The following is a 55352-nucleotide window of genomic DNA, read 5'->3' as shown; positions in this document are numbered from 1 at the left end:
CACCGCGCGTCAAGCCCAGAGTTAAGGAATTGGATTATTCCGGCCGTTTCCGGCGTCGTTCGACGACGTCTTGCGCCAATTGCCGTGTGTAGGATTCCAGTTCTGCCAACGCCTTGTCCGCGGCCGGAGCGTCGCATGCATCAAGTGCATCCGCGATACGGGTGTGCAGAGCAATGATTGCTTCGCGCGATCGGGCCGTGAAGGTGATCATGTTCATCAGAGGCTGCATCGCCTCGACGGCTCCGGCGAGCTGATAGGACAGAACCGGATTTCCGGCGCCATCAACCAGCGCCCGATGAAACGCCACGTCCGAGGCGCAAAACGCCTCGTCGGTCAAACCGGGCTGTGATTGGCGAAAAATCTCGGCCCGCATTGTCGCCAGTTGGTCAGCCGTCCGACGCGTCGCCGACAACGGCGCACAAGCACGCTCCAGCGCATAACGGGCTTCGCAGGCAGTATCGAAGCTGACGGCGTTCATCGACAGCAACAGCGTAGAAGTGGTAATCTGTTGGGAATAGGCGTCTTCAAAACTCAGACGGTTTACGAAAGCCCCCCCGGTTGCCCCACGTTGAGTTCGGATCAGGGATTGTGCCGCGAGCCGTTTTAGTGCCTCTCGTACGGTCGGTCGCGACACCTGAAATTGATCCGCCAGTTCCGCTTCGGACGGCAACCGCGCGTCGACAATCAATGCACCGGAGACGATGGCGTCTTTGATGGCCTGGGCGATCTGGGCTGACAGATCGGCGGGGTTTTGCGGATCAATTTTCATGTGCACGTCATTTTTTATTTGTCTGACATTTAAAAGTCTGACATTTGAATTGCAAGAACTGAGTCGGGAGTTGAGGAGGGGATAGCCGTGCTGTCGAGTCGCATTCGCGCCATGTCCGCGCCTCACTGGTTGGGGTTGTTTGCGGTGATCGTAACCGCCTGGACGTTGCTGTATCTTATGGCCGTTCCGTCCGAAATACGCCAGTTTGCATCTGTCTATGGCGGCGAATTCTGGGCCAGCTTGTGCATCGTAACACCGGATACAGCCGGATTTGCGCGTTTGATCGCCATGTGGGTCTTGATGTCTGCGGCGATGATGGCACCTACCGTTTTGCCCGCCTTGGCAACTTACGAAGAACTCGGTCAGACCGGTGCTCCGGTCCGGATGCCGCGGTTGCTGGGCGGATATCTGTCGGTCTGGATTGGGTTCTCCGTTGCTGCTGCGTTGCTGCAGTTTGGTCTCTATCAAGTCGGATTGCTTGATCCGTTGGGACAAAGCGGCAGTGTCTGGTTGTCCGCCAGTCTGCTGGCCATCGCGGGCCTTTATCAGTTTTCGCCGATCAAAGATGCCTGCCTGGAAAAATGTCGCTCGCCCATGATGTTCTTTTTGGCGCATTGGGATGAAGGGCCGTGGCGCAACGGGATCAGGTTGGGGTTGGTGTGTCTGGGTTGCTGCTGGGCGCTCATGCTGTTGGCGTTTGTCGGAGGTGTCATGAACCTGGCGTTCATGGGATTGGCGACCGCGATCATGATTTTCGAGAAAATGCCCGATCTCGGGCGCTGGATTACCCGACCGTTGGGCGCGCTGCTTCTTGCGACCGCCGCGGCGATCGGTTTCGGATTGATCTAAGGAGGAATACTCATGGCAAATGACCGTTTGGAAGTGGTTGAAAAAATCGACAGCCGTCATCCTGCCGCGGAACGCAAGGATCCCGGCCTGACGCCTTGGACGATCAAGGGTGAACTGGTGTTGAACTGCAATTGCACGGTGTTTTGCCCCTGCGTGGTATCGTTGGGCAAGCATCCACCGACCGAAGGACATTGCCAGACCTGGGGCGGTGTTCGGATCGACAGCGGTCACTATGGGGACGAGGATTTGTCCGGTCTAAACATCGGGTTGCTCATCGAAATACCGGGCATGATGTCGCGCGGCAACTGGAAGGCCGCCGTGTTCATCGATGATCGCGCAAGCCACGCTGCGTTCGAGGGTCTGGTCAAAATCTTTTCTGGGCAGGCGAAGGGAACGACGGGCCTGTTTTCGGTTTTGGTGGGTGAGTTTCTTGGGGCCGAACGGCAGCCGGTTACGTATGTCAAAGAAGGCAAGAACCGCCACATCACGGTGGGTCGGAAGATCCAGGGCACTGTCTTCCCGGTCCAGGGCAAGGACAAGGATACGGATATCGTGATCTCGAACACGGAATACTGGATGGGGCCGGACATCACAGTCGCCACGGCCTCGAAGGGCAAGGTGCGGGCCTTTGGCCGGGTCTGGGATTTTGACGGGCGTTCCGCTGAAATCTGCCAGATCGACTGGCACGGACCAAAGTGATGATCTCGGCAGCGTATGCGCGCGAATTGGCCCGCTATAATTGCTGGCAAAACAGCCAGTTGGTGAGCTTTTTTGATGCGTTGAGCGCCGATGAACTGACCCGAGATCGGGGAGCGTTCTTCAGCTCGATCCTTGGAACGGCGAACCACCTGCTCTGGGGGGATACAATCTGGATGTCGCGCTTTGATGGCGGTCCGGGACCCGAAGGTGGTATTCCTCACAGTGCTGCGCTGCATAGCGAATTGGCCACATGGTTGCCCGCGCGGGGTGAGATGGATGATCGGATCGTCAAATGGGCGGACAGATTGAACGATCAAGCTCTGGCAGGGAAAATCACGTGGTACTCGGGAGTCGCGAAGCGCGAGATCAGCAAGCCCATGGCGATGGTGATCATCCATTTTTTCAACCATCAGACCCATCATAGGGGGCAAATTCACAAAATGCTGACAGAGACCGGTTCCAAGGCACCGGTCAGCGATCTGATCTTCATGCCGACGGAGTTCTGATATGGCCGTTATTTTTCCTAACCGTCGTGTCCGAAAGACGCCGTTCACACCTGGGGTCGAAGCCCAAGGTGTCGGCGGCTACACGGTCTACAACCACATGTTGCTGCCGACTTTCTTTGAAAGCGTCGAGGCGGACTGCGCACATCTCAAGCAACATGTACAGGTTTGGGATGTCGCCTGTGAGAGGCAGGTCGAGATAAAGGGGCCGGATGCTCTGCGGCTGATGAAGATCCTCAGCCCGCGCGACATGGGCAGTATGGCGGCGGATCAATGCTATTACGTTCCGACGGTTGATCATAACGGTGGCATGTTGAACGATCCCGTGGCCGTAAAACTGGCAGAAGATCACTATTGGCTGTCGGTCGCTGATGGTGATCTGTGGCAATTTTCTTTGGGCATCGCCGTTGCACTGGGTTTGGACGTGGAGGTTGACGAACCGGATGTGTCTCCTCTGGCGGTTCAAGGCCCTAAGGCCGATGAGTTGATGGCGCGTGTCTTTGGCGATGCCGTGCGGGATATCCGTTTCTTCCGCTACAAAAAGCTCCGGTTCGAGGATCGTGAGTTCGTGGTCGCACGGTCAGGTTGGTCCAAACAAGGCGGATTCGAGGTTTATGTCGAAGGCGAAGAATACGGCATGCCGTTGTGGAACGCCCTGTTTGCGGCCGGACGTGACTTGCAGGTGCGTGCCGGATGTCCCAACGGAATAGAAAGGGTCGAAAGCGGGCTATTGAGCTTTGGCTCGGACATGCGGCGCGAGAATACCCCGTATGAATGTGGGTTGGGACGGTTCTGCAACTCTCCAGAGGACTACATCGGCAAGGCCGCTTTGGCCGAGCAGGCGCGTAACGGACCGCCGCGACAGATCCGGCCCCTGGTGATCGAGGGCGAGATTGGACCCTGCACAGGGTCCTGGCCGTTGGTGGCCAACGGTGGCAGTGTGGGACAGGTCGCGTCGGCTGTGTTCTCGCCTGAATTTCAGGTGAATGTGGCAATAGGCATGGTTGATCGCGCCTGTTGGGAACCGGGAACTCGTATCGAGGTTCTAACGGAACACGGTATGCGATGGGCTGTCGTGCAGGATCGGTTTTGGCGTTAAAATAGGGTACGTCAATTTCTTGGAGAGAAAGAAGAGCGGACTGTAACCCGGAAGTGAAAAGGGAAGATTGAGATGTTCAATGCGTTGGTTGTGGAAAAAGACGAGCAAAGCGGAAAGACCAGTGCGTCCGTAAAGCAGATCGCTGTGGATGATCTGCCGAATGGCGAGGTTCTGGTAGCTGTCGATTTCTCTACTGTGAACTACAAGGACGGGTTGTGCATCGGACCGGGCGGGGGGCTTGTTCGCAAGTACCCGCATGTTCCGGGAATCGATTTTGCGGGGACGGTCGAGCAAAGTTCCGATGATCGTTACAAACCCGGTGACAAAGTGGTTCTGACCGGTTGGCGCGTGGGTGAGGCGCATTGGGGCGGGTACGGGCAAAAAGCTCGGGTGTTGGCCGATTGGTTGGTTCCATTGCCTGCGGGGTTGGATACGCGCCAGGCGATGGCGGTCGGAACCGCAGGACTTACGTCGATGCTTGCTGTCATGGCGTTGGAGGATCACGGTCTGCAAAAGGATCACGGGCCGGTTCTGGTCACCGGGGCGGCAGGAGGCGTCGGCAGTGTGGCAACCGCCATTCTGGCCAATCTCGGCTATGAAGTCGCGGCTGTGACTGGTCGTCCGGAGCAAGAAGCGTATCTCAGGGGGTTGGGTGCGACCCAGGTTGTCGGACGGGATGAATTCAGTGAAACCACGCGCAAGCCATTGGAAAGCGAAACCTGGGCCGGCTGCGTCGATGCCGTTGCCGGTGTGATGCTGGGGCGGGTCTTAAAGCAGATGAAATATGGCGCATCCGTTGCCGCCATTGGTCTGGCTGGAGGAGCGGTAATCGAGGGCGCGTTAATCACGCCATTCATACTGCGCGGTGTGAACCTGCTCGGTATCGACAGTGTGATGCAACCTTATGCCAACCGCGTACGAGCATGGAATCGCATCGCCTCTGACCTGCCCATGGATAAGCTTGAGGAAATGATCCAGCCTGCGACACTCGGAGATCTGCCAAAACTGGGCGGAGACATCCTGAAAGGTCAGGTCAAAGGTCGCGTCGTAGTGGATGTGAACGCTTAGGTTCGTCCTAATTTGGTGACCCGTCGACCAAAAAGGGTCGGGCGGGTCACGTCCCTTGTTATTGTGAAATTCGGCGAGTCCTCTCGCAATTGCGAGAATTCCCGGCCATGATTGCTATACATCCCATTTGTGATGGCTTATCACCCATCCCAACAGCACCTGAATTCGGGGAGTGAGCAGCATGTCTGATGATTTTGAACTGGATACCAAAGATCTGCAGCGCCGCATGGACGGCGCGATGGCCAACCTGCGTACAGAATTCGCCTCGCTGCGAACGGGGCGTGCGTCCGCCTCGATGTTGGAGCCGATCATGGTCGATGCCTATGGCGCGTTGACCCCGATCAACCAGGTTGGCACCGTGAATGTCCCTGAGCCGCGAATGGTTACCGTAAATGTCTGGGACAAATCGTTGGTTGGAAAAGTGGAAAAAGCCATTCGTGAAAGTGGATTGGGAATCAATCCGCAACTCAATGGCACCATCATAATGTTGCCGATCCCCGAGCTGAACGAAGAGCGTCGTCGTGAGTTGGGCAAGGTTGCGGGGCAATATGCGGAACATGCCCGCGTTGCCATTCGAAACGTGCGCCGAGACGGGATGGACCAGATCAAGAAAGCTAAGAACGACAATGCGGTCTCGGAAGATGACCAGAAGTTCTGGGAAGCCGAAGTGCAGGAACTGACCGACAAGATGATCAAGACCGTGGACGACGCGTTGGAGCATAAACAAGCGGAAATCATGCAGGTCTGAGCGGCACCATGCCAAAAGATCCCATAAGCGAACCGGCCGTGGGGCCACGTCATGTCGCCATCATAATGGATGGCAATGGGCGTTGGGCGCAGGCCAGGGGGCGACCAAGGTTGTTTGGTCACCATGCGGGTGCAAAACGTGTCCGTGAAGTGGTTGAGGCGTGCCCTGATCTTGGCATCAAGTATTTGACGATTTTTGCTTTCTCAACCGAAAACTGGAAGCGTACGCAGGCGGAAGTCGCCGGGTTGATGAGTCTTTTTCGTCGTTATATTGCCAAGGAAACAATGGCGCTGGATGCGAAAGGCGTTCGGGTTCGTTTTATTGGCGATCGGGTTCGATTGGATGAAAAGCTGATTTTGCTAATGGACACGCTGGAGGAAAGAACCAGGGAAAACAAAGGCGTGAACCTTACAATTGCGCTCAACTATGGTGGCCGGGATGAGGTGTCGCGGGCTACGAAGCGTCTGGCACAAGACGTCGCCGATGGTCGGTTGAAACCCGATGACGTCGACGAAGAGACGCTGCCCAAATACCTGGATACACATGTTTTACCGGACCCGGATCTGGTGATCCGAACCAGCGGTGAGGCGCGAATTTCCAATTTCCTTCTCTGGCAGTCCGCCTATGCCGAGTATGAGTTTATCGATACATTGTGGCCGGATTTTACGGCCAGCGAACTTGAGCGCCTGTGCCGGAGTTATGGTGCACGCGACCGCCGTTTTGGGGCCGTTAAGGTATGAATGATGGGCGTTGGTCGGATCTGACGGCTCGCGTTATTTCGGCCATGGTTCTGGTTACTGTCGGGGCGGTCGAAGTGTGGCTTGGTGGGCTATGGTTCGAGTCCTTTATCGCGGCGGCGTCGGCACTTATGATTTGGGAGCTTGCTCGGATGATCTCTCCCGATCATCGTGGGGTTGCGCTTCAACTCGCGCTTGTGACTGGCTTAGCGGTTTTCATAAGCTACCACCTTCCGCCCGTTTTCCGCCTGCCGGTTCTGTTGGCCCCTGCTCTGGTCGGAGCAGGACAGGTCGGTCGAGAGAAGGGCATTTATTTAGTATTCGCGTTCTGGATCGCCGCGTCGGGATTGGGCTTCATCCTCATCCGCGAAGGCTTGGGGTTCGGCTGGATTCTTTGGTTGATCGCCGTTGTAGTGGCTACCGATGTGGCCGGGTATTTTGCTGGGAAGGCTATTGGAGGCCCCAAGTTCTGGCCTCGTGTCAGTCCCAAAAAAACCTGGTCCGGAACCGCCGGCGGATGGATCGCAGCTGGGCTTGTTGGCGCAGTATTCTCTGTTTATGCGGGGATTGGTCCTGGTTTGATTGTCATGTCTGTCATGACGTCCATGGCCAGCCAGTTCGGGGATATTGCCGAAAGCGCTTTGAAGCGCAGGCTGGGTGTCAAGGACAGCTCCAATCTAATTCCGGGGCATGGCGGTTTTCTGGATCGCTTTGATGGTATGATGGGTGCGGCCGTATTTGTCTTGTTGGCAGGGCTCATTTATGAGCCCGGAGTGATGTAATGCGAAAGGTCACGATTTTCGGCGCCACCGGGTCGATTGGTCAAAGCACCATCGATTTGATTGATCGTGATGTGGACGCTTATGACATCGTCGCTCTGACCGGCGGTGCCAATGTTAAGCGTTTGGCTGAAGACGCCCAGCGTTTGCGCGCGGACGTCGCGATTACTGCCTACGAAGAACACCTGCCGGAACTGCGCCACGCTTTGGCCGGCACCGGTGTCGAAGCGGCGGCGGGGCAGGCAGCGTTGGACGAGGCCGCGTCCAGGCCGGCTGACTGGGTCATGTCAGCGATCGTCGGTGCCGCGGGGCTGGCACCGGGGCTCGAGGCGCTGAAACAAGGTGCTACGCTGGCACTCGCCAACAAGGAAACGCTGGTTTGTGCCGGTAAATTGGTGTTGGAAACTGCCAAAGCTCACAATGCAAGTCTGCTGCCGGTCGACAGCGAACACTCGGCGGTGTTTCAGGCGTTGGTTGGCGAGGATATTGAAGCGGTCGAACGAGTCATTATTACGGCAAGTGGTGGAGCGTTTCGAGACTGGTCGATGGAAGACCTGAAGCAGGCGACAGTGGAACAGGCTTCACGGCATCCGAACTGGAATATGGGTCAGCGGATTACCATTGATAGCGCCTCCATGTTCAACAAGGCGCTTGAACTTATCGAAACAAGAGAGTTTTTCGGTGTTGACCCATCGCAGATCGAAGTCGTCGTCCATCCAGAATCCATGGTGCACGCTTTGGTTGGGTTTCGTGACGGCGCATTGATGGCGCACTTGGGAGCGCCTGACATGCGCCACGCCATCGGTTATGCATTGCATTGGCCGGAACGACGCGAATTGCCAGTTGATCGTCTGGATCTGACAAAACTTGAGCGGTTGCATTTTCGTCAACCGGACGAAACGCGGTATCCCGCACTTCGACTGGCGCGCGAAGTGATGGAACGAGGGGGCTTGGCAGGCGCTGTTTTCAATGCGGCTAAAGAGCGAGCCTTGGATCTCTTCATAGCGCGCAAAGTCGGGTTTCTGGAGATGGCTGCCATCGTTGAAAGCGTTCTTGACAGATTTGAGGGCGCTTCAGGTCTTATTGACGCCCCAATGACCCTTGATAACGTTAAGCAAACAGACCATCTGGCACGTAGGTGGACAGATGACGCGATGCTGAAACGAGCAGGATAAAAACTTGGATATCATCACTCTGATCCCGCAATTTGGCGGATTTATGTATACGATTCTGGCCTTTGTCGTGGCGCTGTCTGTTATTGTGGCCGTGCACGAATATGGCCACTATATCGTTGGCCGTTGGACCGGCATACACGCCGAAGTGTTTTCCCTGGGTTTCGGACCGGTCTTGTGGAGTCGGATGGACAAGCATGGCACGCGTTGGCAGATCGCGGCCCTGCCATTTGGTGGCTACGTCAAATTCCTGGGGGATGCCAACGCGGCATCGGGCAAGGATGGCGAGTCAATGGCCGAGATCTATCGCAACAATCCGGATGATATCCGCCACACCATGCACGGCGCACCGCTTTGGGCGCGTACAGCAACTGTTGCCGCTGGGCCGGTCTTTAATTTTATTATGTCGATTATCGTATTCGGTTTGATATTCATGTTTCAGGGACAGGCCAAAAGCCCCCTGACTGTTGGAGAATTGTTCCCGTTGCCGAACACGGTTCAAGAGTTGCGGATCGGCGACGAAATCAGAGCAATCAATGGAGTAAATACACCGGATTTCGACCAAAGCGCCCAATGGTCCGGATTTGTCGACAGCCTGCCTGAGTCCGCGTCTTTGGACTACACGGTTCTACGGGATGGACAAGAACTGGTTGTCAAAGGTCCTTGGCTGTTTCCACCTTTGATTCAACAAGTTGCTCCTCGCAGCGCGGCGATGGACATTGAGTTGGAACCGGGGGACGTTATTCTGTCCGTTGATGGCGATCCGATCTTTGCCTTTTCTCAATTGAAAGAGCGCGTCGAAACATCCGATGGACGCGTATTGCTGTTGGATGTCTGGCGGGACGGGCAAACGCACGAATTCGCGTTGGCACCCAGACGTACGGATGAGCCGCAACCCGAAGGCGGGTTTGTCACGCACTGGCGGATTGGGATTGTTGGCGGGATGATGCTGGAACCTGCCACCGAACCAACCGGTTTTCTGACAGCACTCGGCGATGGCGCTGCACAGACGATGAGAATTGTCGAAGGGTCATTGTCTGGCATATGGCACATGATCACTGGTGCGATCAGTACTTGCAATATTTCCGGACCTATCGGTATTGCGGAAACATCCGGCGCCATGGCCAGCCAGGGGGCGCAAAGTTTCATTTGGTTCATCGCTGTTCTGTCGACCGCAGTTGGAATGCTGAATCTGTTCCCGATCCCGGCGTTGGATGGGGGGCATCTGGTGTTTTATGCCTACGAAGCCATTGCCGGACGCCCACCCAGTGATGCGGCGTTGAAGGTGTTGATGGGGGTCGGGATCACGTTGATCCTGTCATTGATGGTGTTTTCCCTTAGCAATGACTTGTTCTGCTGAGTAAATGGAACAGTGGCGATACGCCTCAATTCCGCCTCAGTAATGCCTCATTCCAAAGCTAGGCTGGCTCAACTGAACCACATCATTCTGTCGATCAAACCATGATTCATTCTCTGCAAACTTCGTATCGCGGCATCAGCCTCATCATGTCTTTGAACTGGGATAGGTTTCTCAGTTTTGGAGCGATTGCGCTGGCACTAGCGGCAGGAGCGTATGTGCTGAGCCTCTGATTCTTTGTTATGAGCAATCCCGAACCGCGCGACCTTTTGGTCGCGCTTTGCTTTTGTGGTTTTGACAACATGCAGATATCCCGGTAGTGACCATTCTAGGGCCACAAAAACTTGGATTGATAACATGAGTGACGGCAGAGGCGCGCGCACATCCTGCGATCGAAACACGGTGCATAGCTATATCTTGTTGCGCGCTGTACTTTCTATTTTTCTGGTCTTTGCTGCGGCCAGTTTCTCTACAACCGGGGCCGCACTGGCGCAAACATACACTTTCAACTCGATCCAGGTCGAAGGCAATCAGCGTATTGATGACACAACCGTTGTTTCGCGTGCCGGCATAGAACGGGGGCAGGAAGTGACCGCTGGACAGTTGAATGACGCCTTTCAGCGTCTGCTTGACAGTGGTGTTTTTGAGACAGTCGAACTCACGCCTCGTGGCAATACCTTGGTTATTTCGGTCAAAGAAAACCCGACGATCAACAAGATCAGTTTCGAAGGCAATCGACGCATCAACGACGACCGTTTGCAGGAAGTGATCCAGTCCGAGTCGCGCAGGGTGTTCACACCCGAACAGGCTGAAAAAGACGCAAATTTGATTGCCGAGATTTACTCGGCACAGGGGCGGGTCGCGGCAACTGTCGTTCCAAGGATCATCAGGCGCAGCGATAACCGCGTCGATCTGGTTTTCGAAATCGCCGAGGGCGATACGATCGAGATCGAAAGAGTTAGCTTTGTTGGCAACCGCGTTTATTCCGACCGCCGCTTGCGCAGGGTTCTGGAAACCAAGCAGGCCGGTCTTTTACGGGCCTTTTTCCGCTCGGATACCTTCATTGCGGATCGCATTGAGTTTGACAAACAAGTGCTTCGCGATTTCTACCTGTCGCGCGGATATGTTGATTTCCGCGTCAACAGCGCCAACGTGGAATTCACCCGTGAACGCGATGCGTTCTTTCTGGTCATGAACGTGACAGAGGGCCAGCAGTTCAAGTTCGGCAATGTTTCGGTGGTTAGCGAAATCCCTGGTGTTGATGCGGCACCATATCAGGCTGCGCTGAAGATCAAGCCGGGTGTGATTTATTCACCATCGCATGTTGAGAACTCGTTAGTTCGGTTGGAGAGGCTTGGTCTGAAGCAGGGAGTGGACTTTCTGCGTGTCGAGCCTCGCGTGAATCGGAACGATAGAAATTTGACGCTGGATGTCACCTTCGCACTGGTCAAAGGACCGCGCATCTTTGTCGAGCGGATCGACATTGAGGGGAATACCACAACACTTGATCGCGTGATCCGCCGGCAGTTCGACACCGTGGAAGGTGATCCATTCAACCCGCGTGAAATCCGTCAAAGCGCAGAACGAATTCGCGCTTTGGGTTTCTTTTCGACCGCTGACGTTGAGACCCGCGAAGGAACGTCACCAAGTCAGGTAATTGTTGACGTGGACGTTGAAGAACAGCCAACTGGTTCGCTCAACCTTGGTGGCAGCTACTCGATTTCGGATGGTTTTGGTGTTGCGGTCGGCCTTCAGGAAACCAACTTCCTTGGGCGCGGTCAAACACTTGGCCTGACCTTGTCGACCGCACAGGACTCTGAGCAATATGCAATCAATTTCTCGGAACCATATCTGTTGGGCCGTCGTTTGCGGTTCGACCTGGGTTTGGGTTTGGCCAGGCAAAACTCGAGCTTTGCGAACTATGACACCAAGCGTGTTTTCTTCAATCCGTCCCTGAGTTATGCGATCGGCGAGCTTTCTACGCTTACCCTGCGCTACAGTTGGGATGATAGCGAAATGATCTCGCGGGAAGATCAGGCTGTCGGTAGTGTTATTCAGTCGGAAATCAATCAGGGTGAATTGACTTCGAGCTCATTGGGCCTGTCATACACCTATGACAGCCGTATTGGCGGTTTGAACCCGAATGCCGGTGTGCTGTTCCAGGTTGGTGTAGATGCAGCCGGTTTGGGTGGTGACAATGAATACATCAAAACCACTGCCAGGGCTGTTGCTCAGCAAAGGGTTCTGAATGAAGAAGTGACGCTGCGCGCCGACTTGGAAGTAGGGGCTCTTTCCTGGAGCGGGGACAACTTTAGCCGTACTATCGACCGCTTCATCCTGGGGCCCAACACGTTCCGTGGTTTTGAACCAGCCGGGATCGGGCCGCGCGATCTGTCCAACGGCCAGGATGACGCCATTGGAGGCAACTATTACTGGGTCGCGCGTTTCGAGGCGGATTTCCCGTTGGGATTACCGGAGGAGCTTGGGCTGCGTGGCGGTGTGTTTTATGACGTGGGGAACCTCTACAATCTGGACAACGTGAATACCGCTGGCGGCAATATCGTTGGGGCGGATGGCTCGGTTCGCCATGTGATCGGGTTGTCATTCCTTTGGACTACAGGTTTCGGGCCGCTACGCTTCAACTTCTCAAAGGCACTCAAAAAGGAAGACTTCGACAAGGAGCAGAGCTTTGACCTGACAATTCAGGCACGGTTCTGAGGCCGAATGAACACCTATGTTCGCCAGTTTCTGACACAAGGCCCGATTTGGGCCTTGTGTTTGTTTCTGGTTCACTACTCTCCCTTCCCAGTCAATGCGCAACAGCTCGGTTTGCCCGAGAAAGACATCCTTACGATATCCAGTGAAAAACTCTTTTCTGAATCGGCTTTCGGGCGGCGGGTTATCGAGGAGATTGAGGCAGAAGGAGCGATGCTCGCCGCCGAGAACGAACGGATCATCGCCGACCTGAGCCGCGAAGAAAAAGAACTGACCGCACTGCGTCGTGACATGGAACCCGATGCGTTTCGCGAACTGGCGGATGCATTTGACAATAAAGTCCAATCACACCGGGATGGGCAAAAGGCGAAACTGGATGCGCTTACAGCGAGAACGGATCGAGCGCGGGCCATGTTTCGAGAGTTGGTAAGACCTGTTCTTGCCCGCCTCATGCAGGATACCGGGGCAGGAGTGATCCTGGAACGCTCCAATGTGTTTTTAAGCTCGGACGCAACGGATATCACCGATTTGGCAATCGCCCGTATCAATGCCGCGATTGGTGACGGGCGAGAGTTGGAAAACCGCGATACGGAGTAGGTACGCTTGCCCTAACCGAACTGTATTGCTAACCACGCATGAAAGACATCCAGAACAGGAAAATCGCGCCATGACCACGGAAACCAAGAGTGCAGACATCCAGCTGATTCAGCGTATTCTGCCGCATCGCTATCCGTTTCTGCTGGTCGACAAGGTTGTCGATATCAAGGGCTACCACTCAGCAGTGGGCATCAAGAACGTCACAATGAACGAGCCGCATTTTCAGGGACATTTCCCCGGAACCCCGATTATGCCCGGCGTCACGATTGTCGAGGCGATGGCACAGACGGCAGGGGTAATGCTGGGGGTCGGCATGAATGTCATCGACAGCGAACTGCTGATTTATTTCATGAATATCGACAAGTGCAAATTCCGGCGCAAGGTTGTGCCAGGCGACGTATTGGAAATGCATGTCGAAACCGTGCGCGGCAAGGTTGGTGGCAAGATTTTCAAGTTCAGCGGACGCGCAACCGTGGATGGAGAAGTGGCTGCCGAAGCCGAGTTTTCGGCTTATGTCGATTGGGATATGGAAAAAACGACATGAGCCGTGTTCACCCCAGCGCTATTGTTGAAGACGGCGCAGCCATCGGTCGGGACTGTGTGATTGGTCCTTTTTGCTATGTTGGACCGCAGGTCAACTTGGCTGATCGGGTAGAGTTAAAATCCCATGTCGTTGTCACCGGTGAAACCTCGGTCGGAGAAGATACAGTCATCTTCAATTTCGCGGTGATTGGTGAAATCCCACAGGATTTGAAGTTCCAGGGCGAAAATACGCGGCTGGAAATCGGCAAACGAAACCGCATCCGCGAGCATGTCACTGTCAATTCCGGCACCGTGGGTGGCGGCGGTGTTACCAGGATCGGCGATGATTGTTTGTTGATGGCGGGTGTCCACGTGGCTCACGACGTGCAGATCGGCAACCGTGTCATCATGGTCAATCACGCAGGTGCGGCTGGTCACTGTATCATCGAAGATGACGTGATCGTGGGTGGTATCTCGGGATTGCATCAATGGGTGCGCGTCGGTCGGGGCGCGATTATCGGAGCGCTTACAATGGTTCCCAATGACGTGATCCCTTACGGATTGGTTCAGGGGCCACGTGGGGTACTTGATGGTCTCAATCTGGTTGGGCTCAAGCGACGTGGCGTTCCACGCGAGGATATTTCCGCGCTGCGTGCAGCGTTTCGTGAGCTTTCCGAGGGTGGGGGGACGTTCATGGAGCGCGCCAAACGCGTTGGAGAAACGAGTCACAGCGAATACGTGCAAAGGATCGTTGATTTCGTGACCGGCGATACCGACCGCTCCTTCCTGACGCCGGGAAAATGACCTCATGTTGGCACTGATCGCAGGAACTGGTGCCTTGCCGGACGAGTTGGTGGCCAGATTGCCCGAGCGCCCTCTGATATGCGCGTTGGAGGGGTTCGAACCTGACCAAATGCCGGTCGACAAGTTGTTCCCTCTAGAGAAGTTGGGAAGTTTTATTGCCGATCTCTTGGCCCAGGGCGTGACCGAGGTTTGTATGGCGGGTACAGTACGCCGACCGGTAATCGATCCCAAGCGGATCGATGCGCAAACTCTTCCGCTTGTGCCGGTTCTTCAGCGAGCGATCATGTCCGGCGATGACGGTGCACTGCGGGCAGTTATCGGTATCTTCGAGGATTCAGGGTTGCAGGTGCGGGCCGCGCACGAGCTTGCCCCGGATATTCTGCCGCCTTTGGGGTGTTTGACGGATGCGTTACCATCCGATGAAGATTTGGCGGATGCCGATCGGGGAGCGGGCATTCTGAGGGCAATGAGTGCAGCGGATATCGGCCAGGCCTGCGTCGTTCTGCATGGGCAAGCATTGGCAATAGAAGGCGTGTTTGGCACAAACTGGATGCTGGAGTCGTTGACGCAACGTCCTGATGCGGGTGGTGGTGTCCTGTTCAAGGCACCGAAACCGGATCAGGACCGGCGGGTCGATTTGCCTGTCATTGGCCCTGACACTGTAACCGCTGCTGTTGTGGCTGGACTGTCTGGTATCGTGATTGAAAAAGGCGGGGTTATGGTTCTGGATCGTAAAACCGTGGTCGAAGAATGCAACCGCCTTGGCCTGTTCCTGCTGGTGCGGGAGCGTGCGGTCTGATGCGGGTCTTCCTGCTGGCTGGTGAACCATCCGGTGACCGGTTGGGCGGGGCCCTGATGGAGGGCCTGAAAACTCTCGACCCTGGGATGGCGTTCGATGGGATTGGCGGCCCCCTGATGGAGGCGAATGGCCTGGTCAGTCGGTTTCCCATGGCGGAACTCAGTGTCATGGGCTTGGTAGAGGTTCTTCCGAAGTTCTTTCATCTCAAACGTCGTATCGCCGAGACTGCACAGGCGGTATTGGACACCAAGCCGGACGTCATGATCACCATCGACAGCCCGGATTTTTCGCTGCGTGTGGCAAAACGGGTCAAAGCAGAAAGCGACATTCGCACAGTTCACTATGTGGCCCCCAGCGTCTGGGCCTGGCGGCCTGGACGGGCAGGCAAGATGGCAAAGGTCATTGATCACGTTCTGGCTTTGTTACCGTTCGAGCCGCCCTTCATGGAGCGTGCAGGGATGGAGTGCGATTTCGTCGGGCATCCGGTCGTCAGCGAACCTGTCGCCACTGCTGAAGACGTTGCCGAATTTCGAGCCGCCTATGATCTGGGCGAAGCTCCGCTTCTGCTGGTGCTGCCTGGTTCACGTCGCGGCGAAATAGATAGGCTGGCTCCCATATTCGGCGAAGCGCAACGGTTGTTTCTGAAAGATAAGCCGGAAATGCGTGTAGTGGTCCCGGTGGTGGCCCACATGGCCGAGCACGTAGCCACCCAAATAACGGACTGGCCAGGAAAGCCGGTCATTTTGGATCCACGTAAAACCGACGCGGTTCAGGCCGGGGCCTATAAACGCGCGAGTTTTGCTGCCGCCGAACTGGCGCTGGCCGCATCTGGGACTGTTTCGTTAGAGTTGGCCGCTCAGGCCACACCGATGGTAATTGCATATAAACTCAGTTGGCTGACACAGAAAATGGCCGAAAGAATGGTCAATCTTGATACTGTTACGTTGGTCAATCTGGTGAGTGAAAGTCGCACGGTTCCGGAATGTCTGGGACCGGCCTGCCAGCCGTCGGAAATCGCCGACCAATTGCGACAGGTGCATTCCAATCCGCGATCTCAGGCCGACGCGATGAGAGTCACGATGGAACGTCTGGGACGAGGTGGCGAAGCGCCGGGTCTCCGGGCGGCACGGGCCGTTCTGGAGCGAATGCAGAGGTAAGGGTTCGGTTTGCCTTTTGAATCAGCCTCTGTAGTCTTCAACCAGATTCTAGCCACGTTGGAGGACTTCGCCGCGGATCTGTCGCAAACTTTTCGGTGGGTCAAAGCCAACGCTCAGGTTGGGTTTATTCATCCTGTGAGCTCCGCAAATTGACGGAATCCGTTTGTCGAAGGTCCGAGTTGATCTTTGCGAATCGCGTTGGCCACCTCGATGCGCGCGCGTGTTGCTGATGCTGAGATGAAGCATTTGAACCCGAGCACAGGTCTCGTGAGCCGCTTTATGAAACGATGATCCCGCTCGACGATGGTGTTGAGGTACTTCGATCTGACGGTGTCGATCTTGACAGGTATCTGCAACCGCCTGAAAATCTTGTTCACTCCCTTGAACCCGGCGGCGTTACTACGACTTTCGTCAATTGTGGTCCGTTTTTGGACGCCATTATGAAACAGCGCGTAGGCGAAGAATTTCATTGCAGTTTTCGTGTCGCGCTTCGTTGACAACATTTAATCAAGGGTTTGACCGTCACCGTCGACGGCCCGGCACAAATAAACCCATTCACCACGAACTTACACGTAGACCTCATCTGGCGTGCCCCCTTCGGGTGGTCCGGTTTGATGGTTAGTGCATTGTCGGCCTTTGGTCTATCGGAACGATGCTTTCTGGTGCTGGCGGACGATATGCCAAAGCGCTGTGCGGCCTGACCGTGTTGTAATGGACCCGCCATTGCTCGATCAGAATCTGGGCCTCTCTGAGCGAGTAAAAGATTTCGCCGTTGAGCAATTCGTCCCTGAAGCGGGCGTTGAAGCTTTCGCAATATCCGTTCTCCCAGGGCGACCCAGGTTCGATATAGGCCGTCTTGGCGCCGACAGCGGCGATCCAGTTGCGCACCTTCTGGGCAATGAACTCTGGACCATAGCTCCTTGGGAAGAAGCGTTTGTTTAAGGTTATGGCCACGCGCGCAGCCCCCAAATAGCGCAGCGGGTGGCCATAACCGGGTCTCAGGTCTCAACAGTGGTTTTGCACAAACCACACTGATGAGGAGACCGGCTATGACCGCCACCTATTCTACCGCTTCGACCGTGCTGGTCGCTATCGACATTTCTAAACATCGCCATGAGGCGCTGATCGGCATCCCCGGCAAAAGGCACCGCCGACGTTTGACAATCATGAACACGCTGGAAGACTTCCAGCGCTTGTCTGCCATCCTCGCCAGCTACGACCTGCCGGTTCGGATCGCGTTCGAGGCGACCGGCAACTATCATAGAACGCTGGCGCACCATCTCGGCCAAGCCGGGTTCGAACTGAAGCTTGTCTCTTCGGTGGGCCTGGCCCGGACGCGCGAAGCCCTGCACAACAGCTGGGACAAGAACGACCCGAAGGACGCCCAGGTCATCCTGCACATGCTGGAGATCGGCGCAGTGCAGTTTTTCCACGATCCGCTCGCGACCGGCGTTGCCGACATCCAGGAGCTGTCGAAGACCCATGAGATCGTATCGCGTTCGAAGACCGAGCTGTGGCATCGTATCCTGACGCATTACCTGCCGCTGTACTTTCCCGAGGCCGAACGCTTTCACCGCAGCTCGCGCACAGACTGGTTTTTGGCATTCCTCGAGAAGTATCCGACACCGCATATGATCACGGCAATGAGCCGTGAGGCCTTCGTTGCTGATGCGTGGCAGGTGGTCGGCCGGAAGGTCTCAAAAGAACGCTTACTCTCAGATATTTACGCAACAGCGGTTGGTTCAGTGGGATTACCCGTCAGCCCAGATTCCGACGCCGTTCGTATGTTCCGCCTTGTGCTGGCCGAAGGCCGAAGCCTGGTTCGCCAGCGCAACGAGATCGAGGCGCGGGCCGTCGAGCTTCTGTGCGATCATCCCGATTATCAGCTTCTAACAACCATCCCCGGTATCGGCCCGATCAATGCCCTGACCATCTTGGCGGAAGCCGGCGATCTGCGCCGTTTCCGTCATCACCGCCAAATCCTGAAGTTCTGTGGTATGGATCTCGCAACCGTGCAGTCTGGCATGTTCCGCGGCCAGAGCCGCATCTCCAAATACGGCAATGCGCGACTTCGCCGAACCTTCTGGATGGCTGGCCAGGTTGCCGTGCTCAAACGCACGAACAGCTTCCGCGACAAGTTCGAACGCTACATCGCGCGGGACCGACACAATGCCCGTCTGCGCCGCAAGGCCTACACCGCGATCGCGGCCAAGATGGCGCGCACCGTACACGCCGTAGTCAAACACGGCGAACCCTATCGCCCCTTCTTCGAGGGGGTGAGCCCAGGCGGAAGGACCTTTGTCTGATCAGAGCCGTGGAGGCAGTTCGCTGACCTCGTAGATAATGTTCAGGTCTTCCGCTTGGGATTTTGGATCTCGTCTTAAGGACGGTGAGGGCCGCCATCGCGCGTACCCTGTGTTTGCTATGGGAGAGACCGCTTCTTGACGGCGGAGACCGTTTGGGCAACCATATCAGGGCATCCGGGACACCGGATGCCCCATGACCTGCTGACCTAAGCAGCCAAATCTTCCCGATATAGGACGTTGTCACTTCGTATGTACTCGGGTGGCCCCCGCAGGATGAATAGATCCGTCAGGGCATCCAGCACATCCGTTGAGTTCAGCTTGCGGTCGACGCGGATCATCAGCGCCTCCTTGGTGTATTCATCGATGATGTTGAGTGTGCGATAGGCCCGCCCATCATCGGTGCGGTCCTGGACAAAGTCATAGGACCAGACGTGGTTGGGCCTCTCCGGTCTGAGCCGCACGCAGGAGCCATCGTTCAGCCAGAGCCGTCCTTTTTTCTTCTGCTTTTGCGGCACCTTCAGCCCTTCACGTCGCCAAATCCGTTCAACGCGTTTGTGGTTCACATGCCAGCCTGCGTTGTTGAGCAGGCCTGTGACCATGCGATAGCCGTAGCGACCGTATTTGTCGGCCAGCTCGATGATGTCGTCGGTCAACTGTTCTTCATCGGACCGGCCCTGCGGTACCTTGCGCTGCGTGGATCGGTGTTGGCCCAGTGTGCGGCAGGCACGGCGCTCAGACACACCCAGCTCCTGACGCACATGGTCAATGCATTTACGGCGACGTGAAGGGCTCAGAAGTTTCCCCGTGCCGCCTCGGTCAGAATGAGTTTGTCCAGCGTCAGATCGGAAACCGCCCGCCTCAGGCGCTGGTTCTCCTTCTCCAGTTCTTTCAACCGCTTGAGCTGAGCACGGCCCATCCCGCCATACAGTTTGCGCCACCGATAATAGGTCTGCTGCGTTACGCCGATCTGACGCACCGCCTCCGCTATCGTCATGCCTTGTCCTTGCAGAACTTCAACCTGCCGAAGCTTCGATACGATCTCTTCAGGCTTCTCACGCTTTCCAGCCATCGCTGATCCTCCAAATTGCGGGACAATCTATCCCAGTTGGTGGACCACTTTCAGGGGGCTACTCCACATCCATGCGCCAGGTTTCCGCTGTCTTGATCATTCTTTTCGGCGCTATCTGATCGATCTGAGGGGAGTACTTCACGACCCAGCGGTTCAGCGTCGCCTGATCAACCGACACGCCGCGTTCCGCCATGATCTCTTCCAGGTCTCGGTGCAGGACGTCGCCCCGGACATGGAAATAGACCGCGAACAAGATGACCGATTGCGGAAAGTGTGCACCTTTGACGTCGATCATTGGCATTCCTGAACAGTGCCGCAGTCAAACCAACAGTCGGATCAAACCGCGCGAAGGTGCAATACGCCGGCCAGAGTTTGCGACATGTGTAGACGCCCAAAACGCAAGAGGTAATTTGATCGGTCTTTAGCATCGGTTCGGGTACTGACATGTGTTCGGCCTGTTACGCGGCCTTTGCACATGCCGCTGGCCCCTATGGTGTTAGCGGATCCGGTCCAATTCAAAACCACGTGCTCGAAGCACTCTGTCGCAAGCTGGTTTTCCCGACCCGGTCTCACGATCCTTATGCCATACCGTCCATTGTCCTCTTCCGTTTCCGCCGCCTCGCAGCCGCAGCCGCAGACGCTTTACGCGTTGGCGGTCGGAGGCCGGTAGACTTCCCCTGTGCTCATCAAGGCCCAAACGATCCTCGCCATCTTGTTCGCAAGGGCCACCCGAACCAGCAGTGGCGGCTTGCGTTCGATCATGCGGGCAAGCCAGGGATCCGTTCCCATTCTGGTTCGAGCACGCCACATGACAACGCTGTTAGCGCCGATGATTAATAATCGCCTGAGCGAACGTTCTCCCATTTTTGTTGTCGTCCCGAGGCGCTGTTTTCCCCCTGTTGAATGCTGTCTTGGAACCAGCCCGAGCCAGGCGGCGAAATCCCGACCACGGCGGAACGTTTCCGGCGGCGGGGCCAGGGCAACCAGCGCAGTTGCGATGAGCGGGCCAATTCCAGGCACCGTCATCAAGCGGCGTGCCATCTCGTTTGACCGCGCGCGGCGGGCAATCTCGGCATCCAGTTCTTTGATCTGACCGTCCAGTTGGCCCAGCATGCTGATCAGCCTTTCAAGGCACTCCCGGGCCACATTCGGGATCGCGCTATCACCAGCATCCACCAAAGCAATCAGCTTGCGAATGTTGCAGGCACCCTGCGGGGCCACCTGACCGAGCTCTCCAAGGTGACCTCGCACAGCATTGATCAATTGTGTGCGCTGCCGAACCAACAGCTCGCGAGCCCGAAGAACCATCGCGGACGCCTGGGTCTCTTCACTCTTCACGGCAACAAAGCGCATCGTTGGTCGGCTTGCAGCTTCACAGATCGCTTCCGCATCGGCCATATCGTTCTTCTGACGTTTGACGAATGGTTTCACGTAGGCCGGATGGATCAGCCTGACTTCGTGACCCAAACGACCGATCTCGCGCCCCCAGTAGTGCGCACTGGCACAGGCCTCCATTGCAACTAGGCAACGCGGCAATTTGGCAAAGTACTCGAGGACCTGGCCTCTGCGCAGTTTCTTCCGAAGAACAGGGTGACCTGTTCTATCCGCCCCGTGCACCTGGAACACATTCTTCGCCAAATCCAGGCCAATCTCTCCCATAGACGCCTCCATTCAGGTTGTTTGCAAACCCACAATGGCACATCGAGGCCAGCGGGGGCGTCTACACCTTCAGATCCGGAAACGTTGAAAAGGACCACACCGGGTCAGTCCTCAGCGGGAACTTACGCAATTCAATAACCGCGCCAGATCCAACCGCCGCCAAAGATGCGGCTGCCGCCCGTTTCATAAAATACACAGGCTTGTCCGGGTGAAATTCCTTCCTCGGGCGTCAATAGTTCGACTTCGGCGGTCGTGCCCGAAAGCGGGCGCAGGATGGCTTCTCGTGGTGGGCGGGTCGACCGGACCTTGACGGACATATGCCATTCAGAGCGCGAAGTGAAAGGGTCATCGCCAAGCCAGTTGATTTCCCGCACGGGTACAGTGCGGGTTGCAAGCAGGTCTTTCGGGCCAACCACCACGTGTTTTTTGTCCACGTCAAGTCGGACCACATAAAGTGGCTCTTCAAGTCCGCCAATTCCCAAGCCTCTGCGCTGGCCGATCGTATAGTGGATAACACCGTTGTGCTGGCCCAGCGCTCGCCCGTCGGCATGGACAATCTCGCCCGGTTCTGCTGCTCCGGGGCGGAGTTTCTCGATCACACTTGCATAATTTCCATTTGGAACGAAACAGATGTCCTGACTGTCCGGTTTATCCGCAACCGCCAGACCATATTGCGCCGCCATTTCCCGTGTCGCGTTCTTTGATGGCAGATGCCCCAGCGGAAATCGCAGAAAGTCCAACTGTTCCGGCGTGGTGGAAAAAAGGAAATAGGATTGGTCCCTGTTTGCGTCTTCGGCGCAATGAAGCTCTGCACCTCCGGGTCCCATCTTGCGTTGAATATAGTGGCCGGTTGCCATGCAATCGGCTTCAAGATCTTTTGCCGTCTCCAGCAAATCCTTGAACTTTACCCGTTCGTTGCAACGAATGCAGGGCACCGGCGTAGCCCCAGCCAGGTAACTGTCGGCGAATTCGTCGATGACGGCGTCTTTGAAAATGTTCTCATAGTCGAGAACATAGTGCGGAAATCCACGTTCCTCGGCTACACGGCGGGCGTCATGGATATCGATCCCGGCGCAGCACGCGCCCTTTTTGGCCAAAGCTGCACCGTGGTCATATAGCTGGAGTGTCACGCCGACGACGTCATAGCCCTGATCTGCCAGAGAGGCCGCAACTACGGAGCTGTCCACGCCGCCGGACATCGCGACCACAACACGAGTCTCCGAAGGCGGTTTGGCAAAGCCAAGAGAGTTGAGTGGGGTCTCGTGATCCAGAGCCATCAGAGCAATTCCAGTCCGGGTTTAGAAAGACCGGCAGAATATAGGAAAATCCTAGATACTCTCAAGAGGCGGTTTCACCTGAAGTTAAGTAGGCTGGGAAAAACTGGTGTATGACCAGATTGAGGAGCAGGCGATGTATTTGCATAAAGTCCAAGGTCCGCGTTCCGTTACCTTGCCGGATGGATCGATTCTGTCACGCGCTGACTTGCCGCCCGACGATACAACGCGCTGGGTCGCGTCCAGGAAAGCTATGGTCGTGCGTGCTGTCTTATATGGCCTCGTTACCATGTCCGAAGCGCAAAAGAAATACGGCTTGAGTGATGAGGAAATGAAAGGCTGGATTGCCGCAATTGCCGATCACGGAATCGACGCGTTGAAAGTGACAGCAATCAAAAAATATAGACAACCTAAAGGAGAGAGATAATATTAAAATCATCATTAACGAGAGATTAACCATTCTTGATCAGGTTCGGTTTGAAGTTGGAGCAAGATTGAAGCGGAGAGATAGTAATGCGCATACTACTTGTTGAGGATGATCCTACGACCTCTAAAAGTATCGAGCTGATGCTGACGCATGCGAATCTGAATGTCTATGCCACCGATCTCGGGGAAGAGGGGATCGATCTGGCCAAGCTTTATGATTACGATCTTATTCTTTTGGATTTGAACTTGCCGGATATGACCGGGCACGAAGTTCTTCGTCAGTTGCGTATAGCTCGGGTGGAGACGCCAATTCTGATCTTATCAGGAGCGGATGACACGGAAAGCAAAATCAAAGGCTTCGGGTTTGGCGCTGACGACTATCTGACCAAACCGTTTCATCGGGAAGAATTGGTGGCGCGTATCCACGCCATTATTCGCCGCTCCAAGGGGCATTCCCAATCGATTATCCGAACGGGGCGGGTTTCAGTCAACTTGGACGCAAAGACTGTCGAGGTAGATGAAAAGTCGGTTCATCTGACTGGCAAGGAATATCAAATGTTGGAATTGCTGAGTTTGCGAAAAGGAACCACCCTGACCAAGGAGATGTTTCTTAACCATCTTTATGGTGGGATGGACGAGCCGGAGTTGAAAATCATCGATGTATTCATTTGCAAGCTGCGCAAGAAGCTGAGCAATGCGACCGGTGGAGAAAACTATATCGAAACGGTTTGGGGGCGCGGTTACGTCCTGCGCGATCCGCAAACCAAACCGCTCGACAATGTCAGATTGGCTGTCAACGCCTGAACGTTTGAAAATACCGTCCCGGAGGTCCCGGACGGAAACGCCACTCACGACACGGCACATCTGGACCTGAACATGGCCTCGCCCTATCACTGGTGATCAAGATCGACCAACAGGGCGGGGCCATGAACGACACTCTACCGGTGGGAAAATTGACCCGGGCTCAGGCCCAGGAAGAACTGGCGCGTCTTTCGGCCCTGTTACACCGGGCGAACGAACTCTATCATGTTCTCGACGCACCAGAGATTTCCGATGCGGAATACGATGCTCTAAAGCGCCGCAATTCGGAAATCGAAGCCCGGTTCCCGGGGCTCAAGCGTATGGACAGCCCGACTGAGTTGATCGGCGCGAGGGCAAGCGACGGGTTTGCCAAGGTTACCCACGCGGTTCGGATGCTGTCACTGGGAAATGCGTTCGACGACGACGATGTGACAGATTTCGACCGTTCAATCCGAAAATACCTCGGATTAGGTGACGAGACGTCACTCAGCTATACTGCGGAACCAAAGATAGACGGGCTGTCCTTGTCCTTGCGCTATGAGAACGGAGACCTGGTTCAGGCTGCAACGCGGGGTGATGGAGAGATCGGTGAAAATGTCACTGCGAATGCCCGGACGGTCCCGGACATCCCGCACCGACTGAACGGTGCTCCCGCCGTTCTTGAAGTGCGAGGTGAAGTCTACATGTCGCATGCCGATTTCGAGGCGCTCAATGCGCGTCAGGCGGAAGTCGGGGGCAAGCTTTTTGCCAACCCGCGCAACGCAGCCGCCGGGTCGCTGCGGCAACTGGATGCCGAGATCACGCGCGCACGCCCCTTGCAGTTCTTTGCCTATTCCTGGGGTGAGGTGTCTGAACCACTGGGCGATACTCAGATGCGCGCAATTGGACGGTTGGATCAGTTGGGGTTTCAGACCAACCCGTTGACCCGACTTTGTGAAACGACCAAGGACATGATTGCGCACTACCGCGAGATCGAGGCGCAGCGGGCGACCTTGGGTTACGATATCGACGGTGTGGTCTATAAGATCAATGATCTTTCCCTGCAGGCGCGATTGGGATTCCGTTCGACAACACCCCGTTGGGCGATTGCGCACAAATTCCCTGCTGAACTCGCTTGGACCCGATTGGAATCAATCGACATTCAGGTAGGCCGGACCGGCGCTCTCAGCCCAGTGGCGCGCCTGTCACCGGTGACGGTTGGCGGTGTAGTCGTCTCGAACGCAACATTGCACAACGAAGACTACATTGCCGGTCGGGATGCCAAGGGAGGATCCATTCGCGGTGGCAAGGACATTCGCGAGGGGGATTGGGTGCAGGTCTACCGCGCGGGAGACGTGATTCCCAAAGTGGCAGATGTCGATCTTGCCAAACGTCCGGCCGGGGCCGAGCCTTTTGTTTTTCCGCTCAAGTGTCCGGAATGTGGCAGCGACGCAATCCGCGAGGACGGGGATGCAGTCCGCCGCTGTGTGGGGGGTATAATTTGCCCTGCACAAGCCGTCGAAAAGCTGAAGCATTTTGTTTCGCGCAAGGCGTTTGACATCGAGGGGCTAGGGGCCAAGCAGATTGAAATGTTTTACGACGATCCCGATTTGCCGGTGAAAACTCCGGTCGACATCTTCACGCTGCACGATCGGGATGCGGCCAACCTGACCAAACTCGCCAAGCGAAAAGGTTGGGGTGCACAGAGTGCCGCAAACCTCTGGGCGGCGATTGATGAAAAACGTACCATACCCTTCGGACGCCTATTGTTTGCCCTGGGTATCCGGCATGTCGGCGAGGCAGCGTCGAACTTGATTGCCAACCACTACAGCACCTGGCCGGAGTTCGAGCGTTCGATTACTGCGGCCGCTGGTTTCGAGGGACCGGATTGGAAAAACCTGTTGAGCATTGACGGTGTCGGAGAGGTCATGGCGCGGGCGCTGGTCTCGGCCTTTGCACAACCGGCAGAGCGTGAAACCATCGATGCTCTGGTGGCCCAGCTTACGGTGTTGGATGCGAAACGCCCCGATACATCCGGCAGCCCCGTAGCCGGGAAAACTGTGGTGTTTACCGGTACTTTGGAAAAGATGACACGTGCCGAAGCCAAAGCGCGGGCCGAAGCGCTGGGGGCTAAGGTTGCCGGATCGGTCAGCAAGAAAACGGATCTGCTTGTCGCTGGGCCCGGTGCAGGATCAAAGGCAAAAAAAGCCGCCGAACTCGGTATCGAGACGCTGGACGAAGACGGTTGGCTGCAGCTGATCGAAAGCGCATGAAGGGGCGACCAGAACAGCTTTTCCCGCTTTTTGCCGGGGTGGAGACGCTGGAAGGAGTGGGGCCGAAAACAGCGCAGCTTTTCGGCCATCTCGACATCGAGACGCCGAGGGATCTGTTGTTTTCCTTGCCTTATGCCGTAGTTGACCGTCGGCGCCGGGATACGATCAAAGGGGCAGAGTTCCCGTCTACGCTGACTGTTGAAATAACAGTGGGCGCGCATCGGCCTCCACGAACCAAAGGAGGAGCCTACCGAATCCATGTCGAGGATTCACAAACAGATTTTCAACTGGTCTTCTTTCATGCCCGTGGTGACTATCTGAAAAAGATCCTTCCCCAAGGTGCGCGCCGCGTCGTGTCAGGCAAGCTGGAACTGTTCGACGGCATGGCGCAAATGGTGCACCCGGATCATATGTTGCCGGTGGAAGAGGCAGGCGATATTCCGGATTTCGAACCGGTTTATCACCTTACGCAGGGTGTGACGCAAAAGACGGCCTTCAAGGCCGCGCAAAGTGCTTTGGCGCGGACACCGGACCTGTCGGAATGGATTGATCCGGCTCAGTTGGCCAAGGAGGGCTGGCCCAACTGGCAGGCGGCAATAAGGGCAGCACATGAACCCAGCGGGCTGGATGACGTGGTTCCCACCGCTCCGGCCCGCGCACGGCTGGCCTATGACGAATTGCTTGCACATCAGTTGACTTTGGCGCTTGCCCGTCAGCGCGAGCGAAAGTCGCGCGGATTGATCAGTGTCGGAACAGGCATTCTGCAATCCAAGGTTTTGGGCAGTCTCCCGTACCGGCCTACAGGCGCGCAAGTGCGAGCCATGGAAGAAATCGCCGCAGACATGGCTGCACCAACTCGCATGAACCGTCTGTTGCAGGGGGACGTCGGGGCAGGCAAGACCCTGGTGGCGTTCATGGCGTTGTTGGTCGCGGTCGAGGCGGGCGGGCAAGGCGCAATGATGGCTCCGACCGAGATTCTTGCCCGGCAACATCTCGAAGGGTTGCGCCCATTGGCAGAAGACGCCGGCGTGGTGCTGGAGATCCTGACCGGTCGTGACAAAGGGGCAGAGCGCAAGGCCAAACTGGAGGCGCTCAAACGAGGTGACATTCACATTCTTGTCGGTACACACGCCGTGTTCCAAGGCGACGTGGCGTTTCATGATCTTCGCCTCGCCATCGTCGACGAGCAGCATCGATTTGGTGTACGGCAAAGGATGGAACTGGCAGAAAAGGGTGTCGCGGCAGATGTTCTGGTGATGACCGCAACGCCCATTCCGCGCAGCCTTGCACTTGCGCAGTACGGCGACATGGATGTTTCGGTTCTGGACGAAAAGCCACCGGGACGGAAGCCGATCAAAACGGCCGTCATCAGTACCCAACGGCTGGACGAGGTTGTGGACCACTTGCGCCGAGCCATTGCCGAAGGCCGCCAATGCTACTGGGTGTGTCCACTTGTTGACGAATCCGAAGTATCGGACCTGACCGCAGCCGAAGAACGCTTCAAACGTCTGCGTGCGGTGTTGGGCGAAGGCGTGGTCGGGTTGGTGCATGGTCAAATGCCGCCAGCCGAAAAGGACGAGGCGATGGCCGCGTTTCAGGGGGGTGACACCAAGGTACTGGTGGCAACCACGGTGATCGAAGTTGGGGTGAACGTCCCGAATGCGTCGATCATGGTAATAGAGCGGGCCGAGATATTCGGCCTCGCACAATTGCATCAACTTCGCGGCCGTGTTGGACGTGGCGAGGCCGACTCGACCTGTTTGCTCATGTATCAGTCACCGCTGAGCGAAGGGGGCCGCAGACGTCTGGAGGTTCTGCGCGAGACTGAAGATGGGTTCAGGATTGCCGAAACGGACCTGCAAATGCGCGGCGCCGGAGATCTGATCGGAACCGCACAATCGGGGCTTCCCAAGTTCCGGATCGCGGACCTTGAGCGTCAAGCCGGCTTGATGGCGGTTGCGCAATCTGACGCTCGTTCGCTCCTGTTTTCAGACCCAGACTTGACGTCGGAACGGGGCAGGGCAGCTCGTGTTCTTTTGTGGCTGATGAAACAGGATCAGGCGATCCGTTTGATTTCAGTGGGTTAGGTAAAGAATCCCCTAAAGTTCACAAATGTTCCCAAAAAGTTCTTTACAGACTCGCTGAAAAATGAGAACAAAAGGTCAACAAAGGATTAAACCTGACCGGAGGTGAGAGCATGCTGAAGCAGATCAAGACTGCATTGAACCGTTCGCAGGAAACGCTGCTGCAAGACGCTGTTGGCGCCGCTTCCCTGGTTGTGATGCTGATGGTTGCGCTGCACCTGCCCGGAGGTTTCTGACCCTTTCTGCCTGCGATCTCGTGCCGGCCGCCTGCATCTTTATCCCCATTTGGATGCCTGGGTAACGACCTGTCCCAAGACCCTTGAGAGGCCATGCCTCGGCCTCGAACTGGCTATCCGGATCCCTCGCGAGACACGCACAACCTGCCGCCGCCCTCTCCGCCCGGGAGGAGCGGCGGTTTTTTTCAAAGCTGGCCGGTCTCGAAGATATCAAGAAGAGCTGACAAAACGGAATGAGCGGCGACCGACGCCAGGATCATCCCCATCACGCGACTGACAATGGCCGATCCTGCGTGGCCGATCAGGCGAATGATCGGATCGGCCAAGAGCATCATGACGAACGCAATGGCGATCACCGTCAGCATGACCGCCGCCGTGATGGTTTGGTCGGCAACGCCGAACCTTGTGTTGTCGGTGAGGATGACAATCGCGAGCATTGCACCGGGAGAGGCAAGGGAAGGCACGGCAAGTGGGAATATGGCGGGATTTGGTTTCTGGATTTCCTCGGCGGTCTCTTCCTCTATCTGGCGCCGATCCGAGTTTGCCTTGCTCTCTCCAAAGATCATGGTGAGAGCGAACAGGAAAAGAATGATTCCACCTGCGACCTGGAACGAATTCAACCCTATATCCAGAGCTTCGATCAGCAATTGACCGAAGATCAGAAAAAACAAAAGGACCCCTGCACTCACAAGGGCGGCTTGAAATGCGGCCCATCGGCGCGCTCTGGCATCCAGCATTGCGGTCACGGCCACAAAAACAGGGATCGTACCAATGGGGTCGATAACCACCCAAAGGGTGACAAACGTCTCGAGAAGATCAGACATGAACTCCACCAACAAACTGGCCGCAGACTAGGCCGGTTTGTTCGCAAAATCCATGTTCATGCGCAATTGGCTTGCTCTGCCTTTGCCATTGCTTCTGCCGTGGCATCCAAAACCAAAAGGATTGAAGCGTGGCGATTTTTATAGTCGCGAGCTGGCATCAACACCTCCAGCCCATCAAAAGGGGCATCTGGTGCAGGTCCGTCGTTCTTGAGCATCGCCTTGAGTTGATCTCGGGCGGCTTCAACCTGTTGTCGCGTCGCGCCTATGATGGCGCCCCCTACGACCGATGCCGATGCCTGTCCCAATGCGCACGCTTTTACGTCCTGCCCAAAATTGATGATTTTGCCGTCTTCGACCTTGATGTCGACTGTCACGGTTGATCCACAAAGGGGCGAACGCTTCTTGACTGTTGCGTCCGGGTGTTCCAGCCGTTCGAGATGCGGAATATCCGCCGCGAGCGCCAGTATGCGGCCGGAATAAAGCTTGATCAGATCGGTCTCGCCGGACATGGGTTTCCCTCGTGGTCTGTTCCCCATACATAGTGGCCGTGCTCCGGGATGCAAAAGGTTTTTGTCCATGATGTTCGATCCTTCTTCGCTGAAATACAACGATGCCGGCCTTGTTCCTGCAATAGCCCAGGATGAGGCATCAGGCGAAGTTCTGATGATGGCCTGGATGAATGCTGAGGCAGTTGCGAAGACGCTGGAAACAGGTCGCGTGACCTATTGGTCCCGATCGCGTCAGGCCTTCTGGGTCAAGGGTGAAAGTTCCGGCCACGTGCAGGAATTGGTGGACTTTCAGGTCGATTGCGATCGGGATTGCTTGTTGGTGAAGGTCCGACAGACCGGCCCAGCCTGCCACACCAACCGGCGGAGCTGTTTCTATGTCGCGGTTCGGAACGGTGAAGAAGTGGAGTTGATGGCACCCGAGGCCTGACCTCAAAGCCCGACCAAGGCCCGGATATCTTCCGGAGTCGCGCCGTCGTCGCGAAATTTCCCTATTGCTCGGGCATCATCACGCTTGGCCAGACGTTTGCCGAACTCATCACGGATCAGGCGGTGATGGTGATAGATCGGTGTTGGAACGCCCAAAAGTGTTTGCAAAAGAACGTGAATCCGGGTGGCTTCGAACAGATCCTCGCCCCTTGTGACATGAGTGATCTGTTGATCTGCATCGTCGACAACGACCGACAGGTGATAGGAGCTTCCCATGTTGCGCCTAACAAGGATGATGTCGCCAACACCAGCCAACAGGACGTCCGGTTCAAGTCGATGCAAACCGGTATGTTGCGGGCCGGTTTCCTGAAATGAACGACGATCAGTGCACGCCAGCGCCTTTGAGATATCAAGACGCAGAACATCATCGGGCCCGGTCTCCGAAATGGGTCGCGCGCGGCAAGTCCCCGGATAGATCCGCCCGTCAGGTCCGAATTGCGGTACGCCTTCTTGTGGCGCGCCCGCTGCGGCCTCGATGTCCGTGCGATTGCAGCGGCAGGGATAGACCACACCCTCGGAAATCAGGTGTTCCAGAGCTTGCCTGTAACGGGGCAGTCTGCTGCTCTGGCGTATGACGGGTTCTGGCCATGACAAGCCTAGCCAAAGCAGGTCGTCATAGATTTGGGTTTCCCAGTGCAGCCGGGATCGCGAGGTATCGATATCCTCGATCCTCAACAGGAATGTACCACCATTGTCGTGGGCCATGTCTCGGGCGATCAGCGCAGAAAAGGCGTGTCCCAAATGTAGAGGTCCGGTAGGCGAAGGGGCAAAACGGGTCGTTATTGTCACGCTTTTTCAACAACGTATACTTCGGACCTCAGGTTCAATCCCGGAAGGTGCGTTCCATGTTCGCGGAACAATAGTCGTGCAGCACCCATATCAAGCCATTCGCTTAGGCGACCCGTATACGCACGATCCGCCAAAGCATGATCATTGAGCGAAAATGCGAGCAGACCACCCTTTGGCAACGCCTTCATTAGCAGGTCGAAAGTTGAAGGCGGAGCGGCGCCGACGCCCAGAACCCCGGCGGCGGTAATGGCCTTGTATGATCCTTGAACGAGCGGGTTCGGATTGGTGATGTCGAAAGTTTTCAAATCGCGATAAACATTCTTGGCAGCCGCTCCCTCAAGCATCTTGGGGGTAGGATCCATGCCGTCGATGGTCTTGAATCCGACCCGTGACAAGGCAACGCCTGACAAACCTGTTCCGCATCCATAATCCAGAATCGGCGTGTCGGGTTCCGGGAGCTTCGACCAAAGCGCTTCAGCTATGCGGCCCGGTGTGACATAGCCGTTCTCCCCGATCTCCTCGTCATAGGTCGCGGCCCATTTCTGATAGTGCTCGCGCGTGGCTTCGGGCGACTGCAGATCGTAAGTGTTCTTCAGAAATTTCTCACTCATACCTGAACATTAGGCATGAGATTTCGCGTACGTCCAGTCAGGATTGCGCCAACCAATCCAGCCAGGCCGCTTTGGCCCGGTCAGTATAGGCCTTGTAACGATCCTTGCGGCCGCGGCGACCGCCTTTCAGACCGTCGACAGGGCGGAACAGGCCAAAATTCACGTTCATTGGCTGAAAGGTCTTGGCCTCGGCCCCGCCTGTAATGTGATGGATCAAGGCCCCCATCGCACTGTCCTGCGGAACTTGTGGAAGGTGATCGCCTAGGATTTCAGCTGCGGCGAAACGGCCAGCCAAAAGACCCATGGCGGCGCTCTCGACATAGCCTTCGACGCCCGTGATTTGCCCGGCAAAGCGGATGTTTGGCTGCGATTTCAACCGCATCTCGGAGTCTAGCAACGTGGGTGAATTGATGAACGTGTTGCGGTGAATTCCACCTAGCCGCGCAAAGCTGGCGTTTTCCAAACCCGGGATCAAGCGAAACATGTCAGTCTGGGCACCGTATTTCATCTTGGTTTGAAAGCCAACGATATTGAATAAAGTTCCCAGCGCATTGTCGCGACGCAGTTGAACAACCGCATAGGGCTTTACATCCGGGTGGTGAGGGTTTGTCAGGCCAACCGGCTTCATTGGCCCGTGGCGCAAAGTCTCGCGCCCGCGTTCCGCCATGACTTCGATTGGCAGGCAGCCATCAAAGTATCCTGCCGTTTCACCTTCATGAAACTCGGTTTTGTCTGCGTCCAGCAGCGCATCGATGAACGCTTCGTATTGATCGCGATCCATCGGACAGTTCAGGTACGCAGTGCGCTCCTCTTCGGTATCGCCCTTGTCATAGCGCGACTGCATCCATGCCTGCGACATGTCTATGCTGTCGGCATAGACAATGGGGGCAATGGCGTCAAAAAAGGCCAGCGACTCGGCACCGGTTTTCTCCCTGATCGACGCTCCAAGTGTGGGCGAGGTCAGGGGGCCGGTCGCAAATATCCATGTGCCGCTGCCGGGCAGCGTTGTCACTTCCTCCTCAGAGATCGAGACGCGAGGATGCGCACGCAGCTTCGCCGTCACGGCCTCCGCAAACGGATCACGATCAACGGCCAGAGCCCCGCCGGCCGGCAGGCGATGCGCATCTGCCGTAGTCATTATCAGGCCGTTCGCCGCGCGCATTTCCCAATGCAAAAGGCCAACCGCGTTCTGTTCGTCGTCATCCGAGCGAAACGAGTTGGAACAAACCATCTCGGCCAGATTGCCGGTCTGATGCGCAAAAGTACCGACTTTGGGGCGCATTTCGTGGATGACCACATCAACGCCCATTTCCGCCGCCTGCCAGGCGGCCTCGGACCCGGCCATGCCGCCGCCAACGATATGCAATGTCTCAGTCATGCTGAGCCACATAGGGCAGGGCACCACTTAGTGCAACGCCAGAAAGCTTGTCGCGATTTTGGGGGGATTTGGGGTCGCCGGTACGGGAATGTCAACGCCGGTGAGAGAATCCGGCCTGGAGGGACCTTCCGCCTGCGGCGACCCAAAAGTGTCGGTCAGGTCTTTGCCTTACCTAATCCTTGCCACAATAAGACCGAACTTGAAAGCAAAATGAAGGGAAGGATCAGAAAGATATCAACAAGTTGAATCAATAAGGCCACCAGCGACCTATTGTGTCCAACTTGGGTCTCTTTTTTCGATAAATGCGGCAATTCCCTCTTCGGTGTCACGGTTGAGCATGTTTTCGACCATCACCTCGCCGGTATAGGCATAGGCTTGGTCGACAGGCATCGGGATTTGATGGTAAAACGCCTGCTTGCCGATCTTGACGGCACTCCCAAGTTTCGAAGCGACGAGTTCTGCGAGGTCCTGTGCCTGCTCTGCCAGCTCCTGTGCGGGAACAGCGCGGTTGATCAGGCCGAGTTCAGTCGCGCGTGCCGCATCGATAAACTGTCCGGTGGTCAGCATCTCAAATGCCTGCTTGCGGGGAATGTTCCGGCTGAGCGCCACCATGGGGGTAGAGCAGAACAGGCCGATATTTACGCCATTCACACCAAAGCGGGTACCGTCGGCCGCAATTGCCAGATCGCAGGTGGCCACAAGCTGACACCCTGCGGCTGTTGCGATCCCGTGTACCTGAGCGATCACGGGTTGCGGTACTTGCTGGATCGTCATCATTACGCGGGCGCACCGGTCGAAAAGATCCTTGAAGTACGCGCGCCCCTTGTCCTCGTTTTGGCGTCCTGCGGTCATCTGTTTCAGGTCGTGACCCGCGCAAAATGCCTTGCCCGCTCCCGACAGGATCACCGCGCGGATTTCCCTGGCCTGGTGCAACGCATCCAGTTCCATCTGTAGTGCCGCGAGCATTTCGTCACTCAGGGCGTTCAGCCGATCCGGCGCGTTAAGGCGTAAGTGCCGAACGGCGTCCGTGTCGTGACGTTCCAGAATTGCCATCTTGCTCTCCCCTCGTAAGTCGGGGCAACTCTAAGCACAGAAATGGAGGAGGGGAAGAATGTCGTTGGCAATGAACAAGGAAGAACTGGCGGATTACCTGGCCGAGGTGTTTCCGCAGGTCAAAGAGGATTTTGCCATCGACAATCTAACCGAGGAATCAGTGACTATGCGTCTTCTGACTGCCGAGCGGCATTTGCGCCCGGGCGGGACAGTGTCTGGGCCGTCAATGTTCGCCTTGGCGGATGTCAGTGTCTACGCGATAGTGCTTGCGCGCTTGGGGCGCATGGCGCTAGCTGTTACCACAAATTGCTCGATGGACTTCATGCGCAAACCGGAAGGCGCCGCGCAAATGAGAGCCGAATGCCGGTTGCTCAAGCTTGGGCGCACCCTGGCCGTCGGGGATGTTCTCATGTTTTCGGAAGGCTCCGACAAGCCTGTTGCGCGCGCAACGATGACCTATTCGATACCGCCCGCAGGGTCAGTTGCAGCCTCGGCGGGTTAAAAAAGGCCGGGGAACGTCCCCGGCCCAGGAAGAGGTCCCGAAATAACCGGGACTGGGGATAGTTTACAGCTGCCAGAATCGCAGGCTCGCCTCGCGACGGGACTGCATTCGCGTCAGCCCAACATCCTTGAGCAGCCTGTCGTCCAACCGGCTCAGGTTGATCCGGCTGCGGCGGCGTTGCTCCCAACGTGTCACGGTCGCGGCAAAACGCACGGCCAGAGCAGCGATCAGCGGCAGCCGGGGGCTGGCGTTCAGCAGCGACAGGGCGGGGTTGTGCATTGCGCGTGTCATGACGGATGTCCTTTCCAAATTGTATTGACACAATATTGAGCTGATTGATACAAGTGCTTGATACATTCCGGAATCACCTAAAGGCAAAGGAAAGATTGTAATGAGTACAATTTGGACCGATGCGCTGCCTCAAACCCAAGGACCCAAGTATACACTGGTGGCCGACACCATCAGAAAAGCGATAGATTCAAAAGCTTTGGATGTAGGCGCCAAGTTGCCACCAGTCCGCGAACTGGCATTCAAACTGGGTATTACACCCGGAACTGTGGCGCGGGCCTATACGGTTCTAACGGATGAAGGTTTGCTTCAGGCCGAGGTGGGGCGCGGTACATTTGTCGCCCCTCCGAAATCTCCGATCATGGATGACGTTTGGTCCAGGCAACTGCATTTGCAAGAGGCGGAAAATGAAAGGCATGTCAGCCTGTTCAGTCCCCGGTTGGCGGACGTGGGGCAGGTGGCGCTTATACGAGAGTGCTTGAACAAGGTGGCGCGGGCCGATCCGGCGATGTTCCTGAACTATCCAACGCGCGACGCATACCAACCCGCTCGTCAGGCGGTTGTGGATTGGCTGTCCGAACTGCCGCTCGGGCCTGTGACGTCCGACGATATCGTTTTGACGCATGGCGGTCAGAACGGTTTGTGCGTCGTGTTCCAGACGATTCTGAGTGGCCCGAAACCTGTTCTTCTGGTCGAAGACCTGTCTTATGCCGGGTTCCGGCGCGCCGGAGAGTTGATGCGTGCGGAAGTGATCGGGATCAGGATGGACAAATGGGGCATCAGCCCCGAAGCGATGGATCATGTCCTGCGTCAAACTTCGGCGCAGGCGGTTTGTGTATCTCCCGAAGTGCAGAACCCGACCGGCAGCCACTCTCCCCTGGAGCGGCGCAAGGAAATCGTCGCGGTTGCGCGCAAGTATGATCTGCAGATCATCGAGGATGACTGCTATCGGATGGGCGATGCGCGCGCGCCAAGCTATCGCGCTTTGTCCCCGGAACGAGGGTGGCATGTTTCGTCGATCTCGAAAACTTTGACACCCGCTTTGCGAGTCGGATTTGCAATCGCCCCAGAAGGGCGAAGTGGGGATTTGAGGCGGTCTGCCGAGTATGGTTACTTCGGGCTGGCCCAGCCACTGGTTGAATTGACAAGGCTGCTTCTCAGCGATCCTCGGACGCGTGATCTGGCCAACGAAATCAGGGCGCGTATGTCTGAATATGTCCGTGTAGCTGTGAATTCGCTCGGAGGGTTCGATCTGGTGTGGGATCCGCAAGTGCCGTTTGTTTGGCTGAGGTTGCCCTCGGGGTGGCGGTCAGCGGCGTTTACGCGAGCTGCCGAGCGGGAAGGAATACAGTTGCGCTCGGCAGACGAATTCGCTTTGCGGGATGGCCGTGCGCCGAACGCGGTGCGCATCGCCATGAACGCGCATGTTTCGCTGACACGGTTCGAAGAGGCAATGCTTAGGTTGCGCAAACTTCTGGACAACCCGCCAGAGCAAATTAGTGTGTAAGTATATGGGGTAAAATAATACCTATTTTTTAAGGCATTAAAAACAAACAATTAAATGGATGTTGGCGCACTTGACGTGCAATCAATCGGCAAATAAAACCCGAGCATCGAATTCGGGCCGGCCCATTGGGTCGGTCTTTCACATCAAACAGGACTATCCTGCCATGAAAACCTTTTCTGCAACACCTGCAGACATCGACAAGAAGTGGATCCTGATCGACGCCGAGGGTGTTGTTCTGGGCCGTCTTGCCTCGATCGTCGCCATGCGCCTGCGTGGCAAGCACAAAGCGTCGTTCACCCCGAACATGGACATGGGCGACAATGTCATCGTGATCAACGCTGACAAAATCCAGATGACCGGCAAGAAGCGCGAAGAGCACTTCTATTGGCACACTGGCCACCCGGGGGGCATCAAGTCGCGCACCAAGCAGCAGATCCTTGAAGGCGCACACCCCGAGCGCGTCGTGACCCAGGCGGTCAAGCGCATGCTGCCGGGCAACCGTCTGGCGCGTCAGCAGATGACCAACCTGCGCGTTTACGCCGGTGCCGAGCATCCTCATGAGGCGCAAGCGCCCGAAGTTCTGGACGTGAAGTCCATGAACAAGAAAAACACCCGGAGCTAATGACCGATGGCTGATCAGATCAATACTCTCGAAGAGCTGAGCGCCGTCGCAGGCGTTGAAACCCTGGTTGCAGACGAACCGCGAGAACCCGTTCGCGACGAGCTGGGCCGTTCATATGCTACTGGCAAGCGTAAAGACGCCGTTGCCCGCGTTTGGATCAAGCCGGGTTCCGGAAAGGTCACCGTGAATGGCAAAGATCAGGACGTCTATTTTGCACGCCCCGTTCTGCAGCTGATTCTGCGTCAGCCGTTCCAGGTTGCCGGTGTCGAAGGTGAATTTGACGTTGTCGCAACCGTCAAGGGCGGTGGCCTGACCGGTCAGGCCGGCGCGGTCAAGCACGGCATCTCGAAAGCCCTGCAGCTGTACGATCCGAACCTGCGTGGCGCACTGAAAGCCGCTGGCTTCCTGACCCGCGACAGCCGCGTTGTGGAACGTAAGAAATTCGGTAAGCGCAAGGCCCGCCGTTCGTTCCAATTCTCGAAGCGTTAATCTTCGGGTTCCAAGTTTCAAAAGGGCCGCGCCGGGTGCGCGGCCTTTTTTGTGCGATCTTTCCATTTTCTGCCCTAGCGCGATACTAATGCGCATGCGCGAAGCGGTTGGATAGGTTGGCGGGCGAGCAGCGATATGCAAACCGGAATATTCTACATCAATCTGGACCGTGTTCCCCAGCGCCGGGAATTCATGGAGCAGCAGTTCAACTCTTTGGAACTGGCGGCGACGCGTTTCAGCGCTGTCGATGCCAGCAAGCCTCCAGGAGCATTCGGAAACGGGTATCGTCCCGGCAGCGGCCTGCGATGGGGGTTGAAGCTTAGCGAAATCGCCTGTTTCGAAAGTCACAGGGCCATATGGCAGCGGGCGGTCGCTGATGATCTCGCTGCCGTAGCGATTTTCGAGGATGACGTGCAAATGTCCTGCAGTGCGGGTCGTGTCATCAGGGCTTTTCTCGAAGCGTCAGAAGAGTTCGACATGGTCAAACTCGACTATTCGCCACGCGCACTTCGATTTGGGCCGAAGCAGGTTCTTAACGGCATGTGCGTAAGGCCAATGCTGGAGATGGCACCCAGTGCAGCAGCCTATGTCTTGTCCCAAGGCGGATGCCGCAAACTACTGAACTGGTCTCGATACTACTCCGATCATCTGGACGATTTCATCTCCATCCCCCGCCCAGACTGGAAGATGTTTCAGGCGTTTCCAGCCGTTGGAGTTCAGCTTGTCTGGTCGAAGTCTCCTTCGAATTTGGATGCGGTGATAAAATCCAGCGAACGGGAATCCGATCCGACCATAAACAGCAATCTTGACAAGGGACCACCATGGTTTCGCCTGCGCAGGGAGCTCTATGGTGCGGGTGAAAAATTGCGGCGCAAAGTCGGCGGTGATGCCCGCCTCAAAAAGGGTGGGGGCTTTATCGGCTTCATTCCAGGGGCTGACGATCTGAGCGTCTGATATCGCAAGTATGTGCCGCGACCGGGCAAGTTCGGACGAACCTCGGAAGGGCGTTAATGCCCAGCGATTAGATCGAGTAATGGTCGTATATTCAAAAAGTTTAACAAAAGCCGCCTTATGTACTATCCTAACCATGTTAAATGCGCAGTGGTTTTCCGGTGAGGGTGCATGAGCCAAACAATTTACGAGAAATACGGCGGGTTCAAAACCATCAGCCGGATCGTAATGACATTCTATGAGATGGCCTTGGATTCCGACCAGATCGGGGACTATTTCGCGGATATCGACATGCCGCGGCTAATGGATCATCAGACGAAATTCATCTCTTCTCTTATTGGCGGGCCAGCCTCGTTCAGCGATGAGAGGATCGAGGCGGTTCATCGAAATCTCAACATCAGCCATACTGATTTCGACGAGATGACCAACCTGTTTGCCAACGCTCTGGCGGCGCATGGCTTGACGGAAGAGGATATAAGGACGGCATTGACGGCCATCGAAGGTAAACGTTCCATAATTGTTGTCCGGGACGCGGCATGAGTATTGCCGCCATCAACGAGCATCTTTTGCGTGCGATTGGTGTCGGAATTGCCGTGGTCCGTGCCTCGGATCTAACGTTTGTATTTCAAAACGAACCCTTTGCCGAGTGGTTCGGAAAACCGGAGGCAGAGGCCACTCTGACCGACGTCCTGCAGGGGTTGGACACTGCGGAACTGGATAATGTCCGCACCAATGGTCTGCGATATACGATCGAATTACAGATCAAGCCCAAGCGGCGGACGCTGATATTTGCGATTGCGATTTCACTGGCCAACTCGTTGGATGAAAAAATACTTGTCGTCGAATGCCAGAACATCACCCGAATCCGTGAGCTGGAAAGCATGATCGACAGCTATTCGACAATGGTCGAGCGGAACACGCGGGAACTGGAACGCGAGAAGGAAAGGGTGGAGCGGCTGCTTTTGAACCTCATGCCAAGATCGGTATATGAAGAGTTCAAGACCTTTGGCGTCGTTACCCCGCAGCTTTACGAGAGTGTCTCGGTCGTGATGCTGGACTTTGTCGATTTCACGGATTTTGCCGCGAAAACCGATCCCACGATAACGCTGGGAGAGTTGAACGATATCTTCACCGCTTTCGATCGGATCGTCGAACAATACGGGTGCGAACGGATCAAAACCATTGGGGATGCCTATCTTGCGGTATCCGGCATGCCCGATCCGACTCCGGATCATGCAACCGCGGTCGCGCATTGCGCCACCCGTTTCTTGAGGTATCTGGAACGACGTAACGAAAGCCATCCGCACAAATGGCGGGCGCGGATCGGGTTGGGAACAGGTGCTGCCGTCGGTTCGGTCGTGGGCATCCAGAAATATGTCTATGACGTTTTCGGCCCGGCCGTGAACATGGCTTCTCGTCTTCAGGTCTTTGCCAATCCGATGAAGATCGTGGCACCGGAAGAGATGAAATTTGCCTTGATCGACGAGTTTCAGGTGTCTGATTTGGGGCCGGTGGATATCAAGGGAATGGGAACCGTTGACTTGATCAACGTCACGTCCCAGCTTCGCAAGCCGCACCCCAGCCCACGGTTTTGACTTTCCCTGTGATCATTCACTCATCTGGCGCGATCAGGCCCAATCCACGCAGATAGATACCGATTCCGGTTTCCAGAAGGTCTTCAGGAGGAAAGGGCGATGCTGTTCCCGTATTTCGGGCATAGAGTTCGACCACGCCGTGGCTCATCGCCCAGATATGTGCACTGAACATCGAGGCGGGGGGGCGTTTTTCGGGTGGGATGTGCTGCGACAGATCGGCCGCCGCCTTTTCCAGAACGGCCTTGGCGCGGTTGGCTGCCGCAGCGAGTTCGGGGGTTCGGTTCAACGATACTCCGCTTTCGAACATCGATATGTAGTGACCCGGATGTTTTCGGGCAAAGGCCAGATAGGCGCGTCCCGTTGCTTCGAACGCGGCCAAAGCAGATGGTTGCCCTTTGTCATAGGCGTATTGCATCAGGTCGGCGAACATTTCGAAACCCTGGCGCGCCGCCTCGGCAATCAGATCTTCGCGCCCTTCGAAGTGGCGATAGACTGCTGCCGGGGTGACACCCGCAGTCTTGGCCGCTTCGGACAAAGTGAAACCAGTCGGCCCCTTTTCCTCGATCAGCTTGAGGGCTGCATCGATCAAAGCCTGTTTGAGATTTCCGTGGTGATAGCCGCGTTTAGACATCCCAGATTTCCGGGCCTCCACAGATTTTCCGATCGACCGGACCAATGGCGTCATCGTCCTTTTCGTCATAGTCGATTGCAGTCAAGATGGTTCGGATTGCGGCCAGCCGCGCACGTTTCTTGTCGTCTGAACGCACCACAATCCATGGGCTGACCTCCGCATGGCTGAGGGTCAGGGTTTCGGATATTGCATTGGAATAGGCATCCCATCTTTCCAGCCCCTTGATGTCGATGGGGCTCAGCTTCCAGTGCTTCAGCGGGTCGGTTTCCCGGGCGAGAAACCGGCGCAATTGTTCGGCGCGGCCAACGTTGAGCCAGAATTTGAACAACTGAATCCCATCGTTGATCAGGCCCTGCTCCAGCGGCACGACCTGACGGAAAAAACGTTCCCGCTCGGCTTCCTTGCAAAACCCGAATACATGCTCGACAACCCCGCGATTGTACCAGCTGCGGTCGAAGAACACGATCTCGCCTGCAGACGGAAGATGTTGAATGTAGCGCTGAAAATACCATTGGGTGCGTTCGGCGTCAGAAGGCTTCGACAACGCGACAACGCGCGCACCGCGCGGGTTAAGGTTCTCGCGAAAGCGTTTGATGGTTCCGCCCTTACCGGCGGCATCGCGCCCTTCGAAGATGATGGCGATCCGTTTTCCGGTTTCCTTTACCCAGGCCTGCAGCTTAACCAGCTCGATCTGCAGCAGTTCCATTTCGCGGTCGTAATGCTTGCCCTTCATTTTCTCCTTGTGCGGATAGGACGGGGAAAGAATGTCGTCCTTTCCGGCCTTGTCGATGGCTTTCCGGATTTCATCGGGTGCATCGTTCTTAAAAAACGCGGTGATCGCGCCAGTTTTCGGTTTGGCCATTCGGCGTCTCCCAATGTTTTCCGGAATTTACTATGGGATGTGAATCCGATTAACGCAAACCCGCACGTTCCGCGGCGCGGTTGATTGCGGCGACAACGTCGGGAACCGAAACCACCTGAGGCATATGTCCCATGTCTTCGACCACAGCCAGGTTGGCATCCGGTATCTGACGGGACAGCGAGTTGGAGTGAAGGTCAAGGTCGACGGTGTCGTCGGCGGTTCCATGGATGATTTCGGTGGGAACAGCTATTTCACCATAAAGCGGATAGAGCGCGTGTATCTCTTCCAATAGATTGGCCCGCTGTCTCGCATTGGCCCGCATGGAGTCTCTGCGCAAAGTAAGCCCGGAACCAAAATGGCTCAAATAGCCATCGGGTACCGCTTGCGGTGAAAAAACCGCGTCAAACACACTGTTGATGTAAGTTTCCGGAACGAAGGCTGTAATCAACGGGGAAAGAAGTTTACCCCCAACAGGATGAGACGTGACACGGTGATAAAGATCCAGGGGCGTTGACCAGGGGTTCGATGCGGCTGCCACGGGGACCAGCGCCGCAATGTTGTCAGGGTGCCTGACGGCCCAAGCCAGGGCCACAGCCCCGCCATAGCTTTGGCCCACGACAATCGGTTTGTCTGCCCCCAACTGCGCCGTTGCCTTCTGCAGGATATCTGCCTGTTCGAAAATGCTTTCGCCATTGGGGTTGAAGCTTTCCGAATAGCCAAGCCCGGGGCGGTCGAAAACGATCACGCGATAGTTTTGTGCCAAAGCCGGAGCCAGCGCAAACGTCATATCGCGCGTGTTGCCGGACGAGCCGTGGATCAGCACCACATCCGGACCTTGGCCCATGACCACCGCATGAACCCGCACACCATCCACGGTCACAAATTCGCCTTCGGGGGGGAACTCGACCTCGGCGCGCGCCTCCAGGTGGCCTGCACGCCATGTTGCCAGCGCTGTCAGGCCTGCGGTTGCAAGCCCTATGGATATCAAGAGTTTAACGGCCAATTTCATCCAGATCGAAGGGAGTTGTCTGATATATTTCGTTGATCCAGTTACCATATAGGAGATGCGCGTGACTTCTCCAGCGGTTCTGCGGAATTCGGGACGGATCGTCGTCCGGATAATAGTTGATCGGTACGTTGATCGGTGTTCCGTTCGACACGTCACGATCGTATTCCTGTTTCAACGTATCGCTGTCATATTCGAAATGATTGAAAATATAGATCGCGCGATGATCGGGGTCTTCGACCAGACACGGGCCAACCTCGTCACTGCCAAGCAAGGTGCGCAGGGCGGGAACCAGGTCGATCTCGTCTTGTTTCATTTCGGTCCAGCGGCTGACGGGAATGACGCAATCGTCCGAGAAACCGCGCAGAAAGGGAGAGGCCGGGGCAAGGTTCCGGTGGCGAAAGCACCCGAACGCCTTGGCGTCCAGCATGTGTTTCTTGACGCCGTGAAAGTGATTGATCATCGCCATACCGCCCCAGCACACGCCAAAAGTGGAATGTACGCTGGTTTGCGTCCATTCAAAGACTTCCCGCAATTCTTCCCAATAGGTGACGTCATCAAACTCCAGATGCTCGATCGGAGCGCCGGTAATAATCAACCCGTCGAACTTTTCGTCCCGGACCTCCTGAAAAGGGCGATAGAACTCCTCCATATGTTCAGCGGCGGTATTCCTGGTCTGATGCTCGGTCATGCGGATCAGGCTCAGCTCGATCTGGAGCGGGGTGGCCCCGATCAATCGCGCGAACTGGTTTTCGGTCTGGATTTTTTTGGGCATCAGATTCAGCAGACCGATATGAAGCGGGCGGATGTCCTGCCGCATTGCCTGATCTTCGGACATGACCATGACGCCCTCCTTGGTCAGGACGTCATAAGCGGGCAGGTCGGACGGGATCTTGATGGGCATCAGTGCGGACTTTTTCGTTTAGAATGAAATCAGTTAATTAGGTGCCTTGGACACGGCTCTCAAGGGTGCGCTCGATCAACTCATCGAAATCAGACGCATCGCGGATCGCGGCGATCTCGTTGGCGCTGACCGCAATACCCCAGTTTCTGGCCATGGCGTCGTATCTGGGCTGACGATGTGCCAGGGCCTGGGCATAGGTCCAACGGATGAACGCATCGGGATCAACATCACCGGCGGCACAGTCATTGGCCGCCAGGTATTCATCCCAGACCCTGCTGAGAAATTCGGGCTGATAGGACATCGGCTTTGGCGCCTTGTCAAAGCGGCGGATCAGGCTTTCGGTGTGGGCGTCATCTCCCTTGATCCAGATCATCAGCGTATGGCGTGACAGTTCGGAAAGAACCTGATCTCTGGGATCATCGGGATTGACCCATTCACAAATCGATCCGCCGGTATCGCAGATGAAATGCGGGTAGCCATAAAGACGCTGCGCCCGGTCAATGAAATACTCGGTATCCAACAGGGCGTGTATCTCGGCCAGACGGAACTGTTCCTGACGGCGGCGATATTCGGAAATCTCCAGCCCGCCAAGCGCAGGATTGCCCGGCTTGCCAAGGTAGGTCGCAACAGGCGTCAGGTTTTCGAAGGAAATGTTCGACCCGATATAGATCGAATCCGACAGCAGCAGATCGCGCAGAAACGGGATTTTCATCGCTTCGGCTTTGGCATTGTCGGTAATGTACTCGCCCATGTACCGGGTGCCGATGCGATAATCGATGGAGTAATGAAACCATTGCCCCTGATCACGCAGAATGTTCGAGACATAGGTTTTCCCCAGTCCCGACATTCCGAAAAACAATATCTTCTTGCGCGGCGCCTGACGCCAATCCTGTGCCGAGCCGTAAATCATGCCCCACCTTCCTTTTGGCCCTTGCTAAATCGGGGGGCAGGCGGCGTCAATTGCGGTTACGTCCGGATTTTTTGAGGATGATCAAGCCTGCGGCCAGCAACGCAAAGCCGCCAAATGCCTGCGGGGAAAGAGATTCATTGCGCAGAAACAGTCCCAACACAATTGCAACCGGCGGGATAATGAGGGTCACCAACATCAGGTTGCCACTGCCAGCAGTCGACAAAACCCGATAATAGAGCAGGTAAGCCCCGGCTGTGGCGACCAGTGAATAGTATCCGATCGCGATCCAGGTAACCGGTTGCAGATCGAAAGCCGGAACACCCTCAAACATCAATGTCGCAGGAAGAAGAACTGCGGTTGAGCCGCTCAGCATGCCTGCGGCAGCGATTGGGGGTGGAAGGTGTGAAAGCCTCACACGCGCCCATGCACCGGCACAGGCATAGGAAAACGCGCCCGCAAGTACAGCGATCTGCGCCGAGTTCTTCAGGTCGAGATTTGTAAGATTGTGCAATCCGATAGCGGTGGCAACGCCCAGAAATCCCAAAACCACACCGATCACCCGTCTCGGCGTCAGACGTTCGTCACGAAATAGCGCGGCGGCCACAATGACGCCGAAAATGGCGGTAGTGGCATTCAGTATCGAGGTAAGTCCGCTTTCGATATGAAGTTGCCCCCACGCCATCAGCCCAAAAGGCAAGACGTTGTTCAAGAGACCCATCACCAGAAAGGCCAACCAGACCTCCGGGGTTCGGGGCAACGGAAGACGTTGAAGAAAAACAACCATCCACAGCACGCACATGGCCCAGAATGTGCGATGAAGCACGGTTGTCAGAACCGGCACCTCATCCAGTGCAATGCGGATCGAGACGAACGAAGCGCCCCAGATTACCCCCAAGAGGATCAGTTCGGCCCAGGCCTGTGGAGAAAGATGTTTCTGCTGCATGGTTTCCAGGTATTGCCACGCGCCCAACTCAGCTGCGACCCGAAACATGCGAAATAAAAAACGCCCCGCTGTTCAGACGGGGCGTCGATTTTTTGGGCTGATAGGGCGTCAGTCCAGAGCGTAGGTGATCTGGAAGCCAACGCTCCAGGCGCTGTTGCCCGTGAACGTGGCCCTGGCATTTGGGCCCGCGCCATTTGCAGTCGCGTCCCCGATATCCGTATAGCGGACACCGCCAGAAATCTTTGCTTTTTCCATTGTATAGGTGCCACCGACACCGACACTCCAGAAACCATCAGTCGGGCCAAGGTTCGACACGCTGCCTCCTGTTGAGGTCTCATAGCCAAGTGTGATTGCCCCGGAAAACTGCTCGGTAAAGCTCCTGCCGATACCCAGGGTATAGGTAAAGGTCGGGTCGTCGTAGTCGACGAGATTGGTGGTCGGGGGATAGTTTGGCGGGTTATAGACCAACTGCGGCCAGTCCACCCAACGGATGCTGCCAAACAAAAGGGTGTTTGCGGCAATGCCGGTCTGGAAATCGAGGTTCACGGATTGGGGTGTTTCGATTTCGCTGTTGGTATCGAACGATGCGACAAACCCGGGCGGGATGGGCGGAACCGGTGGCGGGTTCAGGGATTCCGTCTGCGACAGGTCGTGAGTGATCGCCGAGTTGTAGGTCAACGCGATGCGCGCCGCGATGTCGGGGCGTTCCCAGGCAAACCCAACCACATAGCCGAAATCGGTCGATGCGCTGGTATTCACCTCGTAGCCGGCGGCGATCGGAACCGCGACATTCGCTTTGACGCGCTGCGCGCGAACGCCACCAATTGCGCTGAACCCGTTGTCAAACTTGTAGCGCAGCAAAGCGGTGATTGCATCCGTGTCCGCCGTCGCGCGAAGAATATCCGAACGACCGCCGGGAATGGGGTTGATCGAAAGGGGGTAATTGGCCGCATAGGCAATATCGGCGCCAAATGGCTGGTCATAAATCAGCGCGAAATCCAACCGTTCGTTCAACTCGCGCTTGTAGGCCAGATGCGGCGTGAAAAAATCGTTGGCAACATTACCGGAATCGACCGGCTGGCCAAAGGTTGGCCCCGGCGTAAGGTTGGGCATCGTGCCGCTCACGTCCGGATTTGTATAGCCGAGACGGAATTGCACGACGTTGCCTTCTTCAAAAAGGATGTTCACGCCCTGACCAGATCGGTCAATACCGCCTGCATATGCTGCCGTTGCTCCCAAACTCAACGCCAGCGCACTTGAAAGTGCGATTTTCATTCTTGTCTCCCTCTTGCTCCGAATTTGCGACCTGAACTCGCTTAACGGCAATCCTCCGAACGCCAGGTTAATCTGACTGTGGGTTCGGTAACTATTCGTCTTGAAGATGAACCGTCAATCACTGACGGTGCGTTAAGATTTTCTCACCTTTTGGCGACTGTTGCCTTGCTGCCACTCTTCTCCAGCCAGATGTTCATATAATTCGCGCCAAAAATCAAAAGCGATCCCACCAGAACCCAGATATCAAGCTGCTCTCCATAAAGTAGCATGCCGATAACAGCGATCGTCGGCAGGCGCACGAAGTCTATGGGAACAACAACCGTCGCCGGGGCGATTGCCAGAGCATTTGTGATGCAGAAATGCGCAAGCAGGCCTGCCAGCCCGACGAGGATGAGATACGGGGCGGATTGCAAGCTAGGCAAAGCGATTGCACCGTCATATCCGGAGGCCGCCAGACCGAGGATAAGTTGCATCAATGTCAGCCAGAACATGATGCAACCGATGCTGGCGATACCGGTCAGCTTTTTTGTACTGATCGTTGTCAGCGCAAAGAACACCGCCGACAACCCGGCAGCCATGACGCCGATGCTCAGCGGTGTTGCACCCGGGCGTGCCACGACAAGAATACCAACAAAGCCGATGATCGCAGCAGCGGCGCGACCTCGCGTCAGCCGCTCACCCAACAGGAAGGGCGACAGAACGATCACCCATAATGGCTGCGTAAACTCCAAGGCAAAAACCTGCGCCAGCGGAATTGCTGTTACGGCAAAAAACCACAGGTTCTGTCCTGTGAAATGAACGGTGTTGCGAACGGCATGCAACCCCAGCCTCCGGGCTGACACCTGCGACCAGTTTCGGGTCACTGTGAGAACAATCGAGACGATGAGAACACCCACCAGGCTTCGATACATCATGATTTCGAAAGTATCGTGAGCAAGACTCAATTCTCGACCGGCAACCGCCATCGATGAAAACGAGGCAATTGCCCCTGTCATCCAAAGGGCTGCCTTGCCAACCTGAATGCCGTCCTGTTGCATATCGCTCTCCCGGAACTCACGAGGGACCGGAACTGGTATCAGGTCAAGCCCGATCCACTACCATGCCCAAAATGCATTCAGAACTCGTACAGCGTTGTTTGAATGCGGCCTCCAAATGCTTGTATTTCGCAAAGAACGCGTTCGTTTTGTGCGGCAAGGTTGAACGGTGGTGCGCTCAAGACCACGCCACTGTTGATGCCCAATCGGATGCCGGGGCCAGACTGGTGCTCCATATTTGGCTTGAAATCTGGCGACGACGGAAGGTGTTCGGTCACGATTAGATTTTTGCAAATAGCCGGAACCTTGGCAGCGAATGTTGCTATGTCAGCGTTGCTGAGGTGCTGCAGTACTTGCCGCACTAAAATGACGTCGGCTTTAGGCAGGGGGTCTTCTGCAAGATCGAGAACATGAAAGGTCAGGCGATCAGTGGCCTCGGTTTCTTTCAGGTGATCTATTAGCTCGGGAACGATATCGAATGCACAATATCGGCCTGCGGATGGAGCGATTTGTCTCCCTACATTGAAATCTCCACATCCAATATCCGCGACCGTCACATCGGGGCCCAGGTCTGTCAGATGGCCAGTTACTGCCAAGACGTAAGGGGCGATGACCGTGGCGTCTCGCGACCCTTCTCCTGAATGGAAAGTGCTGTCATCCGGCAGGGTACCGCTCCAGATACCGTCTTTGTAGACTTTCGAAAAAGCGTCTTTCCGAGATAACCCCTCATATGCCTGCGGCGTTGTTTTTGACCGCCTTTTTTTGAAGAATATCGAACGGAACAGGTTTTTCATTGCTTGTACCTTGATTGGTTCTGATCGATGAAGAACGCTCTTATTCCCACTCGATCGTCCCCGGAGGTTTCGAGGTGATGTCATAGGTGCAGCGATTGATGCCCTTGACCTCGTTTATGATCCGCGTGGCGGTCTCGCTCAGGAACTCGTGACTGAAGGGATAATAATCAGCCGTCATGCCGTCGACCGAGGTCACCGCCCGCAGCGCACAGGCATAGTCATAAGTACGCCCATCACCCATCACGCCAACGGTCCGAACCGGAAGGATCGCCACGAACGCCTGCCAGATTTCATCATACAGACCGTGCTTGCGGATCTGATCGATATAGACCGCGTCAGCCTCACGCAGAATATCCAGCTTTTCGCGGGTGATTTCCCCGGGACAGCGAATGGCCAGGCCGGGGCCGGGGAAGGGGTGGCGACCGATGAAGCTTTGCGGCAAGCCCAGTTCACGCCCCAATGCGCGCACCTCGTCCTTGAACAGCTCGCGCAGGGGCTCGACCAGTTTCAAGCCCATCTTTTCGGGCAGGCCGCCCACGTTGTGGTGGCTCTTGATGGTGACCGAGGGGCCACCGCTGAACGAAACCGACTCGATCACGTCGGGATACAGCGTGCCTTGGGCAAGGAATTCCGCGCCCTCGATCGTGTCGGCATGTTTCTGGAACACATCGATGAACAGCCTGCCAATGATCTTGCGCTTGGTTTCCGGGTCGGACTGGCCTTCCAGTTCCCCAAGGAACAACTCTGTTTCATCTGCATGGATCAGCTGGATGTTGTAATTGTCGCGGAACATCGAAACGACTTCCTGCGCCTCGTTCTTGCGCAAAAGACCGTGATCGACAAATACACACGTCAACTGGTCTCCGATCGCCTCGTGTATCAGGATCGCCGCGACCGAGGAATCGACACCGCCCGACAGACCGCAGATTACCTTCTTGTCGCCCACTTGCCTGCGGATATCCTCGATGGCTTGCTCGCGATATGCACCCATCGTCCAGTCGCCTGTGAAACCTGCCAGTTTCACGAAGTTCTCGTACAGTTTTGCGCCCTTGGGAGTGTGGTGAACCTCGGGGTGAAACTGAACCGCATAGAAGTGGCGGCTGACGTCTGCGGTTATGGCGAATGGCGCATTCGGGGATGTGCCATAGACCTCGAAACCGGGGGCGATCTTGCTGACGTGGTCGCCGTGGCTCATCCAGACCTGTTCCCTGCCATCGGCGAACCAGCCATCAAGAATATCCAGACTGTTTTCGGGCGTAACATACGCACGTCCAAACTCGGCAGTGCCGTGACCGCTTTCGACTTTGCCGCCAAGCTGGTGCATCATCACCTGCTGGCCATAGCAGATACCGAGGATCGGCACGCCATAGTCAAAGATATCCTGCGGAGCGCGCGGGGAACCCTCGCGCGTCACGCTGTCCGGCCCACCCGAGAATATCACGGCCTTTGGCGCCATTTCGCGCACAAAGTCCATCGTGACGGTCTGATAGGGGTGGATTTCGCAATAGACGTTCAACTCGCGCAGGCGGCGCGCGATCAGCTGCGTCACCTGGCTGCCGAAATCGATGATGAGAAGGCGGTCATGGGATGTCTGGGTCATAGCCAGCGCTTTAGGAAATGTGGCTGGTGTTGACAACAATCTTCTGCCTGCCGAGAGGTCGCATCCTTCCTTTTTTGGTCTCCGGCGATGCGCCGAGGCCAAGTCGAGTGCTTCTTGCCTCGTCGTGGCGTCCATACGCACACGATGTCGCTTTTTCCCCGATAGCGCCGTTATCCACATTCGGGCCGTTCAAGTGTTCCTGTAAATATTCATGAAAGCCAACCTAACCAAAAACGGGAACTTCTCATGTCCGAGGCAAACACCCGGCGCAGAGCACGTGGAGGCGGCGGTGCCGCGCGCCGTGCCGAGCGCACCGCAGTCCGAATCGAGACCGCGAAATACATTCAGCGCAACATTCCGAACTTCGAGATCCTGAACGAGGAAGCGCTGGAAATCATCGAGTACAACGCGGAAACGATTCTCGAAGAAGTTGGCGTCAATTTCCTCGACAATCCGGAAGCGCTTGAGCTTTGGCGTAAGGCAGGCGCCGATGTGGATGGTGAGCGCGTACGTATTCCTCGCGGCCTGGCCCGCAAGCTCTGCTCCACCGCCCCGTCGGAATTCACGCAACATGCCCGCAACACCGAGAAATCGGTTGTCATCGGGGGCCGCAACATGGTTCTGGCCCCGGTTTACGGCCCGCCATTCGTGCGCGACACGCAAGGTGGGCGCCGGTACGCCACCATGGACGATTTCAACAAGTTCGTGAAACTCGCCTACATGTCCAAATGGTTGCACCATTCGGGCGGGACCGTGTGCGAGCCGACGGACATTCCGGTGAACAAACGCCATCTGGATATGCTGATGGCCCATATGACGCTCAGTGACAAACCCTTCATGGGTTCGGTCACCGATCCAAGCCGCGCGCAGGATTCGGTTGAAATGTGCGAGATCCTTTTTGGTAAGGAATTCGTGCAGAACAACACGGTGATGACCTCGCTCACCAACATCAACTCGCCGATGACATTCGATGACGTGATGATGGGATCGCTCGAGGTCTATGCCAGAAACAACCAGGCCTGCATCGTGTCGCCCTTTATCGTCGGCGGCGCCATGGCGCCCGTTTCCGTCGCCGGTACACTGACTCAGGTTCTGGCCGAGGTTCTGACCGGTATTGCATATTCGCAGCTGGTTCGTGCGGGCGCTCCGGTGATCTTTGGTGCGTTCGTGACATCGATCGACATGAATTCCGGCGCTCCGACATTCGGCACGCCCGAAGCCGCGCACATCACCTATGGCGCCGGTCAGCTTGCGCGTCGCCTTGGCGTCCCTTATCGTTCGGCCGGGTCGTTCTGCGGGTCGAAACTGCCGGATGCACAGGCGGCATATGAGACGGCGAATTCGCTGAACATGGGGCTTCTCTCGGGCGTGAACTTCATGCTGCATGCCTGTGGCTGGCTCGAAGGTGGCCTGGTCGCCGATTTCGAAAAGTTCGTCATGGATGCGGACCAGCTGGGCGTTCTGCACGGTCTGGCCAAAGGTGTCGCATATGACGAGAACGCTCAGGCCATGGACGCTATTCGCGAGGTTGGTCCGGGCGGGCACTATCTGGGTTGCGCGCACACGCAGGCGAACTTCAAGGATTCCTTCTGGAAAACCGAGCTGTTGGACTACAAGCCTTATGAAACCTGGGAAGACGAGGGCGCCCGCGACACGCGCGCCCTGGCATCGCAGAGGGTAGAGAACCTGTTGGCCAACTACCAACAGCCCCAGATGGACCCAGCGGTTCACGAGGCGCTTTCTGCCTATGTCGCGGAAAAGAAAGCGTCGATGCCGGATGCCTTTATGTAATTAGAACAATTGAGGGGCGCGGCTGGCTTGGTACAGCTGCGCCTCGCCCATGAGCGCAATCAACAGGTCCAGATGGTGGACCAGTGAATAACCCGTGTCCCGTGACCGGCGCTGCTCATCCACTTCCCGCTCCATATCCATCAGACGCATAAGCGCAGCCCCCGAGCCGGGAATTGTCCCATATCCCAAAATCCTTTGCAGGTGCCGGTTTCGATTGTACTCCTGCGCACCGTGCCTTGCTGCTCTGATCAATACACGAGGGCGGCGAAGGGTCGACAAAATCGTGGTGATGTCCTGCATGGTGCCTCCATGAATGCGTTTGGAATGACGTCGTTCATGGCACAACTAAAACGGGTGTTGCGCCGTGATGAATACAAGCGCTCGTTGGTTTCACCAGTGTTTATCATTTTAAACGAATTCTACCTGACGCCGCGTGGTTTTAACGAACGAGTAACGAAGTCAACTCTAGGTAGATTTTGTTAACCTTAAATCCGCGGGCAAATTCGAAATTTGAGTCAACGTAGATGAGGGCGCAAAATCATGGAAAATAGCACTGCAATGTCCGTTCCGGCTTGGGTTCCAGAAGGTGCGCAACGATACCTTGCCCATACCGAAGCCGGACGGTCGATCAGGGATTTGGCTCGTTCCGCAGGGTGTCATGCCTCGACGATACTGCGTCAAATCCGAAAGATCGAAATGCGGCGCGACGATCCCCTGGTCGATGCTGCCCTTCAATCCCTGGCCGAAAAGCACTTTCCCCCTCTCACAACGCTCGGCCAAAGAAAAGGAGCCGAACCGACCGCTCGAACCTTGGGGACTCCCGAGCAACGCGAAATGACGTCAAGTGCCGACCTGTTCAATCAGGAAGCGGTTCGGATCCTGCGGCGTCTCTGCGAATCCGGGGCGGTCCTGGCAGTTGCCGAGGACATGGACAAGGCCGTCGTGGTTCGGGATGGCGGAGCGGGCGATGCAACGAGAACGGCTGTGGTCGACTGCAGGATCGCTCAGGGTCTGGCGTTGAAAGATTGGATATCTTGCGACAAGCCCGGACGTATAAGCCGGTATCATATCACTGCAACCGGTCGAAATGCACTGGGGAGCCTTTTGGCCGAGAATGAAAATCAGGCACGTGCGCGCAAGGACCGTGGTTTTGCCGAGATGCCGGCCCGTTTCATTGGACAGCGGAAGGCGGTTGATGAGGCGCGTGATACTTGCTTGAACGAAGAAGGACCCCGTCGGGTTCGGTACTCGGCTGTCGAAAGCCCATTGGCCGCGCTTGCAAGACGTCGTGACCGGGAAGGAAAGCCCTTTCTCAACGATGCTCTTGTACGCGCGGGCGAGCGTTTGCGCGAAGACTTCGAACTGGCGCAAATGGGTCCCAATGTCACTCAGAACTGGGACAGGTTTCTGACAGCGGGATGCGGCAGAGAAATCGTGAACGGCGAAGCAGGGTCCGGTGCCGCTTCCCGCGCACGCGACAGGGTGGCGCGCGCGCTGACGGATCTGGGGCCGGGGTTGAGCGATGTCGCATTGCGGTGCTGCTGCTATCTTGAGGGGCTGGAGCTAGCAGAAAAACGCATGGGGTGGTCGGCGCGTTCGGGGAAAGTCGTTCTGCGTATCGCGCTGCAACGATTGAAACGGCACTATGACGGGCAGGCGGAAAGCGACCAGTTGATCGGTTGACCGGCCTTTGTCCAAACCGGTGCTGGGCAAAGGAATAATTTGGCCTTGTGGACATGGTGGGGTTTGATAATCATCCCTTATGTCATTCACGCTCAGACAACTCAGGTATTTCAAGGCGTTGGCCGAACAACGAAACTTCGGCCGCGCCGCGTCGGTTTGCCATGTCTCGCAACCCGCTTTGTCTGTTCAGATCAAGGCCCTTGAAGATCTGATGGGCGGCGCGCTGGTCGAACGGCAAGCGCGTGACGTTGTCCTGACGCCCTTGGGGCGCGATGTTCTGGCTCATGCAAATGATGTGTTGGTCACCGCCGACAGGCTTGACCGGCTGGCGCGGGATCAGACCCGGGGCTACAGATCGTTGTCTCTGGGTCTGATACCCACCATGGCCCCATATCTGCTGCCGGGTGTTCTGGCGTCCCTGCGGGCACGGGATTTGTCTTTGCGTGTGAAGATCCGCGAGGCCCGAACTGAACAACTTTTGTCCGCTTTGCGGTCGGGTGAAATCGACGCTGCGGTTCTTGCGCTGCCAACCGGTGACAACGGCTTTGTCGAAACGGCCCTGTTCGAGGACCGGTTTCTTTTGGCGGGTTCCGCCTCGCGGCTTGTTTCCCTGACCTCAGGCCCCGACACGCTGCGTCCGATCGACCTGCAAAAGGCGCATCTGATGCTGTTGGAGGATGGCCATTGCCTGACCGATCAGGCGCTGGAGGTTTGCGGGCAGAACCGGCGAAGCAGCGGCATCAACATGGGGGCCTCGTCGCTTGGAACCTTGACGCGGCTGGTTGCCGAAGGGTTCGGTCTGACCTTGATGCCGGAACTGTCGTTGCGATCCGAATGCTCGGCGGTTCCCGAACTGAAACTGTTACGGTTCAACCAGCCCGAACCGTTCCGGACCGTCGGCCTGATCCGAAGGGAAGCGACCCGGGATACCGAATGGTTTGAGGATCTGGCACAGGTGATCCGCGACGTTGGGCGACAGATCGTTCAGGCAACCCGTACCGTTTAACAGGAAAACCCGCGGGTCTCCGCGGGTTTTCGGTTCATGGTCCAGAACTCAGGCCATGACCTCGGCCTTGGCTTCCGTCAGATGCTTGAGAACCGTTTCCGGCGACGAAACGCCATAAGGATCGTCGGGGCAGTTATCCATCAGGCCCGGTTCTTCGAACCACGCTTCGACGACACCGTCCTTGACGATGGCTGCATACCGCCAGGAGCGCATGCCAAAACCCAGATTGTCCTTGTCGACCAGCATGCCCATTTTGCGGGTGAACTCGCCCGAACCGTCCGGGATCACCTTGACGTTTTCCAGTTTCTGGTCCAGCGCCCACTTGTTCATGACAAAGCTGTCGTTGACGGACATGCAATAGATCTCGTCGATGCCGTTGGCCTTGAACTCGTCAAAACCCTTTTCGAATCCCGGCAGCTGATAGGTCGAGCAGGTTGGGGTGAACGCACCCGGCAGCGAGAACAGGACGACCCGCTTTCCCGCGAAATAATCTGCGGTGGTCTTGTCTTCCCAACGATACGGGTTCGGGCCGCCTGCGGCTTCATCCCGTACGCGGGTGTGGAAAGTCACGTCGGGCAGTTTTGCGCCTGCTTTCATGGTCTTGCTCCTTGCGGGTTCACGATTTCGGAGCGGACCTATGTCGATTCTCAAGCCGCTTCAACGGCTAAAACCGCGTCAAATTGCGTCGATATAAAGACGAGCAGGAAACGGTGTGCTTGAGGCGAATTTTGCGGCGTCGCACTCAGGACAGGCGGGCTCAAACCTGTTGCGCTTGCGCCTCTTCGACCTGTTCATCGACATCGTCAAAGGTTTTCTCGCACTTCTTGT

General features: G+C 56.3%; 56 protein-coding genes and 3 pseudogenes. 33 read left to right on the top strand and 26 right to left on the bottom strand.

Annotated elements, in window-relative coordinates:
* Positions 1–34 precede the first annotated feature (34 nt).
* Positions 35–769, bottom strand: a complete 735-nt coding sequence (locus AC2FLX_RS13705) for a FadR/GntR family transcriptional regulator (protein WP_480748413.1) — start codon at positions 767–769, stop codon at positions 35–37.
* Positions 770–880: 111 nt separating this feature from the next.
* Here AC2FLX_RS13705 and AC2FLX_RS13700 point away from each other — a divergent pair, with 111 nt between their 5' ends.
* The 16 genes from AC2FLX_RS13700 (at position 881) to lpxB (ending at position 16374) form a co-directional block, all read left to right on the top strand.
* Complete coding sequence (locus AC2FLX_RS13700) at positions 881–1618, top strand: DUF2182 domain-containing protein (RefSeq protein ID WP_480748437.1); 738 nt, start codon at positions 881–883, stop codon at positions 1616–1618.
* Positions 1619–1630: 12 nt separating this feature from the next.
* On the top strand, positions 1631–2317 hold the full coding sequence (locus AC2FLX_RS13695) for a DUF1326 domain-containing protein (protein ID WP_496809627.1): 687 nt from the start codon (positions 1631–1633) through the stop codon (positions 2315–2317).
* Entirely contained in the window at positions 2317–2823 is a 507-nt protein-coding gene (locus AC2FLX_RS13690) for a DinB family protein (RefSeq protein ID WP_496809626.1), read from the top strand. Before AC2FLX_RS13695 ends, AC2FLX_RS13690 begins: the two co-directional genes overlap by 1 nt.
* A 1-nt stretch (position 2824) precedes the next feature.
* Positions 2825–3919 (top strand): dimethylsulfoniopropionate demethylase, encoded by a 1095-nt coding sequence (locus AC2FLX_RS13685; RefSeq protein ID WP_496809625.1) that lies wholly within the window; start codon positions 2825–2827, stop codon positions 3917–3919.
* Between the two features lie 72 nt (positions 3920–3991).
* Complete coding sequence (gene acuI, locus AC2FLX_RS13680) at positions 3992–4987, top strand: acryloyl-CoA reductase (RefSeq protein ID WP_480748417.1); 996 nt, start codon at positions 3992–3994, stop codon at positions 4985–4987.
* Positions 4988–5168: 181 nt separating this feature from the next.
* On the top strand, positions 5169–5735 hold the full coding sequence (gene frr / locus AC2FLX_RS13675) for a ribosome recycling factor (RefSeq protein ID WP_480748418.1): 567 nt from the start codon (positions 5169–5171) through the stop codon (positions 5733–5735).
* A gap of 8 nt (positions 5736–5743) precedes the next feature.
* Positions 5744–6475, top strand: a complete 732-nt coding sequence (gene uppS / locus AC2FLX_RS13670; protein ID WP_480748419.1) for an undecaprenyl pyrophosphate synthase — start codon at positions 5744–5746, stop codon at positions 6473–6475.
* Positions 6472–7254, top strand: coding sequence for a phosphatidate cytidylyltransferase (locus tag AC2FLX_RS13665; protein ID WP_480748420.1), 783 nt, complete (start codon positions 6472–6474; stop codon positions 7252–7254). Before uppS ends, AC2FLX_RS13665 begins: the two co-directional genes overlap by 4 nt.
* Positions 7254–8426: a 1-deoxy-D-xylulose-5-phosphate reductoisomerase gene (dxr, locus tag AC2FLX_RS13660; protein ID WP_496809624.1), complete on the top strand. Its 1173-nt coding sequence runs from the start codon at positions 7254–7256 to the stop codon at positions 8424–8426. The genes AC2FLX_RS13665 and dxr overlap by 1 nt, the downstream gene beginning before the upstream one ends.
* Positions 8427–8430: 4 nt before the next feature.
* Complete coding sequence (gene rseP, locus AC2FLX_RS13655) at positions 8431–9783, top strand: RIP metalloprotease RseP (protein WP_496809623.1); 1353 nt, start codon at positions 8431–8433, stop codon at positions 9781–9783.
* A 354-nt stretch (positions 9784–10137) separates the two neighbouring features.
* Positions 10138–12498, top strand: coding sequence for an outer membrane protein assembly factor BamA (bamA, locus tag AC2FLX_RS13650; RefSeq protein WP_480748423.1), 2361 nt, complete (start codon positions 10138–10140; stop codon positions 12496–12498).
* Positions 12499–12504: 6 nt separating this feature from the next.
* Positions 12505–13092 (top strand): OmpH/Skp family outer membrane protein, encoded by a 588-nt coding sequence (locus AC2FLX_RS13645; RefSeq protein ID WP_496809622.1) that lies wholly within the window; start codon positions 12505–12507, stop codon positions 13090–13092.
* A gap of 70 nt (positions 13093–13162) precedes the next feature.
* Positions 13163–13636, top strand: a complete 474-nt coding sequence (gene fabZ, locus AC2FLX_RS13640; protein WP_480748425.1) for a 3-hydroxyacyl-ACP dehydratase FabZ — start codon at positions 13163–13165, stop codon at positions 13634–13636.
* On the top strand, positions 13633–14418 hold the full coding sequence (lpxA, locus tag AC2FLX_RS13635; RefSeq protein ID WP_480748426.1) for an acyl-ACP--UDP-N-acetylglucosamine O-acyltransferase: 786 nt from the start codon (positions 13633–13635) through the stop codon (positions 14416–14418). Before fabZ ends, lpxA begins: the two co-directional genes overlap by 4 nt.
* Positions 14419–14422: 4 nt before the next feature.
* Positions 14423–15217: an LpxI family protein gene (locus AC2FLX_RS13630; protein WP_496809621.1), complete on the top strand. Its 795-nt coding sequence runs from the start codon at positions 14423–14425 to the stop codon at positions 15215–15217.
* The gene (lpxB, locus tag AC2FLX_RS13625) at positions 15217–16374 is read left to right on the top strand and encodes a lipid-A-disaccharide synthase (protein ID WP_496809620.1); all 1158 of its coding nucleotides are present in this window, start codon (positions 15217–15219) and stop codon (positions 16372–16374) included. Before AC2FLX_RS13630 ends, lpxB begins: the two co-directional genes overlap by 1 nt.
* 128 nt (positions 16375–16502) lie before the next feature.
* Here lpxB and AC2FLX_RS13620 read toward each other — a convergent pair whose 3' ends face one another.
* Both AC2FLX_RS13620 and AC2FLX_RS13615 read right to left on the bottom strand, forming a co-directional pair.
* Positions 16503–16877 (bottom strand): DDE-type integrase/transposase/recombinase, encoded by a 375-nt coding sequence (locus AC2FLX_RS13620; protein WP_496809619.1) that lies wholly within the window; start codon positions 16875–16877, stop codon positions 16503–16505.
* A 115-nt stretch (positions 16878–16992) separates the two neighbouring features.
* Positions 16993–17286: pseudogene (locus tag AC2FLX_RS13615) on the bottom strand (integrase core domain-containing protein); the annotation flags it as partial.
* A 122-nt stretch (positions 17287–17408) separates the two neighbouring features.
* On the opposite strand from AC2FLX_RS13615, the gene AC2FLX_RS13610 reads away from it, so the two are divergent.
* A complete protein-coding gene (locus AC2FLX_RS13610; protein WP_496809618.1) occupies positions 17409–18680 on the top strand; it encodes an IS110 family RNA-guided transposase in 1272 nt (423 codons plus the stop codon).
* Positions 18681–18916: 236 nt separating this feature from the next.
* On the opposite strand, the pseudogene AC2FLX_RS13605 reads toward AC2FLX_RS13610, so the two are convergent.
* The 4 genes and pseudogenes from AC2FLX_RS13605 to mnmA all read right to left on the bottom strand — a co-directional run.
* Positions 18917–19749, bottom strand: a pseudogene (locus AC2FLX_RS13605) (IS3 family transposase); the annotation flags it as partial.
* Positions 19750–19816: 67 nt separating this feature from the next.
* A pseudogene (locus AC2FLX_RS13600) lies at positions 19817–20044 on the bottom strand (transposase domain-containing protein); the annotation flags it as partial.
* Positions 20045–20391: 347 nt separating this feature from the next.
* Positions 20392–21408, bottom strand: a complete 1017-nt coding sequence (locus tag AC2FLX_RS13595; RefSeq protein ID WP_496809617.1) for an IS110 family RNA-guided transposase — start codon at positions 21406–21408, stop codon at positions 20392–20394.
* A 131-nt stretch (positions 21409–21539) separates the two neighbouring features.
* Entirely contained in the window at positions 21540–22685 is a 1146-nt protein-coding gene (gene mnmA, locus AC2FLX_RS13590; protein ID WP_480750866.1) for a tRNA 2-thiouridine(34) synthase MnmA, read from the bottom strand.
* 133 nt (positions 22686–22818) lie between these two features.
* Between mnmA and sciP the strand changes: the two genes are divergently transcribed.
* The 5 genes from sciP (at position 22819) to AC2FLX_RS13565 (ending at position 28481) form a co-directional block, all read left to right on the top strand.
* Positions 22819–23109 carry a CtrA inhibitor SciP gene (gene sciP / locus AC2FLX_RS13585; RefSeq protein WP_480750998.1) on the top strand — a complete coding sequence of 97 codons (291 nt, stop codon included), beginning with the start codon at positions 22819–22821 and terminating at the stop codon, positions 23107–23109.
* An 86-nt stretch (positions 23110–23195) separates the two neighbouring features.
* Entirely contained in the window at positions 23196–23912 is a 717-nt protein-coding gene (gene ctrA, locus AC2FLX_RS13580) for a response regulator transcription factor CtrA (protein WP_480750867.1), read from the top strand.
* A gap of 122 nt (positions 23913–24034) precedes the next feature.
* On the top strand, positions 24035–26161 hold the full coding sequence (ligA, locus tag AC2FLX_RS13575) for an NAD-dependent DNA ligase LigA (RefSeq protein ID WP_496809616.1): 2127 nt from the start codon (positions 24035–24037) through the stop codon (positions 26159–26161).
* Positions 26158–28248 carry an ATP-dependent DNA helicase RecG gene (gene recG / locus AC2FLX_RS13570; RefSeq protein ID WP_496809615.1) on the top strand — a complete coding sequence of 697 codons (2091 nt, stop codon included), beginning with the start codon at positions 26158–26160 and terminating at the stop codon, positions 28246–28248. Before ligA ends, recG begins: the two co-directional genes overlap by 4 nt.
* 110 nt (positions 28249–28358) lie before the next feature.
* Complete coding sequence (locus AC2FLX_RS13565) at positions 28359–28481, top strand: hypothetical protein (protein WP_480750870.1); 123 nt, start codon at positions 28359–28361, stop codon at positions 28479–28481.
* A gap of 185 nt (positions 28482–28666) precedes the next feature.
* On the opposite strand, the gene AC2FLX_RS13560 is transcribed toward AC2FLX_RS13565, so the two are convergent.
* Both AC2FLX_RS13560 and AC2FLX_RS13555 read right to left on the bottom strand, forming a co-directional pair.
* Entirely contained in the window at positions 28667–29305 is a 639-nt protein-coding gene (locus AC2FLX_RS13560) for a MarC family protein (RefSeq protein ID WP_496743870.1), read from the bottom strand.
* A gap of 56 nt (positions 29306–29361) precedes the next feature.
* A complete protein-coding gene (locus tag AC2FLX_RS13555; RefSeq protein ID WP_480750872.1) occupies positions 29362–29814 on the bottom strand; it encodes an iron-sulfur cluster assembly scaffold protein in 453 nt (150 codons plus the stop codon).
* A gap of 67 nt (positions 29815–29881) precedes the next feature.
* On the opposite strand from AC2FLX_RS13555, the gene hisI reads away from it, so the two are divergent.
* On the top strand, positions 29882–30241 hold the full coding sequence (hisI, locus tag AC2FLX_RS13550) for a phosphoribosyl-AMP cyclohydrolase (protein ID WP_480750873.1): 360 nt from the start codon (positions 29882–29884) through the stop codon (positions 30239–30241).
* Positions 30242–30243: 2 nt separating this feature from the next.
* Here hisI and gluQRS read toward each other — a convergent pair whose 3' ends face one another.
* The 4 genes from gluQRS to AC2FLX_RS13530 form a co-directional block, all read right to left on the bottom strand.
* Complete coding sequence (gluQRS, locus tag AC2FLX_RS13545; protein WP_496809614.1) at positions 30244–31089, bottom strand: tRNA glutamyl-Q(34) synthetase GluQRS; 846 nt, start codon at positions 31087–31089, stop codon at positions 30244–30246.
* Entirely contained in the window at positions 31086–31700 is a 615-nt protein-coding gene (locus AC2FLX_RS13540) for a class I SAM-dependent DNA methyltransferase (protein ID WP_496809613.1), read from the bottom strand. The genes gluQRS and AC2FLX_RS13540 overlap by 4 nt, the downstream gene beginning before the upstream one ends.
* 37 nt (positions 31701–31737) lie before the next feature.
* Complete coding sequence (trmFO, locus tag AC2FLX_RS13535) at positions 31738–33078, bottom strand: methylenetetrahydrofolate--tRNA-(uracil(54)-C(5))-methyltransferase (FADH(2)-oxidizing) TrmFO (RefSeq protein ID WP_496809612.1); 1341 nt, start codon at positions 33076–33078, stop codon at positions 31738–31740.
* Between the two features lie 267 nt (positions 33079–33345).
* Positions 33346–34131, bottom strand: a complete 786-nt coding sequence (locus AC2FLX_RS13530; protein WP_480750877.1) for an enoyl-CoA hydratase — start codon at positions 34129–34131, stop codon at positions 33346–33348.
* 58 nt (positions 34132–34189) lie between these two features.
* On the opposite strand from AC2FLX_RS13530, the gene AC2FLX_RS13525 reads away from it, so the two are divergent.
* A complete protein-coding gene (locus AC2FLX_RS13525; RefSeq protein WP_496809611.1) occupies positions 34190–34633 on the top strand; it encodes a PaaI family thioesterase in 444 nt (147 codons plus the stop codon).
* Between the two features lie 63 nt (positions 34634–34696).
* Here AC2FLX_RS13525 and AC2FLX_RS13520 read toward each other — a convergent pair whose 3' ends face one another.
* Positions 34697–34924 carry a DUF1127 domain-containing protein gene (locus AC2FLX_RS13520; RefSeq protein ID WP_496807155.1) on the bottom strand — a complete coding sequence of 76 codons (228 nt, stop codon included), beginning with the start codon at positions 34922–34924 and terminating at the stop codon, positions 34697–34699.
* A gap of 100 nt (positions 34925–35024) precedes the next feature.
* Between AC2FLX_RS13520 and AC2FLX_RS13515 the strand changes: the two genes are divergently transcribed.
* From AC2FLX_RS13515 to AC2FLX_RS13490, 6 genes are all read left to right on the top strand, one after another.
* Positions 35025–36428, top strand: coding sequence for an aminotransferase-like domain-containing protein (locus AC2FLX_RS13515; protein WP_496743879.1), 1404 nt, complete (start codon positions 35025–35027; stop codon positions 36426–36428).
* 163 nt (positions 36429–36591) lie between these two features.
* Entirely contained in the window at positions 36592–37050 is a 459-nt protein-coding gene (gene rplM / locus AC2FLX_RS13510) for a 50S ribosomal protein L13 (protein WP_496743883.1), read from the top strand.
* A 6-nt stretch (positions 37051–37056) separates the two neighbouring features.
* Entirely contained in the window at positions 37057–37539 is a 483-nt protein-coding gene (rpsI, locus tag AC2FLX_RS13505; RefSeq protein ID WP_480750883.1) for a 30S ribosomal protein S9, read from the top strand.
* Between the two features lie 135 nt (positions 37540–37674).
* Positions 37675–38493 (top strand): glycosyltransferase family 25 protein, encoded by an 819-nt coding sequence (locus tag AC2FLX_RS13500; RefSeq protein WP_496809610.1) that lies wholly within the window; start codon positions 37675–37677, stop codon positions 38491–38493.
* 168 nt (positions 38494–38661) lie between these two features.
* The gene (locus AC2FLX_RS13495) at positions 38662–39030 is read left to right on the top strand and encodes a group I truncated hemoglobin (protein ID WP_480750885.1); all 369 of its coding nucleotides are present in this window, start codon (positions 38662–38664) and stop codon (positions 39028–39030) included.
* On the top strand, positions 39027–40085 hold the full coding sequence (locus AC2FLX_RS13490; RefSeq protein WP_480750886.1) for an adenylate/guanylate cyclase domain-containing protein: 1059 nt from the start codon (positions 39027–39029) through the stop codon (positions 40083–40085). The genes AC2FLX_RS13495 and AC2FLX_RS13490 overlap by 4 nt, the downstream gene beginning before the upstream one ends.
* A 16-nt stretch (positions 40086–40101) precedes the next feature.
* On the opposite strand, the gene AC2FLX_RS13485 is transcribed toward AC2FLX_RS13490, so the two are convergent.
* The 10 genes from AC2FLX_RS13485 to guaA form a co-directional block, all read right to left on the bottom strand.
* Positions 40102–40716, bottom strand: coding sequence for a TetR/AcrR family transcriptional regulator (locus AC2FLX_RS13485; RefSeq protein ID WP_480750887.1), 615 nt, complete (start codon positions 40714–40716; stop codon positions 40102–40104).
* The gene (ppk2, locus tag AC2FLX_RS13480) at positions 40709–41578 is read right to left on the bottom strand and encodes a polyphosphate kinase 2 (protein ID WP_480750888.1); all 870 of its coding nucleotides are present in this window, start codon (positions 41576–41578) and stop codon (positions 40709–40711) included. The genes AC2FLX_RS13485 and ppk2 overlap by 8 nt, the downstream gene beginning before the upstream one ends.
* A gap of 49 nt (positions 41579–41627) precedes the next feature.
* Positions 41628–42587 (bottom strand): alpha/beta fold hydrolase, encoded by a 960-nt coding sequence (locus AC2FLX_RS13475; RefSeq protein WP_496809609.1) that lies wholly within the window; start codon positions 42585–42587, stop codon positions 41628–41630.
* Positions 42571–43488, bottom strand: a complete 918-nt coding sequence (gene metA, locus AC2FLX_RS13470; RefSeq protein WP_496807152.1) for a homoserine O-acetyltransferase MetA — start codon at positions 43486–43488, stop codon at positions 42571–42573. The genes AC2FLX_RS13475 and metA overlap by 17 nt, the downstream gene beginning before the upstream one ends.
* A 37-nt stretch (positions 43489–43525) precedes the next feature.
* Positions 43526–44398, bottom strand: coding sequence for an ATPase (locus AC2FLX_RS13465; protein WP_480750891.1), 873 nt, complete (start codon positions 44396–44398; stop codon positions 43526–43528).
* A gap of 46 nt (positions 44399–44444) precedes the next feature.
* Complete coding sequence (locus tag AC2FLX_RS13460; RefSeq protein WP_496809608.1) at positions 44445–45389, bottom strand: DMT family transporter; 945 nt, start codon at positions 45387–45389, stop codon at positions 44445–44447.
* Positions 45390–45449: 60 nt separating this feature from the next.
* Positions 45450–46616, bottom strand: coding sequence for an OmpP1/FadL family transporter (locus AC2FLX_RS13455; protein WP_480750893.1), 1167 nt, complete (start codon positions 46614–46616; stop codon positions 45450–45452).
* A 143-nt stretch (positions 46617–46759) separates the two neighbouring features.
* Complete coding sequence (locus AC2FLX_RS13450; protein WP_480750894.1) at positions 46760–47653, bottom strand: DMT family transporter; 894 nt, start codon at positions 47651–47653, stop codon at positions 46760–46762.
* Between the two features lie 77 nt (positions 47654–47730).
* Entirely contained in the window at positions 47731–48444 is a 714-nt protein-coding gene (locus AC2FLX_RS13445; RefSeq protein WP_480750895.1) for a class I SAM-dependent methyltransferase, read from the bottom strand.
* A gap of 40 nt (positions 48445–48484) precedes the next feature.
* Positions 48485–50044: a glutamine-hydrolyzing GMP synthase gene (guaA, locus tag AC2FLX_RS13440; protein ID WP_496743897.1), complete on the bottom strand. Its 1560-nt coding sequence runs from the start codon at positions 50042–50044 to the stop codon at positions 48485–48487.
* A 246-nt stretch (positions 50045–50290) separates the two neighbouring features.
* Here guaA and AC2FLX_RS13435 point away from each other — a divergent pair, with 246 nt between their 5' ends.
* Positions 50291–51835 (top strand): trimethylamine methyltransferase family protein, encoded by a 1545-nt coding sequence (locus tag AC2FLX_RS13435; RefSeq protein WP_480750897.1) that lies wholly within the window; start codon positions 50291–50293, stop codon positions 51833–51835.
* Here AC2FLX_RS13435 and AC2FLX_RS13430 read toward each other — a convergent pair whose 3' ends face one another.
* Positions 51836–52135 (bottom strand): DUF6477 family protein, encoded by a 300-nt coding sequence (locus AC2FLX_RS13430; protein WP_480750898.1) that lies wholly within the window; start codon positions 52133–52135, stop codon positions 51836–51838.
* A 240-nt stretch (positions 52136–52375) separates the two neighbouring features.
* Here AC2FLX_RS13430 and AC2FLX_RS13425 point away from each other — a divergent pair, with 240 nt between their 5' ends.
* The gene (locus tag AC2FLX_RS13425; RefSeq protein WP_480750899.1) at positions 52376–53518 is read left to right on the top strand and encodes a DUF6456 domain-containing protein; all 1143 of its coding nucleotides are present in this window, start codon (positions 52376–52378) and stop codon (positions 53516–53518) included.
* Between the two features lie 79 nt (positions 53519–53597).
* On the top strand, positions 53598–54524 hold the full coding sequence (locus tag AC2FLX_RS13420) for a LysR substrate-binding domain-containing protein (RefSeq protein WP_480750900.1): 927 nt from the start codon (positions 53598–53600) through the stop codon (positions 54522–54524).
* 48 nt (positions 54525–54572) lie between these two features.
* On the opposite strand, the gene AC2FLX_RS13415 is transcribed toward AC2FLX_RS13420, so the two are convergent.
* Complete coding sequence (locus AC2FLX_RS13415) at positions 54573–55121, bottom strand: peroxiredoxin (RefSeq protein ID WP_480750901.1); 549 nt, start codon at positions 55119–55121, stop codon at positions 54573–54575.
* Positions 55122–55352 lie beyond the last annotated feature (231 nt).

Source organism: Ruegeria sp. YKSF57, from assembly GCF_059612585.1.
This window is presented reverse-complemented; position numbering and strand designations above follow the sequence as displayed.

Excerpts from the sequence above, each read along its gene's own strand:
- recG (WP_496809615.1), top strand. The coding sequence starts at position 26,158 with ATGAAGGGGCGACCAGAACAGCTTTTCCCGCTTTTTGCCGGGGTGGAG.
- fabZ (WP_480748425.1), top strand. The coding sequence starts at position 13,163 with ATGACCACGGAAACCAAGAGTGCAGACATCCAGCTGATTCAGCGTATT.
- AC2FLX_RS13695 (WP_496809627.1), top strand. The coding sequence starts at position 1,631 with ATGGCAAATGACCGTTTGGAAGTGGTTGAAAAAATCGACAGCCGTCAT.
- AC2FLX_RS13445 (WP_480750895.1), bottom strand. The coding sequence starts at position 48,444 with ATGAAAAACCTGTTCCGTTCGATATTCTTCAAAAAAAGGCGGTCAAAA.
- AC2FLX_RS13645 (WP_496809622.1), top strand. The coding sequence starts at position 12,505 with ATGAACACCTATGTTCGCCAGTTTCTGACACAAGGCCCGATTTGGGCC.
- AC2FLX_RS13610 (WP_496809618.1), top strand. The coding sequence starts at position 17,409 with ATGAGGAGACCGGCTATGACCGCCACCTATTCTACCGCTTCGACCGTG.
- AC2FLX_RS13520 (WP_496807155.1), bottom strand. The coding sequence starts at position 34,924 with ATGACACGCGCAATGCACAACCCCGCCCTGTCGCTGCTGAACGCCAGC.
- AC2FLX_RS13530 (WP_480750877.1), bottom strand. The coding sequence starts at position 34,131 with ATGGCAATTCTGGAACGTCACGACACGGACGCCGTTCGGCACTTACGC.
- bamA (WP_480748423.1), top strand. The coding sequence starts at position 10,138 with ATGAGTGACGGCAGAGGCGCGCGCACATCCTGCGATCGAAACACGGTG.
- sciP (WP_480750998.1), top strand. The coding sequence starts at position 22,819 with ATGTATTTGCATAAAGTCCAAGGTCCGCGTTCCGTTACCTTGCCGGAT.
- lpxB (WP_496809620.1), top strand. The coding sequence starts at position 15,217 with ATGCGGGTCTTCCTGCTGGCTGGTGAACCATCCGGTGACCGGTTGGGC.
- uppS (WP_480748419.1), top strand. The coding sequence starts at position 5,744 with ATGCCAAAAGATCCCATAAGCGAACCGGCCGTGGGGCCACGTCATGTC.
- metA (WP_496807152.1), bottom strand. The coding sequence starts at position 43,488 with ATGCCCATCAAGATCCCGTCCGACCTGCCCGCTTATGACGTCCTGACC.
- AC2FLX_RS13475 (WP_496809609.1), bottom strand. The coding sequence starts at position 42,587 with ATGAAATTGGCCGTTAAACTCTTGATATCCATAGGGCTTGCAACCGCA.
- ppk2 (WP_480750888.1), bottom strand. The coding sequence starts at position 41,578 with ATGGCCAAACCGAAAACTGGCGCGATCACCGCGTTTTTTAAGAACGAT.
- ctrA (WP_480750867.1), top strand. The coding sequence starts at position 23,196 with ATGCGCATACTACTTGTTGAGGATGATCCTACGACCTCTAAAAGTATC.
- AC2FLX_RS13430 (WP_480750898.1), bottom strand. The coding sequence starts at position 52,135 with ATGCAGGACATCACCACGATTTTGTCGACCCTTCGCCGCCCTCGTGTA.
- dxr (WP_496809624.1), top strand. The coding sequence starts at position 7,254 with ATGCGAAAGGTCACGATTTTCGGCGCCACCGGGTCGATTGGTCAAAGC.
- lpxA (WP_480748426.1), top strand. The coding sequence starts at position 13,633 with ATGAGCCGTGTTCACCCCAGCGCTATTGTTGAAGACGGCGCAGCCATC.
- AC2FLX_RS13665 (WP_480748420.1), top strand. The coding sequence starts at position 6,472 with ATGAATGATGGGCGTTGGTCGGATCTGACGGCTCGCGTTATTTCGGCC.
- AC2FLX_RS13540 (WP_496809613.1), bottom strand. The coding sequence starts at position 31,700 with ATGAGTGAGAAATTTCTGAAGAACACTTACGATCTGCAGTCGCCCGAA.
- ligA (WP_496809616.1), top strand. The coding sequence starts at position 24,035 with ATGAACGACACTCTACCGGTGGGAAAATTGACCCGGGCTCAGGCCCAG.
- AC2FLX_RS13455 (WP_480750893.1), bottom strand. The coding sequence starts at position 46,616 with ATGAAAATCGCACTTTCAAGTGCGCTGGCGTTGAGTTTGGGAGCAACG.
- AC2FLX_RS13705 (WP_480748413.1), bottom strand. The coding sequence starts at position 769 with ATGAAAATTGATCCGCAAAACCCCGCCGATCTGTCAGCCCAGATCGCC.
- AC2FLX_RS13515 (WP_496743879.1), top strand. The coding sequence starts at position 35,025 with ATGAGTACAATTTGGACCGATGCGCTGCCTCAAACCCAAGGACCCAAG.
- hisI (WP_480750873.1), top strand. The coding sequence starts at position 29,882 with ATGATGTTCGATCCTTCTTCGCTGAAATACAACGATGCCGGCCTTGTT.
- AC2FLX_RS13420 (WP_480750900.1), top strand. The coding sequence starts at position 53,598 with ATGTCATTCACGCTCAGACAACTCAGGTATTTCAAGGCGTTGGCCGAA.
- AC2FLX_RS13555 (WP_480750872.1), bottom strand. The coding sequence starts at position 29,814 with ATGTCCGGCGAGACCGATCTGATCAAGCTTTATTCCGGCCGCATACTG.
- trmFO (WP_496809612.1), bottom strand. The coding sequence starts at position 33,078 with ATGACTGAGACATTGCATATCGTTGGCGGCGGCATGGCCGGGTCCGAG.
- AC2FLX_RS13495 (WP_480750885.1), top strand. The coding sequence starts at position 38,662 with ATGAGCCAAACAATTTACGAGAAATACGGCGGGTTCAAAACCATCAGC.
- guaA (WP_496743897.1), bottom strand. The coding sequence starts at position 50,044 with ATGACCCAGACATCCCATGACCGCCTTCTCATCATCGATTTCGGCAGC.
- acuI (WP_480748417.1), top strand. The coding sequence starts at position 3,992 with ATGTTCAATGCGTTGGTTGTGGAAAAAGACGAGCAAAGCGGAAAGACC.
- AC2FLX_RS13490 (WP_480750886.1), top strand. The coding sequence starts at position 39,027 with ATGAGTATTGCCGCCATCAACGAGCATCTTTTGCGTGCGATTGGTGTC.
- AC2FLX_RS13630 (WP_496809621.1), top strand. The coding sequence starts at position 14,423 with ATGTTGGCACTGATCGCAGGAACTGGTGCCTTGCCGGACGAGTTGGTG.
- AC2FLX_RS13565 (WP_480750870.1), top strand. The coding sequence starts at position 28,359 with ATGCTGAAGCAGATCAAGACTGCATTGAACCGTTCGCAGGAAACGCTG.
- rplM (WP_496743883.1), top strand. The coding sequence starts at position 36,592 with ATGAAAACCTTTTCTGCAACACCTGCAGACATCGACAAGAAGTGGATC.
- AC2FLX_RS13460 (WP_496809608.1), bottom strand. The coding sequence starts at position 45,389 with ATGTTTCGGGTCGCAGCTGAGTTGGGCGCGTGGCAATACCTGGAAACC.
- AC2FLX_RS13525 (WP_496809611.1), top strand. The coding sequence starts at position 34,190 with ATGTCGTTGGCAATGAACAAGGAAGAACTGGCGGATTACCTGGCCGAG.
- AC2FLX_RS13435 (WP_480750897.1), top strand. The coding sequence starts at position 50,291 with ATGTCCGAGGCAAACACCCGGCGCAGAGCACGTGGAGGCGGCGGTGCC.
- AC2FLX_RS13620 (WP_496809619.1), bottom strand. The coding sequence starts at position 16,877 with ATGTTGTCAACGAAGCGCGACACGAAAACTGCAATGAAATTCTTCGCC.
- AC2FLX_RS13700 (WP_480748437.1), top strand. The coding sequence starts at position 881 with ATGTCCGCGCCTCACTGGTTGGGGTTGTTTGCGGTGATCGTAACCGCC.
- AC2FLX_RS13450 (WP_480750894.1), bottom strand. The coding sequence starts at position 47,653 with ATGCAACAGGACGGCATTCAGGTTGGCAAGGCAGCCCTTTGGATGACA.
- frr (WP_480748418.1), top strand. The coding sequence starts at position 5,169 with ATGTCTGATGATTTTGAACTGGATACCAAAGATCTGCAGCGCCGCATG.
- AC2FLX_RS13485 (WP_480750887.1), bottom strand. The coding sequence starts at position 40,716 with ATGTCTAAACGCGGCTATCACCACGGAAATCTCAAACAGGCTTTGATC.
- AC2FLX_RS13685 (WP_496809625.1), top strand. The coding sequence starts at position 2,825 with ATGGCCGTTATTTTTCCTAACCGTCGTGTCCGAAAGACGCCGTTCACA.
- AC2FLX_RS13560 (WP_496743870.1), bottom strand. The coding sequence starts at position 29,305 with ATGTCTGATCTTCTCGAGACGTTTGTCACCCTTTGGGTGGTTATCGAC.
- AC2FLX_RS13500 (WP_496809610.1), top strand. The coding sequence starts at position 37,675 with ATGCAAACCGGAATATTCTACATCAATCTGGACCGTGTTCCCCAGCGC.
- AC2FLX_RS13595 (WP_496809617.1), bottom strand. The coding sequence starts at position 21,408 with ATGGGAGAGATTGGCCTGGATTTGGCGAAGAATGTGTTCCAGGTGCAC.
- AC2FLX_RS13415 (WP_480750901.1), bottom strand. The coding sequence starts at position 55,121 with ATGAAAGCAGGCGCAAAACTGCCCGACGTGACTTTCCACACCCGCGTA.
- rpsI (WP_480750883.1), top strand. The coding sequence starts at position 37,057 with ATGGCTGATCAGATCAATACTCTCGAAGAGCTGAGCGCCGTCGCAGGC.
- AC2FLX_RS13690 (WP_496809626.1), top strand. The coding sequence starts at position 2,317 with ATGATCTCGGCAGCGTATGCGCGCGAATTGGCCCGCTATAATTGCTGG.
- AC2FLX_RS13465 (WP_480750891.1), bottom strand. The coding sequence starts at position 44,398 with ATGATTTACGGCTCGGCACAGGATTGGCGTCAGGCGCCGCGCAAGAAG.
- AC2FLX_RS13425 (WP_480750899.1), top strand. The coding sequence starts at position 52,376 with ATGGAAAATAGCACTGCAATGTCCGTTCCGGCTTGGGTTCCAGAAGGT.
- mnmA (WP_480750866.1), bottom strand. The coding sequence starts at position 22,685 with ATGGCTCTGGATCACGAGACCCCACTCAACTCTCTTGGCTTTGCCAAA.